This is a genomic window from Micromonospora sp. NPDC005299, assembly GCF_042872345.1.
GTDB lineage: Bacteria > Actinomycetota > Actinomycetes > Mycobacteriales > Micromonosporaceae > Micromonospora.
In genome coordinates, this window is record NZ_JBIAKG010000010.1 from 196041 (window position 1) to 252470 (window position 56430).

Sequence of the window (56430 nt, forward strand, 5' to 3'; positions counted from 1 at the left end):
TGCGGCGCCGGCTGGCCGTACTGGCCCTGCGGCTGGCCGTACTGGGCCTGCGAGGCCGGCTGGCCGTAGGGCGCCTGCGGTGCCGGGTGGCCGGGCTGGTGCGGGGCCTGGCCGGGGTGGCCGTGCGGCGCCTGGCCGTAGGGGGCGGGTTGACCCTGCGGGGCCGGCCAGCCCTGGCCCGGCTGGCCCGGGGCGGACGGGGCGAACTGGCCCGGCTGGGGCGCGCCGGCGAACTGGTGCACCGCGGCCTGCTCACGGGCCTCCTTACGGGCCTTCACCGCGCGCACGATCAGCAGGATCGGCAGGATGAAGACGTAGAAGAAGATCCGGTAGGAGCCGCCCTCGAAGAGGAACATCAGGTAGAAGCCGTAGGCGAAGAGCGCGAGGCCGACGACCACGTTGAGGATCCGGGCTCCGGTGCCCTGCTCCTTGATGGCGATGCCGATGGCGACCATCGCGATGCCGCCGAGCAGCAGCAGGAGGTCATAGATGAGGAAGAACATGCGATTCCTGTCGATCGGTGAAGGTGCCGGCCCACGATAGAGGAGCCCTCAGCGGTCGCGCTGCCCCGTTGCCTGTGGCAACGACCTCACTTGAGCTGCCCGGCGGTGAGGCCGGTCTGGATCTGCCGCTGGAACGCGACGTACACCGCCAGCACCGGCAGGGTGGCGATGGTCAGTCCCGCGAACAGGCCGCTGAAGTCACCCTGGTAGCCCTGGCTGACCGCGAGCGCGGTGAGGCCCTGCGCCAGCACCCACTTGGAATCGTCGCCCTGCATCAGCACCTGCGGCAGGATGAACTGGTTCCAGTGGCTGAGGAAGTTGAAGATCGCCACGCTGATCAATCCCGGTCGCGCCATCGGCAGCATTACCCGGAAGAAGAGCCGGAAGTGCCCGCAGCCGTCGATGAGCGCCGCCTCGGCGATCGACGTGGGAAGCGTCCGGAAGAAGGCGGTCAGGAAGAAGACCGTGAAGGGCAGCGAGTAGGCGGCGTATACCAGGATCAGCCCGGTCCAACTGCCGAACAGGCCGGCGTTGCGCACCACGAAGAAGAGCGGCACGAGGGCGAGGAACACCGGGAACATCATCCCGCCGACGAACAGGTAGTAGACGACCTGCCGGCCCCGGAACTCGTACCGGGCGAAGACGTACGCCGCCGCGGCGCCGAGCAGCATGGTGAGGGTGAGCGAGCCGGCCACCACGATGCCGCTGTTCAGGAAGTACCGGCCGATGTGCGCCTCGGTCCAGGCCCGGGACCAGTTCTCGAAGCGCAGCGCCCCCGGCAGCCCCCAGGGGTCGGAGAGGATCTCGCCGTCGCTCTTGAACGAGCTGATGAACATCCACAGCAGCGGCAGCGCGGTCAGCGCCGCCCAGAGCAGCAGGAAACCGTGCGAGAAGAGGTTGGCGACGCCCAGTTCGCGGCGCAGCCGCCGATCCTTGCCGCGGGCGGCCCCGGGCTTCTCCGCCGCCGTCGTGGTGGGCCGATCCAGCGTGGTCACGAGTATTCGATCCGATCGCGACGGGCGGTACGCAGCGCCAGCACCGCGACCGACAGGGTCAGGAACAGCATCACCACGCCGATCGCGGAGGCGTACCCGAACTTGCTCTCGCTGCCGAACGCGGTCTCGTACATCCGCAGGCCGATCACGTCGGAGGAGAAGTTGGGGCCGCCGTTGGTCATCTGCTGGACCAGGATGAAGCCGTCCAGCGCGGCGATGGCCAGATAGATCCAGGCGACCTGCACGGTGTCCCAGAGCAGCGGCACGGTGATCCGGCGCAGGGTGGTCCACCGTGACGCCCCGTCGAGCATCACCGCCTCGTAGATGTCCCGCGGGACGGCGGACATGGCGGCGCCGAAGAGCACCACGTAGAACCCCACGTTGCTCCAGACCATCACCGCCAGCACGCACCAGAATGCCGTACGCGGGTCACCGAGCCAGGTCGGCGCCGGCAGGCCCAGGGCCCGCAACGCGCCGTTGAGCAGGCCGTTGTTGGGGTGGTAGACCTCCTTCCAGAGGAGGGCGATGATCACTACCGAGAGCACCTGCGGGAAGAAGTAGACCATCCGGTAGACGGAGGTGCCCCGGACGCCGGTGACCCCGGCCCGCCCCTTGCGGCCACCCATGTTGAGCATGGTGGCGAAGAACAGTCCGAGCCCGATGGTGAGCACCGGCACCACGGCGAGCATGATCGCGTTGTTCTTGATCGCGTTCCACACGTGGCCGTCGTGCAGCAGCGTCCGGAAGTTGGCCATCCCCACCGGGTCGGCGTGCGCGGAGTAGCCGAGCCAGTTGGTGGTGGAGATCTGGAACGCCTGCAGGTACGGCGACAGCACGAAGACGCCGTAGAGCAGCAGCGGTGGCACCAGGAAGGTGATGATCAGCGGGTACTTGCCGTGTCTCACGAGATGACCTACTCCCCCAGCGGCAGCACGGTGGGGGCGGACGGGCCGCCCCCACCGGCCGGATGTTACGCGGCCCGCTTGTACTTCTTGATCGAGCTGTCCTGGGCGATCGAGTCGGCGCCCTTCTGGCACTGGTCGAGGAACTCGGCCGGAGTGCTCCGGCCGCTGAAGAACTCGCCGCACGCGGCGTCGACCAGCTCACGCTCGAGCTTGCGGTAGTAGTTGTTGTAGACCCAGTTGAAGCCGTTGCTGCCGGACGCCTCCAGCGCCTTGACCACGCTGGTCAGGCCGAACGGCAGCTCGACCCCGTCGGTCGCGCCGGCCACCACGGTCAGGCTGGAGACCTTCTTCGTGAAGTCCTGGGCGCCCTTCTTGGAGAGCATCATCCGGAAGTACTCCAGGCCGCCGGCGACGTTCTTCGCCTTCGACGGCACCATGAACGGCTCGCCCGCGGTGCCCCGGATCGCCTCGAACGGCAGCTTGTCCCCGCTGCCCAGGCTCGGCGTCGGCGCGATGGTCATGTTGAAGCCGGCCGGGGTCACCTTCGCCTGCTCGCTCTCCAGCCAGGAGCCGCAGGAGATGAAGGCGGCTTTGCCCTGGCACCAGGCGGTCTGCGACTGGATGTGGTCCAGGCCTGGCGAACCGTCCAGGATGTACTTGTCCTTGACGATCTGGTACCAGGCGTCGGCCGCCGCCTTCATGGCGTCGGACTTCCAGGCGTTCGGCTCGAGGTTGTCGATCGCGAGCGCCACCGACGGCCCGCCGAGCTTGATCGCGGTGGCGATCAGCGGCCAGCTCATGTAGCGGGGGTGCTTGCCCGCGTACGTCCAGGGGGCGATCCCCGCGGCCTTGATCTGCTTGCAGAGCGCGATGTGCTCGTCCCAGGTCTTCGCGTACTGCCAGTTGCGCTCGGTGAAGGTCTTGGTGGAGTACCAGATGCCGTAGGCGGTGTACGTGTAGTTGAGGACCATGAACTTGCCGTCGTACGAGCCGACCTCGACGGCGCCGGGGAGCAGGGTGTCCTTCACGGACTTGCCGGGGACGTCCAGGCTGGGCGCGGCGAGCAGGTCGCCCAGGTCGGCGATGGCGTTCTGCGAGACCAGACCGTTGAAGTCGATCTGACCGGCACCGGAGTTGTTCACCACGTCCGGTGGGGTGCCGTCGACGAAGCGCGGCTGGAGGGTCTTGTTGATCTCCTGCGTGGCCGAGTGGTTGATCTTCGCCTTCGGGTACTTCTCCTTGTACATGGCCTCGTGGGCCTTGGCGTACTCCTCGCCGAAGCCGCCGTTGAAGATCACCACCTCGAGCGGGGCGTCCTCCTTGACGCCGAGCGGGTTCTGCTCGCTCTTGGTGCCCTTGTAGGCGCCGGAGTCGCCCTTGTCGTCGTCACCGGAGGTGGCGCAGCCGGCGAGCAGGCCGGCGGCGGGGGTGGCCAGCAGGCCGGCGGTAGCGGTCCGCCGGAGGATGTCACGCCTGTTCATCGCATCTCCTCGGTTCGGGTACGCGCGGCCCGCCGGAGTCTGGGGGAACGGCGGCCGCGACGTCGAGGCTCTGGGTGTCAGCTGTCGCTTGTCTTCAATTAACTTGATGTTGCTGAAGAATTTCTACGGCAGCGCGGCGCGGACCACAAGACCTCACGACCGAACTGTTATCCATACCGGTCGGTCGCCGCTGGCATAGCCTGAGGCCATGCGCCGCCTGCGGCAGCTCGCCGACCGCACGCCGGCCACTCGGGAGCGCTACGTCGACCTGCTCCGGGCGCTCGCCATCACCATGGTCGTGCTCGGCCACTGGGGTGTGACCGTCATCGGGTACGACCGGGCCGGCCGCCCCAGCGGCCACTCCGCCCTCGGTGACCTGCCCTGGGCCTGGCCGCTGACCTGGGTGGCCCAGGTGATGCCGGTGTTCTTCCTGGTCGGCGGCTACGCCAACGCCGCCTCGCTGGCCGCCCGCCGGCGCCGGATGCGACAACTCCAGCTCGGCGCGTCCGGCGCCGCGCCGCGACCTGGAGCCGTCTGCGGCACCGCCACCGGGTGGCTGATCGACCGCAGCGCCCGGCTGGTCCGCCCGACCACCGCGCTGCTGGTGGTGCTGGCGGCCGGCGCCGCGGTGGCCACGCTGCGCGGCGCTGACCCGACGCAGGTCCGCACCGTCGTCTGGTTCGCCACCATCCCGCTGTGGTTCCTGGTGGCCTACCTCGTGGTGGTGCCGCTGACCCCGCCCATGTACGCGCTGCACCGCCGCTTCGGGCTCGCCGTACCCGTTGTGCTGGTCGGTCTGGTGGCGCTCGGCGATCTGGGCCGGATCTGGGGCCCGCCGGGGCTGGCGACGGGCAACTACCTGTTCGGCTGGCTGGCCGTCCACCAGCTCGGCTTCGCCTGGTGCGACAGCCGCACCCAGGGGCGCTCCGGCGACGAGTCGGCCGTGCCGGCGGACGCCGAGCCGCGCGGCCTGCGGCGGCGTCGGCTGCCGCTCTCCCGCACCGCCGGGACCGCCCTGCTCACCGGCGGGCTGGTCGCGCTCGTCCTGCTGACGGTGGTCGGGCCGTACCCGGTGGCGATGTTGAACGTGCCCGGCGAGCGCCTGAACAACACGGCGCCGCCGAGCCTCGCCCTGCTGGCCGTGGCCACCGCCCAGCTCGGGCTGATCCTGCTGCTGCGGGAGCCGGCCGGACGCTGGCTGCGCCGACGCGGCCCCTGGCAGGCGGTGATCGCGGTCAACGCCGTGGTGCTCACCGTCTTCCTCTGGCACCTGACCGCCGCGGTGCTGCTGGTCGGGCTGCTCGACGCGCTCGGTGCGCTGCCCACTCCCCCGGTCGGCTCGGCGGCCTGGTGGGGCTGGCGGATCCCCTGGCTGCTCGCCCTCGCCGTGGTGCTGGCCGCGCTGGTCGCCGTGTTCGGCGCGATCGAGGCCCGCACCCGCCGCCCGCCCGAGACCGGCCCGGCCCGCGAGGGCGCCCGCCGGCTCCGCACCGCGCTGGCCGTCCTCGGGTACGCCGGGCTCGTCGCCGGACTGCTCCTCAACAGCCTCACCCCCAAGACCGCGCCGGAGCCGCTGGGGCTGCCCGCCCCGGCGCTGGTGGCGTACCTGGCCGGGGCGGGGGTGCTGCGGCTGCTCAGGTCTGGGTGGGGAAGCCGAGGTTGACCCCGCCGTGGCGCGGGTCGAGCCAGCGGCTGGTGACCACCTTGCCCCGGGTGAAGAAGGCGACGCCGTCGGCGCCGTGCGCGTGCAGGTCGCCGAAGAGGGAGGACTTCCAGCCACCGAAGGAGTAGTAGGCCATCGGCACCGGAATCGGCACGTTGACGCCGACCATGCCGACCTCCACCTCGTGCTGGTAGCGCCGGGCGGCCCCGCCGTCGTTGGTGAAGATCGCCGTGCCGTTGCCGTACGGGTTGGCGTTGACCAGCTCCACCGCCTCGTCGTACGAGCCGACCCGGACCACGCTGAGCACCGGGCCGAAGATCTCGTCGGTGTAGATCGACATCTCCGGGGTGACGTGGTCGAAGAGGGTCGGGCCGAGCCAGAACCCGTCGGCGTCCCCGTCCGGGGCGACCTCGCGCCCGTCCACCACCGGCACCGCGCCGGCCGCGATGCCGGACTCCACGTAGGAGCGGACCCGCTCGGCGTGCGCGGCGGTGACCAGTGGGCCCATGTCGCAGCCGCGCCGGCCGTCCCCGGTGCGCAGCCGGCCCATCCGCTCGGCGATGCGGGCGACCAGGGCGTCGGCCACCGGCTCGACCGCGACCAGCGCGGAGATCGCCATGCACCGCTCCCCCGCCGAGCCGAACCCGGCGTTGACCGCCGCGTCGGCGGCCAGGTCCAGGTCCGCGTCCGGAAGCACCACCATGTGGTTCTTCGCCCCGCCGAGCGCCTGCACCCGCTTGCCGGCCAGCGAGCCGCGCTGGTGCACGTACCGGGCCACCGGGGTGGAGCCGACGAACGACACCGCCTTGACGCCGGGGTGGTCGAGCAGCGCGTCGACCGCCTCCTTGTCGCCGTTGACCACGTTCAGCACGCCGTCCGGCAGCCCGGCCTCGGTGAACCACTCGGCCAGCAGCAGCGCCGCGCTCGGGTCCTTCTCGCTGGGCTTGAGCACCACGGCGTTGCCGCAGGCGATGGCGACCGGGACGAACCAGAGCGGCACCATCACCGGGAAGTTGAACGGGGAGATCACCGCCACCACGCCCAGCGGCTGCCGCAGGCTGTACGAGTCGACCTCGGTGGAGACGTTCTCGCTGAAGCCGCCGCGCAGCGCCGAGGGGATGCCGCAGGCGTACTCGATCACCTCCAGGCCGCGCTGCACCTCGCCGGCGGCGTCCGCGAGCACCTTGCCGTGCTCGGCGGTGATCACCGCGGCGAGCCGGTCGCGCCGGGCGTTGACCAGCTCGCGGAAGGCGAACATGACCGCGGTCCGCTTGGCCAGCGAGGCATCCCGCCAGGACCGGGCGGCCCGTTCGGCGGCCTCGACCGCGCCCGCCACGTCGGCGGCGGAGGCCAGCGCCACCTGCCCGGTACGCCGCCCGGTGGCCGGGTCGAAGACGTCTCCGCGCCGCCCCGAGTCCCCGCTGACCCGCTTCCCGTCGACGAAGTGCCCGATCGTGGTCATGCGGCGATCTCCTGGGCGACGGACGAGCGGATGGCCTCGACCAGGATGGCCAGGCCCTCGCGGGCCTCGTCCTCGGTGAGGGTCAGCGGCGGGCCCATCCGCACCACGTTGCCGTGCAGGCCGCCCTTGCCGACGAGCAGGCCGCCCTCCCGGCAGGCCTCAAAGACCCGGGTGGTGAGCGCCGGATCCGGCTCGGTGGTACCCGGCCGGACGAACTCGACGCCGAGCATGAGGCCCTTGCCGCGAACCTCGGCGACGGCGTCGAGGCCGGCGGTGGCGGCCCGCAGGCCGTCGCCGAGAATCGCGCCGACCCGCGCCGCGTTGGCCTGGAGGTCGTGGTCGAGCAGGTAGTCGAGGACCGCGTTGCCGGCCGCCGTGGAGACCGGGTTGCCGCCGAACGTGGAGAAGCTGATCGCCGGCACCGACTCCAGCACGTCGGCCCGGCCGACCACACCGGCCAGGGCGAAGCCGTTGCCGATGCCCTTGGCGAAGGTGAGCAGGTCCGGGGTGACGCCGTGCGCCTGGTAGCCCCAGAAGTGCTCGCCGGTGCGGCCCCAGCCGGTCTGCACCTCGTCAGAGACGAGCAGGATGCCGTGCTCGTCGAGCACCTTCTTCCAGGCGGCGAGGAGCCCGTCCGGGCCGTGCACGAAGCCGCCGACGCCCTGGATCGGCTCGGCGATGAGGCAGGCCACGTCGCCGGCGGTCTGGGTGGCGAGCACCTCGCGCAGGTCCTCCACCGCGGCGTCGATCCGGTCGCCCTCGTCGAGCCGGGCCAGCAGGCCGCGCAGCCGCTCGCCGGAGTGCAGCCAGGCCACCTGGAGCGGGTTGAGCGCGCTGGCCGACCAGCCCCGGTTGCCGGTGACGCCCATGGCCGCGTACGACCGGCCGTGGTAGCTGTTGCGCACCGCGAGGATCTGGTGCGAGCGGCGGTAGTTGGTGGCGACCAGCAGGGCGGCCTCGTTGGCCTCGGTGCCGGAGTTGGTGAAGAAGACCCGGGCGTCGGGGATGCCGGAGACCCGGGCGACCTTCTCGGCCAGCTCGACCTGCTGCCGGATCAGGTAGAGCGTCGAGCTGTGCACGATGCCGGTGCGCACCTGCCGTTCGACCGCCTCCCGGATCTCCGGGATGTCGTAGCCGATCATGTTGGTCAGCACGCCGCCGAAGAAGTCCAGGTAGGTGCGGCCGGCCGCGTCCGTCACCCGGCGGCCGGAGCCGGAGACCAGCTCCAGCGGTTCGGCGTAGTAGAGCGGCATCCAGGACGGGAGCACGGCCCGGTGCCGGGCCAGCAGGTCGTCGGAGGTCATCGGCGCACCCTTCAGCGGCGGTTGGTCCCCGCACGCTCTCACCACGCGGAGGCAGGGACAACTGTCACTGTGTAGCGCAGCGGGGCCGCTTGCCTGACACCACGTCAACCAGCCGCCTGCGGTTTCCGGGGCGAGAAACGACCGTCACCCACCGTTCCGCTGGTCAGCGACCTGTGCCGCCACTGGATCCGCAGCAGTGGACCCGGCCGCCTACCCTGGGCCCGTCGCCGGCGGAGGGAGCGTCATGCGGGTCGAGGACACCGTCGCCGAGCTGGCCCGGGTCGCCGCCCGGGAGGTGGGCCGGGGCAGCGAGGCGCTCGCCGTGCCGACGGCCGGGGGCCTGCTCACCGCCGCCCGGTCGCTCGCCGGCCCGCCCGCGCCGGACGCCGCCGTGCTGACCGGGTTCTTCATCCCCGGCGCCGACCCGCCCGCCGCCGAGACCGACGGCCCGATCGGCGCGGTGCAGCTCGCCGCCGCGCTGCGCGCCCTCGGCGGGCAGGCCCGGCTGGTCACCGACGCGCCGTGCGCGCCGGTGGTCGAGGCCGCGATCGCCGCCGGGGCCCCGGACGTCCCGCTCGACGTGGCCCCGGTGCGGGGGTACGCGGACTGGGCCGCGACCATGCTGCCCCGGTACGCGCGGCTGTCGCACGTGATCGCCTGCGAGCGGGTCGGCCCGGGCGTCGACGGCCGGCCCCGCAACATGCGCGGCGAGGACATCGGCGGGCACAGCGCCCCGCTCGACCTGCTCTTCACGGCCGGGCCCGCCTTCCGGATCGGCATCGGCGACGGCGGCAACGAACTGGGCATGGGCCTGCTGCCGGCAGAGCTGGTGGCCCGGGTGGTCGACCGGGGCGAGCGGATCCGCTGCGTGGTCGGCTGCGAGACGCTGCTGGTCGGCGGCACCTCCAACTGGGCGGCCGCCGCGCTGGTCGGCGCGCTGGCGGTGCTGCGCCCCGACGTGCCCGTCCTGCGCGACCTGCTCCGCCCCGAGTGGTCCGCCGAGGTGCTGACCGCGATCGTCGCGCAAGCCGGCGCCGTGGACGGCGTACGCCGGCGGGCGACCCCGAGCGTGGACGGCCTGGACTGGCCGGCGTACGCCGAGCCGCTGGCGCGGATCGCGGAGCTGGTGGCGGCCGCGGCCTGAACCGCGGCGGACCCGCGGGTCAGGTGGCGGCGGGGCGCTCGGGGCCGGGCAGCGGCCGGCGGCCCGGACGCGGCTCGGCGCGGTCCGGCCCGGCGGGCGCGGCGGCCGGCCGGGCGGGACGGCGGCGGGGCAGGTGCAGGGCGGCGGAGACCAGCGCGAAGGCGGCCCAGCCGGCGGCCAGGGCGAGGGCCGGCGAGGTGACCTGAAGGTAGTGGTAACCGGCGAGGAAGCCGATCAGGGCCAGGCTGTTGCGGGCGAAGTGCCGGCTGAACTCGGCGAGCTGGCGGCGGGCCTCGACGGCGACCAGCACCCCGGAGTAGGGGAAGGTGACCACCATGCCGCGCAGCAGCGCGCCGAGCAGCCCGGTGAGCAGCGCGCCGACGAAGATCAACAGCAGCTTGAGCGGCGCGGCGAGAGCGTCCCGCCGGACGTCCGCCGGTTCCGGGGGCGGCGCGACGGCGGCCCGGCGGCGCAGCAGCACCATGGTCAGCGCCCAGAGCGACACGGTGCCGGCCAGCGCCGCCTCGAATGGCACCGGCACCGCCAGCACACCGGCGCTGAGCGCCACGTAGACCGCGACGCCGGCCAGGTCGGCCAGGAGGATCGGCCAGCGCAGCCGCTGGTGGGTGAGCGCCACCGTGACGAAGAAGAGATTGAGGCCGACCACGCCGAGCAGCTGCGCCCCGTCCACCCGGTGCCCGGTGGTGACCAGGGCCAGGGTCATCGGCAGCGGCAGGCTGTAGACGAACGCGCGCACCCGGACCGAACGGATCACGCTGACCGCCCAGACCACGGCGGTCACCAGCAGCACCGCACTCCACGTCATGGGTGCCTCAGTCCTGGAAGGTGGCGATGTCGGCGCAGAGCCGGAAGGCCCGGGTCAGCCGCTCCACGTCGGCCGGGTGGACGGAGAACTCGTTCTCGCTGATCTCGCCGTGCGCGGTCATCTTCGCCTCCCAGCAGCTCGACCCGTCCCAGACCGCCAGGTTGATGTGCAGGTGCGGGCTGACCGCGCCGAGCGGCAGCAGGCCCACCCGCACGCCGGCCCGTCGTTGCGTCTCCACCAGCTCGGACAGCTCGGGGCTGAGGGTGGCGTAGGTGAAGATCCGGGTGATCCGTACGCCCAGGGCGAGGGCGGCCAGGTTGGCCTCCCAGTAGCGGCGGCCGACGTCCCCGCGCCACCAGCTCAGCTCACCGCTGACCCGGGGCATCACGTTGGTCAGCCCGACCAGCTCCCGGGTGCAGTCGCGGGTGGCGCCGATCAGATCCTCGTCGTCGTCGCCGGGCCGGATGATCCGGCCCGCGGCCAACTGCTCCGCCTCCCGGCGGAACTCCTCGAAGCGGCGCTGCGCCTCGGCCGCCACCCGGGTCCCGGCGTGCCGCTCGGCCGCCTCGCGCAGCGCGCCGGCGAGCTGCGGGGTGGCGCGGACCAGCCAGGGCGGCCCGTCCAGCAGCGTGCGCAGGTGGAACCGGCGCTCCGCCCGGGCCAGCGAGTCGAGGACCAGCGAGATGGTGATGCCCATCAGCCCGGCGAGCAGCGACTCGACCCCGGTGGCCGCGTTGGTCAGGTCGAGCATCACGGACAGCAGGATCGAGAGCGTGATGCCGACCAGGGCCACCGGGTCGGTGTGCGCGACCAGCCGCACCAGGTTCTCCGCCGAGCCGCTCCGGCCCCGCGCCCGTCGCCGCATCGCCTCACCCGCCATCGGCCACCCCCGATCACTCGTGCGCTCAGGGTAGCCACGATCCACAACGGCCGGTCGGCAGCCGTCCGCCGCCGGTAGCATCCGCCGGGTGCGGACGACGGAGGTGGCGCTGCCGGCCGGCGCGGCGGGGACGACCCGGGCGGAACTCGAGGCGGGGATCCGGGCCTGGGTGGACTCGCCGCCGATGCGGGCCCTGGTGGGGCACTTCGGCGGCGACTGGCCGGCCGGTGACCTGAGCGCGGTGCTGGCCGGGCTGGACGGCTTCTCCGCCCGGCACTGGGACTTCCGCGACGGGCGGGAACGCCCGGATGCCCGGGAGCCGGCGTTCGACCCGGCCACGGTCGGGCTGGTGCACGATGCGGCGGCGGCGCTGGGCCTGGTCCGGTCCCTCCCACCCACCCTGCCCCGCTACGCGCACCTGCTGGTCCTCGGCGGCCTGGCGCACGCCTGCCTGCGGCGCACCGCGTACGCCGCGCACCTGGCCCGGACGGGCGCCGGGGTGACCGGCGAGGTGGCGGTGCTGGGCAGCTTCCGGGCCCTCTCCCCGGTCGAGTCCCGGCTGCTCGCCGACGTCGGGGTGCACGGCTGCGCCACGGAGGTCGACGCCCTGGACGCCGGGGTGCGCCTGGCGTTCGGGGTGGATGCGCCGAGCGAGGAGATCGGCGAGACCGCGGACCACCCGCACCGGGCCTGGTCCTCGCGCACCTACCGGCCGGCCGGGCTGCCCCCGGTCCGGGTGCTCGCCGCGCCCTCCGGCGAGCCGGATCGCCGCCGGGCGCACACCGCCGACACCCAGCGGTTCTGGGCGGAGCACGTCCGGCTGCGCCTCGGCGATCCGGTGCTCATGGTGACCGCCCCGATCTATGTGCCGTTCCAGCACTGCGACGCGCTGCGCACCCTCGCCGTGCCCTTCGGCTGCGGGATCGACACGGTCGGGGTGGACCCGGCGCTGGCCGTCCCGGTCCCGGTGCCGGAGCTCACCCTCACGGCGGGGCGTTACCTCCAGGAGATCCGCTCGGCGGTCCGGTCGATGCGTGCCCTGCACACGGCGCTGGTGGCCGGCTGACCGGCGCACGGCGGGGCCGGTGCCCGGCGAACCACCGTGCACCGGCCCGTGGACGGGTGGTCAGTTGACGTAGACCGCCGGACTGCCGGTCCTGCTGGTGTCCCGCACCGGCGAGTACGTCGCGGAGAAGTACGCGGTGCCGAAGCAGAGGCTGGGCCCGGAGGACTTGGTCAGCACCTGGTTGGTGAAGGTGATCGAGTTGGTGGCGTTGGCCGCCGTGCCGGTGAGGCTGTTGGTGCCGGTCCGGTAGACGCAGGTGATCGGGCCGAGCAGGCTGTTCAGCACCACCGTGCTCTGGATCGGCGCGGTCGCCGTGCCGGAGATGGTGACCACGCCGCCGCTGGTGACCGACGTGGCGTACGGCAGGTTGTTGACGGTCACGCTCTGCACCCCGGTGGTGCCGAACACGTTGGTGGTGCAGCTGGTGAAGCTCTGCGCGGTGAGGCTCTCCGTGGCGGTGCCCGGGGCGGTCGGGTTGCCCAGCACCTTGGCGCTGAAGCTGGACGCGGCGCACCGCACGCCGGTGGTGCCGGTGGCCGAGGAGTAGAAGGTGGCGTTGGTACCGGTCTTCAGGCTGGCCTGGATGACGTCGTTGACGGCGACGGCGGTGCCGGCGGGGGTCGGGTAGGTGAGCACGGCGCTGGCGAGCGACGACGACGGGTCGGCCGCGGCGGGGGCGGCGCCGACGAGGCCGCTCAGCAGCGCCAGGGCGGCGAGGCCCGCGCCGATTCGTCCGTAGCTGGGCATGGTTCTTCCTTCCGGCGGTGGGACGGGGACGGTCGGACCGCACAGGCGGTCCCCCGCCCGGCGGGGACGGCCGGGCGGTGAGCGCGGCCGTCCGGGCTGGACGGACGCGGTGGAGGGGCGCCGGGCGGCCGGTCGAGGGCCGCCGGGCGGTGGCGGAGCTGCCGCGACGTCAGCGGCCGGGTCGGGGTGGCGCACTGCGGCGGAGCCGCGTCACCTGCGCCTTTCCGGTCTTGGGAGGGCACGCGCGCTCGGTGATAATGGCAGCCATCGAGCCCTCCTTCGACGAGCCAGGGGTGACCATCCGGGGAGATCACCAACGGTGACGGGGCGCCAACTCAGGGTGCAGATAGTTGTAAACCCCGGAGGGTCGTAAAGTCAATGCATTCAGGGAGGTCGATAAGTTGACCACGCAGCGCCGCCCGCAACCGGCGCCGGTCCCACTGCCCGGCGCGCGCCCCGGCCGCGACCCGGACCGCGCCATCAAGCGCGGCCCACGCCGGGTCTCCGCCGAGGTGGTGGCGGCCACCCAGCGCGACCGCCTCTTCGACGGGCTGGTGCAGGAGGTGGCGACGAGGGGCTACGACAACGCCCGCGTCAGCGACATCTGCCACGCCGCCGGGGTGACCCGGCCGGCCTTCTACGCCCTCTTCACCGGCAAGGAAGACGCGTTCCTGGCCGCCTACCGGCACGGCATCGCGGTGGTGTCGCAGCTGATGGAGAGCGCCTACCGCGAGGCGGGACCGGCCTGGCCGGACGCCGCCCGCGCCGCGCTGCGCACCCTCCTGGAGGTGCTCGCCAGCGTGCCGGCGTTCGCCCGGATGGCGCTGGTCGAGGTGGACGCCGCCGGCCCGGACGCCCGCCGGGAGCGGGACGCGCTGCTGGGCAGCTTCCGCCGGTTCTTCGCCGACGCCGGCCCCGGGCCGGTCGCCGCCGGTGTGGACCGGGACGCGCTGGTGTCCACGGTGGTCGGCGGCATCCACGCGACCATCCGCGCCCGGGTCGCGCAGGGCCGTGCGGAGGACCTGCCCCTGCTGCTGCCGGTGCTCACCTACGCGGCCACCGCCCCGTTCCTCGGCGCCGACGGCGCGGCCCGGGCCACCCGGCCGGTATGCCCGGACGACGGTCCCAGCACGGCCGCCCCGTGCGCGCCCACCGTCCACTCCTGACCATCAGCACTGTCGGAAACCGCTGCGGTTTTTCACTTTGGCCGCAATTCGCACATGCCGACCAACTGGCTGCTACACGCTGTTGACCCGCCCTTTACCCAGCGGTAACTTCGGGCTGCGCCCCCGGCGCGAGAAAATCTGCAAACCAATTCGAATCGCATCCCGCATCGTCGTCGATGAATTGATCTCGAAAAGGAGCCGCCATGTCGGAGCAGATCGCACCGCACGAGCCCGAGCCGCCGCGCAGCGGCGTGCGCTGGCGCCGCTTCGCCGTCACGATGGGCACCGTCGCGGTCGGCGCGGCCGGCATGGTCGTGCTGACCGCGCAGGGCGTGCTCGGCGCGCAGTTCGCCATCTCGGGCATGCCGTTCACCGTGACCGCCGACAAGCTCACCGGCACCGGGTTCGAGCAGTTCGCCACGCTCGACCAGATGATTCCGGACAGCCCCAACCAGGGTGACACCGGCGGGCAGGTCGTCGTGATCGTCTCGGCGATCGACAAGGCCGAGCTGAGCAACCTCTGCCAGAGCATCAGCCTGGGCGGCATCAACCTGCGGATCACCGCCGGCGGCGCCGGCAAGCCGGTCACCGCCCGGACGCTGGTGGTCGACGGCGACGAGGTCGCCGGCGACGCGTCGTTCAAGAACATCAACGTCGGGCAGGACGCCAGCACCGTCGACCAGGTGCCCGGCGTCCGCGGCAACCCCGGCGTCTTCGCTCAGCAGGCCGACACGGTGACCATCACCAACCTGCGGCAGAACAACTACGCCACCACGGCCGCCGTCTTCACCCTGCCCAACCTGCACATGGCGTTCAGCTCCGACGGGTGCTGACATGACCGCCGGAAGACACGAGGCGGCGCCGGCCGTCCGCCGCTCCGGCGGGCGCTGGCGCCGCTGGCGGCGGGGCCGCCCGTTCACCGCCGGGGTGCTGGTCGCGCTCGGCGGCGCGGAGATGCTCGTGACGCTGCGCGCCCCGCTCGGCGTGCTGCTGCACGTCGGGCCGCAGGGGCTGGCGGCGTACCTGGTGCCGGTCGTCCTGGTGCTCTGCGGGGTGCTGCTGATCGCCACGCCGCAGCAACGGGTCTTCTACGCGCTGGTCACCCTGGTGCTCGGGCTGGTCTCCTGGCTGACCTCGAACCTGGGCGGCTTCCTGGTCGGGATGCTGCTGGCCCTGGTCGGCGGGGCGCTCGCCTTCGCCTGGACCCCGGCCAAGCAGCCCCGGGCCGCACGGTCGGCGCCGACGCCGCCGGCACCCCGTCACGAGGAGACACCGGCGCAGACCGAGCCGGCGCAGGCGGAGGCCCGGGTGGGCACGCCGGAGGCGGCACCGGGCGACCGGCGCTGAGTCAGCGGAAGCGGGCCCGGGCGATCGCCCGGGAAACCTCCGCCGGCTCCTCCACCTCCAGGACGAGCCGGTCGTACCGCTGCCCCTCCAACTCCACCAGCAGCACCTCGTCGGCGCGGTGCACGCACCAGAACGACCGCCCGGTGGACCGGGAGACGTAGCTGCCCGCCATGATCAGGTCGGGCCAGAAGGTGCCCGGCAACCGCCAGCCGGAACCCCGGGCGTACGCCTGGGCGCGGGAGACCGGGCGGACCGAGGTGACCGCGTCGGTGGGCACCTCGACCCCCGCCGCGAGCGCCCAGAGCCGGTCCGCCCCGGTGAGCCGGACCACCAGCCGCTCCGGGTCCACGTCCACCATCACCGCCACGGTCAGGACGTTAGTCCGGCGGACCCGGTGCCGACCACTGCCGACCGGCCCGACTCAGCGGGCGGTGTCGGCGACCGCCTGCGCGAAGACCTCGGAGCGGTGCTCGAAGTTGCGGAACCGGCCGTAGCTCGGCGCGGCCGGGGAAAGCAGCACCACCCCGCCGGCCGGGGTGAGCTTGCGGGCCAGCCCCACGGCGGCGACCAGGTCCTCGGCGATCTCGGTCCGCACCGCGGGCAGCCCCGCCAGGGCCTCGACGATCCGGGGGCCGCTGTCCGGGATGCCGATCACGGTGATGTCCCGCTCGGCCAGGTGGTCGCGGAGCGGGGTGTAGTCCAGCCCCCGGTCCGTCCCGCCGACGATGACGGTCAGCGGCCGCCCCTCGTACGCGTCGATCGCGTGCATGGCCGCGTACGGGCTGGTGGCCAGGGTGTCGTCGACGAAGGTGAGCCCGGACGGGTCGGGGATCTCGGTGAGCCGGTGGGCCAGGCCCTGGAACCCGGCGACCGCGACGGCGAGGTTGTCCTTGCGGGCCGCCACATCGACGCCGAGCGCGTCGAGCACCGCCAGCGCGACGCAGAGGTTGCCCTCGTTGTGCCGGCCGACCAGGGGCAGCACGGCGCGCGGGAAGAGCGGGGTGTCCCGCAGGTGGAACCAGGGGGCGCCGTCCGGGCCGCTGGCCACGTGGGTGGTGTCCGGCGAGCCGGCCCGGACCGCCGCCCGGTCCCCCAGTTCGAGCGCCAGGCGCGGGTCGGCGCCGTTGACCACCACGGTGTGCGGGCCGTGCGCCAGGAGGTTGAGCTTGTCCCGGTAGTACTCCCGCTCGCCGCCGTGCGCGTCGAGGTGCTCGGGGAACAGCGCGGTCACCACGGCCACCCGGGGCGAGTCGGTCAGGTCGGCGCACTGGTAGCTGGAGAGCTCCAGCACGTACAGCTCCGCCTCGGGCAGGTCGAGCAGCGGCACGCCGATGTTGCCGCCGAACACGTTCGGCCGGTCCATCGCGGTGAGCAGGTGGCTGATCAGGCTGGAGGTGGTGCTCTTGCCCTTGCTGCCGGTCACGCCGACGGTCCGCTCCGCGTGGTCGGCCATCCAGAGCGCGCTGCCCTGGGTCACCGGGACGGCCCGCCGGCGCAGCTCCACCATCCACGGGTGGGTGTTCGGCACTCCGGGCGAGCGGACCACGATGTCGGCGGCGGCCAGCCGGGCGAATCCGTCCTCCCCGGTCACCAGCGGCGCGGCCGCGGCGAGCGGGCCCTCCCAGGGCAGGGTGAGAAAGTTCGCGCTGTCGTCGACGGCGACCAGGCCGGCCGGGCCGTGCGCGGCGATCGCGGTGACCGCAGCCCGGCCCTCCCGGCCGGCACCCCAGACGGCGACATGACGTCCGCGCAGATCAGACAGGCGCACAGGCTCTCCTCGTTGACATCCTCCCCCTCATGAAGAATGAGGGCGATTCCAGCCTATACAGGCTGAGGTTCAGGGCCGTTCGAACGGCTGGTGGCCGCTGTCGCCCCTCCGGCACCGGCTGTTCTTCGGGGGCAGGGGATTCCGCCCTGTCCTGCCGCGACGTTAACTGTTGTGTCGTACGTGGCAGGCATGCTGTGGGGCCGTGGGGAGGTTTACCGCGTTCCGGTTCACAGCTGACCCGTCACCGTCGCAGGTGGTGGTGTTAGTCCGTCATACGGGGGCGGCTCGGTTCGCGTTCAACCAGTGCCTGGCTCTGGTGAAGGACGCCCTGGATGCGAAGCATCGGGGCGGGTCGGTGGTGGTACCGTGGTCGGGTTTCGACTTGATCAACGCGTTCAACTCGTGGAAGTGCTCGGCGCAGGCGGGTCGCCACTTCGTGGTCGACTCGGCGGGTTCGGCCGAGATCGTGGCGACGGGGTTGTCGTGGCGGGCGCAGGTGTGTCAGCAGGTGTGTGAGGAAGCCGCTGTCGACTTGGGCCGCGCCCTGACCGCCTGGGCCGACTCCCGATGGGGGAAACGGCCGGGCCGCCGGGTGGGGTTCCCGACATTCAAACGCAAGAGCCGCACCCAGCCGTCGTTCCGGATCCGCTGCAAAACCAAGGCGGGTCGGGCGAGCATCCGGGTGGGGGATCCGACGGCGGGGCCTCGGAGTATCTGTCTGCCGAGGATCGGGGTCCTGAGGGTACGGGAGGACACCCGCCGACTCCGGCGGATGATTCGCACAGGCCGAGCCCACATCCGGTATGCCACCGCCTCCTGCCGGGCCGGCCGATGGACCATCACCGTGACAATGGAGGCGGCGGACCTGCATCCCGCCCGCCAGCACCCGCCCCGCCCCGACGCCGACCGCGGTGGTTGGGTAGGCATCGACCGCGGCCTCACTGCCCTCGTCGTGGCCGCCGACACCACCGGCCGACAGCGGCTGCGCGTCACTGATCCACCGCGCCCGCTGCGGGCCGCCCTGCCCCGGCTACGGCGGCTATCCCGCCAGGTCACCCGCAAACAGCGAGGCTCGCGCAATCGGGCCGAGGCTGTCGCCCGGCTGGCTCGTGCCCACCATCGTGTCGCGAATGTGCGTCGCCACTTTCTGCACAAGGTCGCCAACCGGCTGGTCAAGACCCACGACCGGCTGGCTCTGGAAGACCTGTACACCGCCGGTCTGCTGCGCAACCGGCGTCTGGCCGCCGCCATCTCCGATGCGGGTTGGGCTGAACTGGCCCACATCATCGGCTACAAACAACGTTGGCGGGGTGGGCAGGCCACCCGGGCACCCCGCTGGTACCCGTCCACCAGAATGTGCAGTGCCTGCCGCACCATCGGCCCCGCCCTACCCCTGTCCATACGCATCTTCCGCTGCGACGAGTGCGGGCATACGGCGGACCGGGACGTCAACGCGGCGGTCAACCTCGCCGTCTGGGCCGAGCAACACCATGCCCAGACCCGGGACCCCGAAGCACGAGGCCCGGTCACCAACGCCTCCCGAGGGAACGCTCTGGCCAGCGCCCACGCGCCGGTGCAACCAGCCCTGATGACGGAGGAACCCCACCGCCACGAACACCCGCGACGGCAGGGACGCCCGAGAAGGGCGGTGTCTCATGACCCAACGGACTATTGAGACACGCTGTAGTATGGCGTGTGCCCAACGAGCAGCTCCGGCGGATGGACGCCTTCACCTTCCCGTCCTACTCGATCGACTTCGCCACTGGCGAGGTGTTGTTCGACTACGCCCTGACCGGCCCCGACGGCGAGCAGCGGTTCACCGAGGTGGTCACTCTTCCCCTGCCGGCGGAGCCGGTGTCCGACGAGACGGCGGCCACCCTCGCCCGGGTCCTCGAACTGCTGCACGTGGTCGCCGGGGTCAGCTACTACAAGACTGCCGCGCCGCCCCGGCTGGTGCTGCCGGCGCCGCTGGGCGCGGCCGCCGCCGACCTCGTCACCGCCGTCTACACGAAGGGCCTCGCCGAGTACGCGTACCGCAACCAGCTGCCGCACGTGCTGGAGCTGCGCCCGGAGGTGCCGGCCGGCGAGGTCGCCCCGCCCCGGGTGTACGACGACTCGGACCGCCGGCCGCTGTCGGCCGTCGGCGGTGGCAAGGACTCGATCGTCACGCTGGAGGCGCTGCGCCGGGCGGGCTTCGACCCGGTGCCCTTCTCGGTCAACCCGAACCACGTCATCGTCTCGGTCAACGAGGCGTCCGACCTGGTGCCGCTCGCCGCGCGCCGGCGGATCGACCCGGTGCTGTTCGACCTCAACGCGGCCGGCGCGCGCAACGGGCACATTCCGGTCACCGCGATCAACTCGCTGATCGCGGTCGCCACGGCGGTGCTGCACGGGCTCGGGCCGGTGGTGATGTCCAACGAGCGCTCGGCGTCCGACCCGAACCTGGTGTGGCACGGCCACGAGATCAACCACCAGTGGTCCAAGGGCGTCGAGGCGGAGGGGCTGCTGCGGGCCGCGCTGGCCGAGCACGCCGGGCTCACCGAGCCGTACTTCTCGCTGCTGCGGTCGCTGTCCGAGCTGCACATCGCCCGGCTGTTCGCCGAGACCGACCGCTACGACGCCGTGGTGACCAGCTGCAACGCCGCGTTCAAGCTGCGCGACGCGAGCGAGCGGTGGTGCCGCGACTGCCCGAAGTGCCGGTTCGTCTTCCTGGCCATGGCCCCGTTCATGTCCCGGGAACGGATCACCACGATCTTCGGCGGCGACCTGCTGGCCGACGAGTCGCAGATCCCCGGCTACCGGGAGCTGCTGGGCGTCGACGGGCACAAGCCGTTCGAGTGCGTCGGCGAGGTGGAGGAGTCGGTGGTCGCGTTGAGCCTGCTCGCCGAGCAGGAGCAGTGGCGCGACGCCCCGGTGGTCCGCGCCCTGGTCGACGCGGTGCCCCCCACGGCCTGGTCGACGGCCGCCACCTCGGACGTCTTCACCCCCGGCGGCCCCACCTACGTCCCGGCCCCCTACGCCAAGGCCCTGACCGCCCTGACCTGAGCCCTGCGCCGTCAGGGGGTGCGGACGGCGTCCAGGGCGAGGAGGGCTACGTGCAGCGAGAGGCACTGCTCCACCGAGTCGAGGTCGACCTCGAGGATGCGGCCGATGCGGGCCAGCCGCTCGTAGAAGGCCGGCCGGGACAGGTGCGCGGCGGCGGCCGCCGCGGACTTGTTGCGGCCCTGTTCCAGGTACGCCCGGAGGGTGCCGAGCAGTTGCTCCCTTGGGTGCTGGGCGTCGTACGCCAGCAGCCCGCCCAGTTCGCGCTCGACGAAGGTCTGCAACCGCGGCTCGTCCCGGAGCAGGTGCAGCAGGCCGGCCAGCCCCACGTGCGGCAGCCGGAAGTAGGGCAGGTCGCGCCGGTCCCGGCGGGCCGCCTCGGCGAGCTGCCGGGCCTCCACCAGCGAGCGGCGGGCCTCCCGCAGGCTGCCCACCCCGGAACCGGCCGCCACGATCAACGCCGGACCGGCCGGGCGCGGGCGGGACGCGGGGTCCGCGGCGCGTACGGCGCCGGCGGCCGCCGTCCGGGCGGCCGGGTCGCCGGGGCGGGCGGAGCGGGGCGCCGGCGGGCGGGCCAGGTCGGCGTCGAGGCGTACCCGGCGCAGCGCGGCGGCGAACGCGGCCAGCGCCTTCTCCTCGGCGGCCGGGTCGGGCAGCGCCAGCAGCGCGCCCACCGCCTGGTCGTCGACGGCGCTGGTCAGCGCGGTGAGCTTGGCCTCGCGCAGCGCCTGGCCGACCGCCTCGGCGAGGTCGCGCAGCCGGGCCTGGCCGGCGTCCGGTCCGCTGTCGGGGCCCGGCCCGCCGCCCTCGCCCGAGTCGTCAGCCCGGTGCCGCACCACCACGCCGACCAGGTGGCGGCGGTCCAGGGTCACGCCGAGGGCCTTGGCCCGCAGCGCCACCTCGTCCACCGGGCGGGAGTGGTCGATCAGGGCGGTGAGCAGGGTGCGGTGGATCTGCCGTTCCAGCCCCTCGGCGTCGCGCCGGATCAGCCGGCCCAGGGCCAGGGTGGAGGCGGCCCGCTCGATCAGGATGGTGAGCCGGGTGGGCGGGGTGGCCACGGCCGCGGATGGGCGGGTGGTCGCCGCCGGTGACGGGTGCCCGTCGGTGGTAGCCGGTTCGGTGCGGTCGCCGTCGCTGGACGGCCGGCCGAGGTGGGCCTCGCGGGAAGCGGTGGTCGCCGGCCCGCCGGGGTCCCATCCCGCCGCGGCGGCGACCGCCTCGGCGGCCGCGGAGCGGTCCCCGGCGGGCGGTGTCGGACCGGTGGTCAGCTCGGCACCGGCCGGCCAGCGCAGCAGCAGCCGCCCCCAGTCCTGGCCCCGGGCGCCGACGGTGGTCACCAGCCACCCGCTGTCCGGGTCGTACGCGGTGCGCCCGGCCGGCCGGATCCGCCGGGAGTGCTGCTCCCAGCCGTCCAGCAGCAGCTCGGCGCTCTCCCCCGCCGGGTCGTACGCGAGCACCTGCCGGGACAGGTTCTCCAGCACCACCGGGCAGCCGGCCAGCTCGGCGGCCTGCCGGACCACCTCGGCGGGCTCGGCGCCCTCCACCGAGAGTTCGGTGAACCGCTGGTGGATCTCCTCGGTGGCGCGCAGCTCGGTGAGCTGGGCGTCCACGATCAGCGCGTGCACCGCCTCGGTGATCCGCACGAACGGGGTGGCCCGGCGCAGCTCGACCAGGGGCAGCCCGCGCCGCTCGGCGGCGGCGGCCATCACCCGGGGCACTCCGCTGACGTAGCGCCGGCCCAGCTCCACGACCAGCCCGGAGACGCCGACGTCGGCCAGGTCGCCGATGAACGCGCGCAGCCCGGCGTCGTCGGCGGGCAGCCCGATCCCGGTGGTGAGCACCAGCTCACCGCCGCCGAGCAGGGTGGCGATGTCCGGCACCTCGGCCACGTGCACCCAGCGCACCGGCCGGTCCAGGCCCGCGTCCCCGGCGACCAGGCGCGGCGCGCCGTGGCGCACCGGCACCAGGGCGAGCACCTCACGGACGGTAGGGAACACGGGCGACACGCTACCCTGCGTCACCGCCGATGCCGAGCGTGCCTGGCGGCCACCGCCTGCCCGCGCCGCCCCCGGCGTCACAGCGGGTCGTCGCGACCCAGCTCCCAGCACGCCACCGCGGTGGCGGCGGCGACGTTGAGGGAGTCCACCCCGCGCCGCATCGGGATCACCACCCGGACGTCGCTGGCCGCCATCGCGGCCCCGGTCAGGCCGGCGCCCTCGGCCCCCATGAGCAGGGCCGCGCGGGCCCGCTGCCCGGCGTCCAGCCGCTGGATCGGCACCGCGTCCGGGGCGGGCGTCATGGCCAGCACCGTGAAGCCCGCCGCGCGGACCTGGCCGAGCCCGTCCGGCCACGGCTCCAGCTTCGCGTAGGGGATGGCGAAGACCTCGCCCATGCTGACCCGGACGCTGCGCCGGTAGAGCGGGTCCGCGCAGGTCGGCGAGAGCAGCACGGCGTCCACCCCGAGCGCCGCCACGGCCCGGAAGATCGCGCCCAGGTTGGTGTGGTTGTTGACGTCCTCCAGGATCACCACCCGCCGGGCGGTGGCCAGCACCTCGGCGGCGGACGGCAGCGGCTTGCGGCGGAACGAGGCGAGCACGCCCCGGTGCACGTGGAAGCCGGTGGCCCGCTGGAGCACCTCCTGGGTGGCCGCGTAGACGGGGGTGTCCCCCGTGTCGAGGTCGGCGAGCTGGTCCACCCGCTTGGCGTCGACCAGGTACGACCGGGCCGGGTAGCCGGCCCGCAGCGCCCGCCGCAGCACCAGCTCGCCCTCGGCGATGAAGAGCCCGTGCGGGGGCTCCCAGCGGGTCCGCAGCTCCACGTCGGTCAGCGCGCGGTAGTCGGCGATCCGGTCGTCGTCGGGGTCGGTGATCTCGTGGACGGGCACCGGACGATTCTGCCTGGTGGGTCCGGCCGGTCCGGCGCGGCCCGGGTTTCCGCCGCCCGGGGAGGGGAACGGAGCCCGGGAAAGCGGACAGCGACGAAGGGACCACCCCGATGAGCGCGGACCCCAGCGGCGACGGCCGGCTGCCCCGGAACGCCACGGTCGCCGACTTCATCGTGGCCCGGCTGGCCGAGTGGGGCGTGCACCGGTACTACGGCTATCCCGGCGACGGCATCAACGGGATGACCTCCGCGCTGCAACGGGCCGCCGACCGGACGCAGTTCGTCCAGGTGCGGCACGAGGAGACGGCCGGCTTCGCGGCCAGCGCCCACGTCAAGTACGGCGGCGGCCCGCTCGGCTGCGTGGTGGTGACCAGCGGCCCCGGCGCGATCCACGTGCTCAACGGCCTGTACGACGCCAAGCTGGACCACCAGCCGGTGGTGGCGCTGCTCGGGCACACGGCGCTGCCCGCCGAGGGCGGCGGCTACTACCAGGAGGTCGACCTGCTCGCCCTCTACAAGGACGTGGCGTCGGCCTTCCTCGCCCAGCTCGACGACCCGTCGCAGGCGCGGCACCTGGTCGACCGGGCCTGCCGGACCGCCCTGGCCCGGCGTACGGTCACCGCCTTGGTGCTCCCCTCCGACGTGCAGGACGAGCCGGCGGTGCCGGAGCCGCCGCACGCGCACGGCTACTACCACACCAGCGCGGTGCCCAGCAGCATGCCGACGGTGCCGCCGGAGGAGGAGGTGCGCCGGGCGGCCGAGGTGCTGCGCGGCGGCGAGAAGGTCGCCATGCTGGTCGGGCAGGGCGCCCTCGGCGCGGAGGACGAGGTCCGCCGGGTCGCCGACCGGCTCGGCGCGGGGGTGGCCACCGCCCTGCTCGGCTTCGCCGCCGTCGACCACCGGGAACCCTGGGTGACCGGCGCGATCGGCCTGCTCGGCAGCCGCCCGAGCTGGCAGCTCATGCAGGAGTGCGACCGGCTGCTGATCGTCGGCAGTCAGATGCCGTACTCGGAGTTCTACCCGCCGCAGGGCAAGGCCCGGGCGGTGCAGATCGACCTGGACGGCAGCCGGATGGGGCTGCGCTACCCGACCGAGGTGAACCTGACCGGGGACGCCGCGCCGACCCTGCGGGCGCTGCTGCGCGAGCTGGGCACCGGGCCGGTGCCGGCCGCCTGGCGGGCCACCCTGGCCGACGCCACCGGGAAGTGGTGGCGGGCCCAGCGGGAACTGGCCGAGCAGGCGGCCGACCCGGTGAACCCGCAGCTGCTCTTCGCGACCCTCGACGACGCCCTGCCGGACGACGCCATGCTGGCGGTGGACTGCGGCACGGCGACCGCCTGGTACGCCCGCCACGTCCGGGTCCGCCCCGGCATGCTGGCCAGCCTCTCCGGCACCCTGCTCTCGATGGGCGGGGCCATGCCGTACGCCATCAGCGCGAAGTTCGCCCATCCGGACCGCCCGCTGGTCGCGCTGATCGGCGACGGCGCGATGCAGATGAACGGGGTCAACGAGCTGATCACCGTGGCCAAGTACTGGCGGGAGTGGGCGGACCCGCGGTTCGTGGTGCTGGTGCTCAACAACCGCGACCTGTCCTTCGTGAGCTGGGAGCAGCGCTCCGGCGAGGGGACGCCGATGTTCCCGGCGAGTCAGGACCTGCCGGACGTGGCGTACCACAAGTGGGCGGAGGTGCTGGGGCTCGACGGCGTGCTGGTCGACTCCCCCGACCAGGTGCCCGACCTGTGGCAGCGGGCGCTCACCGCCGACCGGCCGGTGGTGGTGAACGCGGTCGTCGACCCGGCGGAGCTGATGCTGCCCCCGCACTTCACCGCCGAGCAGGCCCGCAAGACGGCCGCCGCGGTGCTGCGCGGGGACAGCGACCGGACGGAGATCCTCCGGCGCGGGCTGCCCTCGGTCCTCGCCACCTACCGTCCCCGCCGCCGGGGGCGGTGACCGGTCACGCCCGCTCGTAGCGCAGCAGCACCGACCGGCCGTCGAAGCCCCGGGTCCCGGTCAGCCGCAGGTCGAGGCGCTCCTTGCCGGGGAAGACGGGGGTCCCGCCGCCCAGCACGACCGGGTGCACCACCACCTGGTACTCGTCGACCAGCCCCAGCTCGCCCAGCGCCGCCGCCGCGCCGGAGCCGCCGGTGAGCAGCAGGTCCCCACCCGGCTGCGCCTTCAGCTCGGCGACCTCGGCGGCCAGGTCGCGCCCGATCACCCGGGCGCCGTACTCGGCGCTCTCCAGCGTGCGGGAGATGACGATCTTCGGGGTGCGGGCCCAGATCGGAGCGAACCGCAGGTCGTGCGGGTCCTGGGAGATCTGCTCGGCGCGGGGCCAGTACCAGGACATCAACCCCCACACCGTGCCGCCGTAGAGGAAGGCGTCGGCCCGGTCGGTCAGCTCGAAGGAGTACGCGGACAGCTCCGGCCCCATGGCCGCCCAGTCGAACTCCCCCTTCGGGCCCTCGATGAAGCCGTCGACCGACTGGTGCACCCAGTGGACGAGCTTGCGCATGGTGTCCTCCGCTTCCGGCGGCGCCCGCGGCGGGCGCGCTCACCGGTGGGTCGGAGCCGGCCGACCGGATCCGACAGCCGGCGGGGACTTTTTCGGGAAAGTTGCCCGGGGCGGCTACCGTCCCGATCCGTGGCCCGCTCCGTGATGATCGCCCTGGTCGGTGTCGACGGCTCGGGCAAGAGCACCCAGGCCAGAGCGCTCGCCCGCCGGCTGACGGCGCGGGGCGTCCCGGCGACCTACTTCGAGAACGCCGGTGGCCGGCCGCTGTGGAACCGGCTGGCCCGGGCGCTCGGCCGGCCGGACGGGGTGGTGCTGTTCGGCCGTACCCTCTATCCGGCGCTGGAGGCGACGGTCCGCGCGCTGGCGATGGCCCGCACCGTGCTGGTGGCCCGGCTGACCGGTCGCACGGCCGTGCTCGACCGGTGGACCTGGTGCCAGGACGTCATCATGGCCGCCCGCGGCGACCGGGGGCGGCGGGCGGTCCGGGCCGCGTACGCGATCTTCCCGCGCCCCGCCGTGGTCTGCTTCCTGGCCACCGCGCCGGAGGTGGCGCAGCGGCGGGTGGCCGCCCGGGGCATCGACACCGAGGAGTTGGCGCACCTGCGCGCGCTGGACGCCGCCTACCGGGCGCTGCCCGAGTTCACGACGTTCGTGGTGCTCGACGGCGACGCCACCCCCGACGAGGTGGCCGCCGCCCTCGACCGGGCGGTGTCACCCCTGGTGGCGGGGTGACACCGCGGATCGGGGTCAGCCGCGGTCGCGGCCCTGGAGCCAGCGGAGCAGGTCTGACGGGAGGTTGCGGTCCTGTTCGCGCCGGTCCGGACGCGGGGTGGGGCGCGGCTGCGGGCGCTGCGGGTCGCCGGCCAGCTCGCGGCTGGGCGCGGTGAAGTCCTTCACCGGCTTGCCGTCCACCGCGGTATGGATCACCCGGGCGACCGCGTCGATCACCTTGGCCTGCACGGCCGAGCCGACCAGGTCGGTCGAGTCGTCGGGGTTCGCGGCGATGCCGGCGACGGCGACCTGCGGGGTGAACCCCACGAAGGTCTCGGTGGCGTTCTGCTCGGAGCTACCGGTCTTGCCGGCCACCGGGCGGCCGACGAGCCGGTCGACCGAGGTGGCGGTGCCGCCGTTGCACTGCCCGTACGCCGACTGCTGGCCGACCGGGCAGCGGGCCGCGTCGGTGGCCGCCCGGGCCACGTCGGCGTCGAGCACCTTCTTGCAGGACGGCTGGCCGACGTCGACCTTCTCGCCGTTGGCCGCGGTCACCGAGACCACCGGCAGCGGAGAACAGTAGGTCCCCTCGGCGGCCACGGTGGCGTACGCGTTGGCCAGGTCGAGCGGGGTGGTGGCGGCGACGCCGAGGGTGAACGCGCCCCAGTTCTCCGCGTCGTCCTTGGCGAAGTCGGCGTCGGAGTCGGCCCGGAAGGTGATGCCGAGCCGCTGCGCCATCTCCACCACCTTGTCCTCGCCGACCTGCTCGGCCAGCCAGACGAAGTAGGTGTTCACGGAGCGGCCGAAGCCGTCCCACATCATCCGGTAGCCGTCCATCCACTCCGGGTTGGCGTTGGCCGGGCACCACTTGCCGGCGCAGTTGCCCTCGGCGTCGGACCCGTAGCGGGTGGGCAGCTTCGCCGGGGCGTCGAAGCCGGTGGCGAGCGGCTTGCCGGCCTCCAGGGCGGCGAGCATGGTGAACATCTTGAACGTCGAGCCGGCCTGGTAGCCGTCGACGCTGGCGCCGCCGGAGATCAGCGGGTTGACGGTGTTCGGGTGGTTGGCCTGCCCGGCTGGGTTGTCGGCGAGGCTGTAGTGCCGGTTGACCGCCATGGCGAGCACCCGGCCGGTGCCGGGCTCGACCGCGGCGATCGGCAGGGCGCGCTTGTTGCCGTAGCCGTAGACGGCGGTGGCCTGCTTCTGGGCGGTCTGCTGGATCTTCGGGTCGAGCGTGGTGACCACGCTGTAGCCGCCCCGGCGCAGCGCCTGCTCGCGCTCCTGGACGGTGGCGCCGAAGGCCGGCTGGGTACGCCACCACTGGCGCAGGTAGTCGCAGAAGAAGCCCCAGTCGTCGTGGCCCGCCGCGACCGCGGTGCAGCCGTTGGGCTGGGCGGTCGGATGCAGAGTCAGCGGCTCGGCCTGGGCCGCGGTGGCCTGCTGCGCGGTGATCGCGCCCGTCTCGGCCATCGAGTCGAGCACGTACCCCCGGCGGGCGAGCGCCTGGTCCTTGTCGCCGTCGATCGGGCTGTACTCGTCGGGCGACTGGACCAGGCCGGCGAGCAGCGCCGCCTCGCCCACGGTCAGGTCGGCCGGGGCCTTGCCGAAGTAGCGCTGGCTGGCCGCCGCGACGCCGTACGCGCCGGAACCGAAGTACGCGATGTTGAGGTAGCGGTTGAGCATCTCGTCCTTGCTGAGCGTGTTCTCCAGCGCGTTCGCGTACCGGATCTCCTGGAGCTTGCGCCCGACGGTCTGCTCGGTGGCGGCCTGCCGCTCCTCCGCGGTGCGCGTGGGGTCGGTCTTGAGCACGTTGCGGACGTACTGCATGGTCAGCGTGGAGCCGCCCTGCTCGGTGCCGCCGCCCTTGACGTTGGCGACCAGGGCGCGGGCGATGCCGCGCAGGTCCGCCCCGCCGTGCGAGTAGAAGCGGCGGTCCTCGGCCGCGATGATCGCCTGCCGCATGACCGGGGCGATCTCGGCGAGGGGGACGTCGGTGCGGTTGACGTCGTAGAACGTGGTGATCAGGGTCTTGCCGTCGTTGGCGTAGAGGTAGGAGCGCTGCGGCTGCGCGGGGGTGCGCAGCGCGTCGGGCAGCTCCGCGTACGCGCCCAGGCCGGCCTGGGCGGCGAGCCCGCCGAGCAGCCCGCCGGGGAGCGCGGCGACCGCGAGGACGAGCCCGGCGAGAACGCCGGCGAGGAGCACGGTGAAGAGCCGCGACAGCGGCGACCGGGGAGACGGCATGGGCTCCAGGATTGCCGCGAATGCCACCAACCGGCCACTCCGCCAGGCAACTGTCAGTTACCTCACGGCAACCTCCCAGCTCGCCGTGACCCGCCGATCATCAGGTTGACGGCAATGTGGATCTCCTTGAGTGCCGCCTACCTCATGATCGACCCGAGTTCGGGCGGTGGAGGCCGTCAGCCGGCGGCCAGGGGGCCGTTGGGGGGTGGGGCGGGGGTGGCAGTCACGCTGGCCGCGACCGTGTCGCGGGCGATCGTCGCGGGGACGAGGCGGCCGGAGCGGTAGCCGATGCCGATGCCGGCGACCAGCACGAAGATCGCGCCGAAGGTCTGCAGAGAGCCGACCAGCGCGCCGCCCAGGCCGAGCAGCGGGGCGGCGATCATCAGCATGATGCCGTCGCCGTAGGAGAACATCCCGGACCGGGCGACCGACCAGCCGGTGAGGAACCAGCCCAGGCTGTAGAAGGTGGCGCCGACCAGGACCAGGGTGCGCGCGGTGGTGCCGAAGACCGGCGCCTGCTCGGCGAGCCCGGCGAAGGGGAGCATCAGCACCATCCCGCCGATGCTGGCCAGCAGGCCGACGAGGGCGATCCGTCGGCACCGGGTGGCGGCGAGCAGGCCGGCGAGCGCCAGCAGGGCGAGCAGCCCGAGCCAGACCGCGGCCACCCAGCCGACCAGGTAGAGCGGCTGACCTTCGGCCGGGTAGGGGTCGTTGCCCACCCCGCCGTCGCTGGCCAGCGCCACCAGGCCGTAGAGGACCGCGTACGCGGGCAGCAGCCAGACCGCCGCGCGGGCGAACCGGCGGATCGACCAGGCCCAGCTCGCGTCGGTGGCCGGGGCGGCCGGTCCGGGCTCGGAGACGAACGGCAGCACCCCGAACCCGCCCCCCGTACGCCGGGTGCCGAGCGGGCCGGCCGGGTCGTGCGCGCCCGGGACCGGGGTCCTGGAGAACAGCCGGTTCGCCGGATCCTTCATGCGTCACCTCGCTCCGTCTGCGGGCGGCGCGGGACGCGCAACGGCGCCCCGGTCCTGCTCACCACCCGTCCTCTGACCGATGGTGGCAGGCACCGGGGCGCCGTATGAGGGATTCTCGGATTTGCCGGCGGCCGCTCCGTCAGCCCCGTTCGCGCTGGTCCGACGGGTCGTTGAGCAGGCTCTCCGGGGCGACCGGCTCCGGCGCCGGCAGCCCCTGCGGGGCGGTGCCGCCGGTGGCCTGGGCCTCGGCCACGCGTACCTCGTCGTGGATCTCCTGCGCGGCGGTCGCCGCGGCCCTCGCGGCCTCGGCGGCCTCCCGCTCGACCTCGCCGGCGCTCTTGGTGGCCTCCGGCGACGGCACGTCGCCGACCATGTTGGCCAGCCCGCCGAGCGCGCCGCCCATGCCCTCCAGGGCCTTGGTCAGCTCGGTCGGGACGATCCAGACCTTGTTGGCGGTGCCGTTGGCGATCTGCGGCAGGGCCTGGAGGTACTGGTAGGCGAGCACCTTCTGGCTGGGGTTGGCCTGGTGGATCGCGTCGAAGACCGTCCGGATCGCCTTGGCCTGGCCCTCCGCCTGGAGGATCCGGGCCTGCCGGTCACCGTCGGCGCGCAGCACGGCGGCCTGCTTCTCGCCCTCGGCGGTGAGGATCTGCGACTGCTTGTGCCCCTCGGCGTTCAGGATGGCGGCGCGGCGGTCCCGCTCGGCGCGCATCTGCTTCTCCATCGAGTCGCGGATGCTCGGCGGCGGCTCGATCGCCTTGATCTCGACCCGGGTCACCTTGATGCCCCACCGGCCGGTGGTCTCGTCCAGCACCCCGGAGAGGTGCCGGTTGATCTCCTCGCGGCTGGTCAGCGCCCGCTCCAGGTCCAGCGAGCCGATCACGTTCCGCAGCGTGGTGACGGTGAGCTGCTCGATGGCCTGGAGGAAGTTGGAGATCTCGTAGGTGGCGCGGACCGAGTCGACCACCTTGAAGTAGAGCACCGTGTCGATCGAGACGACGAGGTTGTCCGAGGTGATCACCGGCTGCGGCGGGAAGCTGACCACCTGCTCGCGCATGTCGACCTTGGTGCGCACCGCGTCGACGTACGGCACCAGCAGGTTCAGCCCCGGGCTCAGGGTCCGCTTGTACTTGCCCAGCCGCTCCACCACGTCCTGGCGCTGCTGCGGCACGATCCGCACCGCCTTCACGAGCGTCACCACGACGATCACGGCGACGGCGATCAACACGATCGCTGCAAACTCCATATCTTCACCTTTTCCCTTCGGGCAGCCCGCCCGGGGTGGAAATCTCGTCCTGCCAGACCAGGGCGGTCGCGCCCCGGACCTTTATCACCTGCACCCGCTCGCCCACCGCGTAGCTGCGCGTCGCGTCGTACGACCGGGCCGTCCACATCTCACCGTCGATCTTGACCAGGCCCCGCTCGGCGTCGACCGGTTCCAGCACCAGCGCGGTGGACCCCTCGATCGCCTCGACCCCGAACGGCTGGTCGCCGCTCTCCAGCGACGGCATGGCGTGCCGCTTGATGACCGGCCGGACCAGGGCCACCGACAGCGCGGAGACCACCGCGAAGACCAGCGCCTGGAGCGCGACCGGCGCGCCGAGCGCGGCGGCCCCGGCGGCGGCGAAGGCCCCCGCCGCGAACATGATCAGGAAGAGCGTCGTCGTGAAGATCTCGGCGACCGCCAGCAGCACACCCAGCACGATCCAGAACACGGCGTCCACCCTTAGATCGTGACACGCCGACGCTCGCAACAACGACCCCAAATGATCACCTAAGCTCGGCACCGCGCCGACGACCGCCGAGGAGGACCCATGGCCCTGCTGCCCGAGACCGTCCGACAGGTGGACCTGCTGGTCGCCCGGGCCCAGGCGGAGGGGCGCGGCCCCTCGCTCGCCCTCGGCGTGGTCCGCGACGGCGACCTGGCGCACGTCGCGCTCGCCGGCGAGCAGCCCCGCCCCGATGCGGACCTCCAGTACCGGATCGGCTCGATCAGCAAGACCATGACCGCCGTGCTGGTGATGCAGCAGCGCGACGCCGGCCGGCTGGCCCTGGACGACCCGCTCGACCGGCACCTGCCCGGCACCCCGGTCGGCGCGCTCACCCTGCGCCAGCTGCTCGGGCACGCCAGCGGCCTCCAGCGGGAGCCGGACGGGCAGTGGTGGGAGCGGGCCGCGGGCGCCGACCTGGCGACCCTGCTCGCCGGGCTCACCCCGGCGAAGATCGCCCACCCGCCGCACCACGTCTACCACTACTCGAACCTGGCGTACGGGCTGCTCGGCGGGGTGCTGGAGCGGATCACCGGCACACCCTGGGCCGACCTGCTGCGCGAGCGGCTGCTCGAACCGCTGGGGATGCGCCGCACCACGTACCACCCGACCGAGCCGTACGCCCGCGGCTACGTGGTGCACCCCTGGCACGACACGCTGCGGGAGGAGCCGCGTACCGACACCGGGGCGATGGCGCCGGCCGGCCAGCTCTGGTCGACGGTCGAGGATCTGGCCCGCTGGGCGGCCTTCCTGGCCGATCCGGCCCCGGCCCTGCTCGCCCCGGCGACGCTCACCGAGATGTGCGCGCCCGTGGTGATCAGCGACCTGGACTCCTGGACCGGCGGGCACGGCCTGGGCGTGGAGCTCTACCGGGTCGGCGACCGGGTGTACGTGGGCCACGGCGGCTCGATGCCCGGCTACGTCGCCGGCCTGGCCGTACACCGGCCCACCCGCACCGCCGTGGTCGACTACGCCAACTCGTACGGGCTGCGCGCCGGCCACCACGTCGTCGGCCTGGCCCGCGACATCCTCACCCTGGTGCTGGACGCCGAGCCCGCCGCGCCCGGCCCGTGGCGCCCGGCCGAGGCTCCGTCGGCCGACCTGGCCGAGCTGACCGGCCGCTGGTGGTGGATGGGCGGCGAGTACGAGTTCCGCATCGACCCCGCCGGCGACCTGGTGGGCGGCCAGGTCGGCCGGCCGCTGCTCCGCTTCACCCCCGAGGCCCCGGACCGCTGGCGCGGCCGCTCCGGCTCCCAGGACGGCGAACTCCTCACCGTCATCCGCGACGACAAGGGCTACCCCGTCGCCCTCGACATCGCCACCTTCGTCTTCACCCGAACCCCCGACCAGGAACCCTGACCGGGCACCGACCGGGGCGGCCAGATCCGTTTCAGCTGCTACGAACTTGATGACGCAGGTGGATCGCCCCTGATCCGTTCCCGCCGCTACAAACTTGATGACACGGATGACTCACCCCGCGATCCGTTCACATCATCACGTTCGTAGCACCCGCGAGGTCATCCCCACCCTCGGCTGCGGAACCGATCCGCGCACCCGGCCTGAACCGCAACCACTAAACAGGCGAAGTGACGAAATCGATCAACCGCTCGACAGCGTTGATCAGAGGCGTCTCCACGTCCGCGAAACTGTCCACCCGGGACAGGATGCGCCGCCACATGTCCGCCGGCTCCGCCACCCCGAGGGCCGCGCAGACGCCCTCTTTCCAGGGCCGCCCTGGCGGCACCACCGGCCAGGCCGGAATGCCCAGCGCCCGGGGCTTCACCGCCTGCCACACGTCCACGTAGGGGTGCCCGGTGACCAGCACGTGCGGCGAGGTGACCTGCGCCACGATCCGGCTCTCCTTCGAGCCGGGCACCAGGTGGTCGACCAGCACGCCGAGCCGGCGACCCGGGCCGGGGTCGAACGCGCGCACGTCGGCGGCGAGGTCGTCGATGCCGTCGAGAGGTTCCACCACCACGGCCTCGATCCGCAGGTCGTCGCCCCAGATCCGCTCGACCAGCGCCGCGTCGTGCACGCCCTCGACCCAGATCCGGCTGGCCTTCGCGACCTGGGCCCGGACGTTGTCGACCGCGATCGAGCCGGAGGCGGTGCGCCGCCGGGCGGCGGGCACCGGGGCACGGGCCGGGCGGCGCAGGGTGACCGGCCGGCCGTCGAGCAGGAACGCGGCGGGCAGCAGCGGGAAGTTCCGCCGCCGGCCGTGCCGGTCCTCCAGCACCACCGCGCCGGACTCGAACCCCACCACCGCGCCGCAGAACCCGGAGTCGGCGTCCTCGACCACCAGGTCGGGTTCGGCGTCGACCTCCGGCACCACCTTCCGCCGCCGCCAGTCGCCCGCCAGCACGTCGCCGTCGTATCGCCCCGCCATGTCGATCACGCTAGCCACCGCCCCGGCGCGTCGCCCGGCGACGCGCCGACCAGGCACTCCACCGGCGGCACAGAAAGGGGCGAAGGGGGTAGTTCGGGGCAGGTCACGCCGCCGGAGCGGCAGCCGAGACAGCGACGGCGGCGAGCACGTACCCTTTCGGCATGTCCTCCCCCGCAACGGGCGCGGCCACGCTGGCTCCGCGCCGGTCGAGCCGGTTCGTCGCCTGGGTACGCGCCTGGCGCGCCGGCCTGGTGCCCTTCGACGAGGTCGCCGACGAGATCGCCGGCGACGAGGAGCACCTGGTCGCCGACGCCCCCGGCACCTGGACCGACGTGTCCCTGCGGGAGGCGCTGCCCAGCCTGGCCAAGCTCTCCCCGGACGAGATCCGCCTGGTGCTGCCCGCTCCGGGCGACCCGCGCGGGCTGCCCGGCCCCGGCGACTTCGCCGGGGCCGCGCTGCTGGCCGGCGAGGCCGTGGTGGCCAGCGGGCTCGGGTTCGTCCCGGAGGTGCGCTCGCACACCTCGGGCTCGGGGATGACCTGGGAGACCGTGCTCTGGCGGGTCTACCCGCTGCCGGCCGACGCGCCGAAGGCGTCCCTCACCACGCCCGGCGCGGCCGAGGCGGAGGCCGAACTGGCCGTCGCGCTGGCCGAGACGACGGCCGCGCTGACCCGGCTCGACGTGGCACAGTGGCGGCCCGAGCTGGCCGGCGCGCTCGCCGCGCTGCGCCGCCCGGACGGCGGCACCGACCTGCCGCCCGGCTTCGACCCGCGGTCCCGCCGGCTGTTCGCCCGCGCGGCCGTGCTGGACCGGGTGCTCGCCCTGGCCGGGGAGAGCGCCCCGGGCGGGGCGGTGAACACGTTCGAGGCGCAGCAGCGGGACGCGGCGCTGCGGCCGTTGACGACCGCCTGCCGGCAGGCCCTGGTGGCCGCCTGCAACGCCCCGCTGCGACCCTGAGCCCCGGGCTCAGACCTCGTCGATCAGGTCGGCCACCGAGCCGACGATCCGGGACGGCCGGTAGGGGTAGCGCTCCGCCTCGGCCCGGCTGCTAATCCCGGTGAGCACCAGGATCGTCTCCAGCCCGGCCTCCAGGCCGCAGAGGATGTCGGTGTCCATCCGGTCGCCGATCATGGCGGTCGACTCGGAGTGCGCGTCGATGGTGTTCAACGCCGAGCGCATCATCATCGGGTTCGGCTTGCCGACGAAGTACGGCTCCACGCCGGTCGCCTTGGAGATCATCGCGGCCACCGAGCCGGCGGCCGGCAGCGCGCCCTCCACCGACGGGCCGGTCGCGTCCGGGTTGGTGCAGATGAACCGGGCCCCGTCGTTGATCAGCCGGATCGCCTTGGTGATCGCCTCGAAGCTGTAGGTGCGGGTCTCCCCCAGCACCACGTAGTCGGGGGCGAAGTCGCTGAGCACGTAGCCCACCGCGTGCAGCGCCGTGGTGAGACCGGCCTCGCCGATCACGTACGCGGTGCCGCCCGGCCGCTGGTCGGCCAGGAACTGGGCGGTGGCCAGCGCGGACGACCAGATCGCCTCCTCCGGCACGTCCAGCCCCATCCGGGCCAGCCGGGCCCGGAGGTCGCGCGGCGTGTAGATCGAGTTGTTGGTGAGCACCAGGAACGGCTTGCCGGAGGCGCGCAGCTTTTTGACGAACTCGGGCGCGCCGGGCACCGGCTGGCCCTCGTGCACCAGCACGCCGTCCATGTCGGTGAGCCAGCTCTGCACCGGCTTGCGGTCATGCATGTGTCGTCCCCATGGGTGTCGGAGGTGGTCGGGCTCAGGGCCGGCGGGACGGGGGCACGCAGCACAGCGCCGGGCAGGTGTCCCAGGTGGGCAGCTCGCCGAGGCGGCGGAAGAACCGCTGGCCGTCCGGGGCGTTCCGTTCCAGCACCAGCTCGCGGACCATCGCCACGAACCGCGGGTCGGTGCCCGGCGTGCCGGCGCGGGCGAAGTCCAGGCCGAGCTGCTTGGCCGTGTCGAGGGCCTCGGTGTCCAGGTCCCAGACCACCTCCAGGTGGTCGGAGACGAACCCGATCGGGCTGACCACCACGCCGGTCACGCCCTGGCCGGGGAGCGTGGCCAGGTGGTCGTTGATGTCCGGCTCCAGCCACGGCACCTGCGGCGGCCCGGAGCGGCTCTGCCAGACCAGGTCGTAGGGCAGGTCGGGCGCGGCGGCGGCGTGCACCAGCCGGGCGGTCTCCGCGAGCTGGGCGGTGTACCGGCCACCGTGCGGGCCGGCGGTGGCGGCCGCCGACACCGGGACCGAGTGCGCGGTGAACACCAGCCGGGTGCTGTCCCGCCGGGCCGGGTCGAGTTGCGCCAGCGCGGCCCTGACCGCGTCGGCGTGCGGCTCGACGAAGCCCGGGTGGTCCCAGAACTGGCGCAGCTTCTCGACCAGCGGGGCGTCCGGGCCGACCGCGGCCCGGGCCGCGGCGATGTCCTCCTGGTACTGCCGGCAGGACGAGTAGCCGCCGTAGGCGCTGGTGACGAAGGCCAGGGCCCGCTGGATGCCGTCGTCGCGCATCTGCGCGACCGTGTCGGCGAGCATCGGATCCCAGTTGCGGTTGCCCCAGTAGACCGGCAGGTCGACGCCATTGGCGGCGAAGTCCTCGCGGATCGCCGCGAGCAGGTCGCGGCACTGCTGGTTGATCGGTGACACCCCGCCGAAGTGCAGGTAGTGCTCGGCGACCTCGGCGAGCCGCTCGGGCGGCACGCCCCGCCCGCGGGTCACGTTCTGCAGGAAGGGCAGCACGTCCTCGGGCCGCTCCGGGCCGCCGAAGGAGACCAGCACCAACGCGTCGTACGCCATGGTCCCATTCTGCTTCCTACTAGTTGCTCATGGCTGAGCGGGGATGGTTCGCTCTCCGCTCGGCGGTGGCCGGGCTGGAGTCCTGGACCGGCAGTCTGGTCCGGTGGCGATCGGTCCTGTCCTGCAGAATCTGCTTCACCTTGTGGTCTGGGGTGTGCAGGGCGATGTCGGGGTCGCCGGCTCGCTGCAGGATGTTGATCGCGGCGTTCACGTCGGCCTGCCACACCACCCCGCACGAGGTGCAGTGAAGCCGGTCCCGGCTGCGTCGGCCGAAGGCGCCGCAGCGGTGACAGGTTTGTGAGGTGTAGGCGGCGTTGACGGGAACGAGCGCAGAACCTCTGCGCTCCGACACGTTCTTGAGGGCCTCGGCGGTGACCCCTTTGGTCCACGCGGCGAGACGCCGGTTGAGATTCTTGCCGAGCGTCTTGCGTCCGGCGAAGCGTTTGGTGAGGTCTTCGGCCACCACGGTGGCGGCCTCGTCCAAAACACGGTGCACGGCGGTGAAGATCTCCGTGCGCACCCGCGCTCGGTGCCGGGCGGCCTGCCGGTCCCGCTTCACGGTCCCGAGATTGTTGACCTTGATTCGGTGCGCCTTCGCGTGGTTACCACGCGCCGCGGCGGTGTTCGCGATCGAGCGCAGCATCGCCCGGCGCCGGTTACGTTCCTTCAGCCGGTCCGACTCACCGGACAGCAGCACGCCGAGCTGTACACCGTGGTGCTGACCGTTGGAGTCGGTCAGGGCTTCGCTGTAGCCCTTGTCAACGCCGACCGTCGCATCGCCGCACGGCCGTTGTGACGACCGCATCTTCGCCGCGTCGATTTGAAAGTGGACCTCCACCCGACCACCGCGCAAAATCAGCCGCAGCGTGCCCGTCGGGGCGACGGTCGTGGACAGCGGGATCTTGACCATCTTCCGGGGCTCAAGGCCTGGAACCGCCAGCCACAGCCGCCCACGCCCATCGAGGGCGGTGTTGTACTTGTCGGCGCGCACCACGATCTGGTCGTGTGTACGGTTGCGGCCCCGCTTCCAGTGTTTGCGCATCTGGCGGGTCAGGAACGGGTCATCAGCCCAATCGTCAACCTTCAACGCGGTGAACATCCGCTTGCGCTCGGCCGGATCGTTTGTGCGCCGGATAATCGCCCGACGGACTTCGACCTTCGCGGAGGTCATGTTTGCCGCGATATCGCCCATAGCGTCGCGGACAGTCTCCTTCCACGCGTTCGCCAGCACACCGAACTGCGTGTGTGTGCCGTCGGCCAGCCAGCGCTCCCGCAGTTGCCGATCCGTCAGCCCGGAGCCGACCCCGGCGACCGACCCGTAACGCTGCCACACCTCGCTGCGAACCCGACCCAATCGACGGGCTTGCTCCGTCAGGAGGTCATACTTACCCGGGTTCAGCCGGGCCGAGCCAGCGATACGGCTAACCTTCACTCGGCCATCCCCCCACGGTCCGGGCCGCCCCTTCAGGCGCCGATCGCGTGGTAACCGCCGTCTACGTGGACGATTTCGCCCGTGGTGGCGGGGAACCACTCGGACAGCAGCGCCAGGCAGGCCCGGGCGGCCGGCTCCTGGTCGGTCAGGTCCCAGCCCAGCGGTGCGCGCTCGGTCCAGGCGTCCTCGAACTGGTCGAAGCCGGGGATGGACTTGGCGGCGATGGTGCGCAGCGGCCCGGCGGCGACCAGGTTGCTGCGGATGCCCTGCTTGCCCAGGTGCAGGGCCAGGTAGCGGGAGGCGGACTCCAGCCCGGCCTTGGCCACGCCCATCCAGTCGTAGACCGGCCACGCCTTGGTGGCGTCGAAGGTGAGGCCCACCACGGCGCCGCCCGGCGACATGAGTGGCAGCGCCGCCATGGCCAGGGACTTGTAGGAGTAGGTGGAGACCTGGAGCGCGGTCGCCACGTCCTCCCAGGGCGCGTCGAGGAAGCCGCCGCCGAGGCAGCTCTGCGGGGCGAAGCCGATCGAGTGCACCACCCCGTCGAGGCCGTCGACGTGCTCGCGCACCTTGTCGGCCAGGCCGGCGAGGTGCTCGGTGTTGGTGACGTCCAGCTCGATCACCGGCGCCGGTTCGGGCAGCCGCTTGGCGATCCGCTCGACCAGGGAGAGCCGGCCGTAGCCGGTGAGCACGACCTGGGCGCCGTTCTCCTGGGCGAGCTTCGCCACCGAGAAGGCGATCGAGGCGTCGGTGATGACGCCGGTGACCAGCAGCCGCTTACCGGCCAGGAGTCCGGACATTGTGCAATCTCCTCCGTACTTTTCTCAGTGGCCCATGCCCAGGCCGCCGTCGACCGGGACGACGGCGCCGGAGATGTATCCGGCCGCGTCCGAGGCGAGCCAGGTGACGGCGGCGGCGACCTCCTCCGGGCTGGCCATCCGGCCCGCCGGGATCTGCTTGCGAATCTCCGCCCTGCGCTCCTCGGACAGCGCGGCGGTCATGTCGGTGTCGATGAAGCCGGGCGCCACCACGTTCGCGGTGATGTTGCGGCTGCCCAGCTCACGGGTGATCGAGCGGGCCACCCCGACCAGGCCGGCCTTGCTGGCCGCGTAGTTGACCTGGCCGGCGCCGCCGGCCAGGCCGACCACCGAGGAGATGAAGACCATCCGGCCCCACTTCGCGCGGAGCATCTTCGTCGAGGCCCGCTTCGCGACCCGGAACGCGCCGGTCAGGTTGGTGTCGAGCACCCGGGTGAACTGCTCCTCGGACATTCGCATGATCAGCGTGTCGTCGGTGATGCCGGCGTTGGCGACCAGCACCTCGACCGGACCCAGCTCGGCCTCGATCGCGGTGAACGCGGCGTCGACCGACTCGGCGTCGGTCACGTCACACTTCACGCCGAACAGCCCCGCCGGCGCCTCGCCGCCGCGGTAGGTCACCGCCACCCGGTCGCCCTGCTTGGCGAAGGCCTGCGCGATGGCCAGGCCGATCCCCCGGTTTCCGCCGGTCACCAGCACGGTACGGGCCACGGTTCCCCCTCTGCTCAGCTGATCTCTCGGTCGGTGGCGAGCCTAGGGGTTACCGGTAGGTAAGCGCTAACGCGGGCGGCCCCCCGGGACCCCCGCCGACCCGGTCGGACCGGGTGCGTGGACCGGTCGGCCGAGTGCGTGCCGCGGGTGCGCCGGGTGTACGATGATCGACGTTTGCGGGCAGTGGATCGCCCGCATCGTCGAGCCCCGCCGACCGGAGGAGGTGATCGCTGTGCGAGATAGCGATCCTCCCAGTCGTGGCCGGGCCGACCGTCAGCCCCGCTGAGCCACGACTCAGTCGGCGCGGCTGACCCCGCTTCCCGCCCTCCCGCACCACCCCGTCTCCTCGGCCACCCGCCGGGGCGACCGTGTCGCGCGGCCCGGCGGAGCAGCCCGGTCACGACTTCGTGTGCGTACATCCTGATCCACCTCCGCGGTCCGTCCCGCCCGGACCGTCCGTCGCCACGGAGCAGTCCCATGAGCCGTTACGTCGCCCCGCTGGGCTTCACCCTCGCCGCCGTCTGGGTGGCCGTCCTCTTCGTCCTGGCCGGCGGCGGTCACTGACCACCGCCGGCCGGGCCCGGCCGCCCCGCCTCAGATCAGGCGGGACGACCAGAGCAGGCTCAGCCCTCCCGCGCAGAGCGCGAGGAGCAGCGCGATGCCCGCGTACCACTGGGTGATCTCCCGCGGCTCGGTCCGGAACCCGATCGAGCTGCCCATGTCCTGGTAGACCTGCTTCAGCTCGCTGACCGAGGCGGCCTCGTAGAAGTAGCCCTGGGTCGTCTCCGCGAGCTGCGACAGCGCCGTCCGGTCCACCGGCACCCGCTGGAGCTGACCGCCGATGTCCACCTGCCCGGAGTCGGTGCCGAACGCGATGGTCGAGACCGGCACGTTGGCCGCCTGCGCCGCCGCGGCCGCCTCCTCCACCGAACGGCCCGAGGTGCGGTAGCCGTCGGAGAGCAGCACGATCCGGGCCGGCGGGATGCCGGCCGCGCCGTCCGCCGGCACCGAGCGGATCGCCTCCAGGCAGGTGAAGACCGCCTCGCCGGTCGCGGTCGCCTCGGCCAGCACCAGCCCGTCGATGGCGGTGGTCACCGCACCCCGGTCCTTGGTGGGCGGCACCAGCACGTTCGCCGACTTGGCGAACGAGACCAGCCCGAGGTTGTAGCTCTCCGGCAGCTCGCCGACGAACTGCTTGGCCGCCTCCTGCGCCGCCTCCAGGCGGTTCGGCGCCACGTCGTCGGCCTGCATGGACAGCGACACGTCGATGGCGAGCATCACGGTCGCCCGTTCGAGGGGCTCCTTGGTGTCGATCGCCGGCCGGGCCAGCCCCGTGGCGAGCACCAGCAGGCAGAGCAGGAACGCGGTGGCCGCCGCGTGCCGCCGCCAGCCCAGCCCTTTCGGCGCCAGGGTGCGCAGCAGGTCCACGTTGGTGAACCGCATCGCGTACTGCCGGCGGTGCAGCTGCCGCCAGACGTACGCGGCGGCGAGGGCGAGCACCGGCAGCACGGCCAGCAGCCACCACGGTTGCAGAAAACGGATCATCGAGTCGTCCCTCGGGTACGGGCGTGCCGCTGCGCGGCCACGAAACGCACCATGTCCAGCAGCCAGTCTCGGTCGGTACGCAGTCGCAGGTGAGCCGCGCCGGCACTGCGCAGCTCGGCGGCGATGGCCGCGCGCTGGGCTGCCGCCGACTCGGCGTACCGGCGGCGCAGGCCCGGGTCGGCGGTCTGCACCTCGTGCAGCTCCCCCGTCTCCGGGTCGACCACCGGCAGCACCCCCACGTCGGGCAGTTCCAGCTCGCGCGGGTCGACCACCTCGACGGCCAGCACGTCGTGCCGGACCCGCAGCTTACGGATCGGCCGGCCCCACTGCTGCGGCGGCGCGAGGAAGTCGGAGATCACCACCGCCACGCCCCGTCGGCGCGGCGGGCGGTTGAGCATGTCGACGAGGACGCCGAGGTCGCTGCGACCGGGTCGGATCTCGGTGCCGGCGATGGCCCGGAGCAGCCCCTGCGCCTCCTTGCGTCCGGCCCGGGCGGGCAGCCGCTGCAGCGTCCCCGGCCCGACGGGCGGGGAGCCGCCCCGCCACCGGCCCGCCGGCGCTGGCGCGCCCGTGCCGACCACCGCACCGATCCGGTTGCCGCCCCGGACGGTCAGGTGAGCCAGGGCGGCCGCCGCCGCGACCACCACGTCCCGCTTGAGCCACCGCCCGGTGCCGAAGTCCAGGCTGGCCGAGAGGTCGACCGCCAGCCAGGTCTCCAGCTCCCGGTCGGCCACCGTACGCCGGACGTGCGGCATGGTGGTGCGGGCGGTGACCGGCCAGTCCATCCGGCGCACGTCGTCGCCGGGGCGGTACTCGCGGGACTCCCCCGCCTCGCTGCCCGGACCGGGCAGCAGCCCGGCGTAGTCGCCCTGGAGCAGCCCGTCGAGCTTGCGGGTGACCATGAGCTGCAACCGGGCGAGGACGGCGCCGGAGCGCTCGCCGTTGGCCGGCAGGCGGGCGGGTGGGGTCACGGCCGCTGCCCGGGCCAGCCGCCGTGCGGGACGGCCGGTGGGGGCGGCGTGGCCTGCTGCCGGGGCGCGACCGCGGGCAGCGGGATGGTCGACATCACGCGGTGCACGATGTGGTCGGCCGGCACGTCGTCGGCGAGCGCGTCGTAGCTGAGCACCAACCGGTGCCGCAGGATGTCCGGGGCGATGTCCTGCACGTCCTGCGGCAGGGCGTAGTCGCGACCGCGCAGCAGGGCCAGCGCCCGGGTGGCCCGGACCAGGCCGAGCGAGGCGCGCGGGCTCGCGCCGTACTGGATGAGCTGCGCCACGTCGGGCATGCCGTGCTCGGCGGGGGCCCGGGTGGCGAGGACCAGCCGGACCGCGTAGTCGACCAGCGCGTTGTGCACGAAGACCTGGTCGGCCTTGTGCTGGAGCGCGATGAGGTCCGGGGTGTCGAAGACCCGGGCCGGCTCCGGCGGGGCGACGCCCATCCGGTAGACGATCTCGCGTTCCTCGGCGTCGGTCGGGTAGCCCACCACGATCTTCATGAGGAACCGGTCCCGCTGCGCCTCCGGCAGCGGGTAGACGCCCTCCTGCTCGATCGGGTTCTGGGTGGCCATCACCAGGAACGGGTCGGGCACCCGGTGGGTCTCGCCGCCGATGGACACCTGCCGTTCGCTCATCACCTCCAGCAGCGCCGACTGCACCTTCGCCGGGGCCCGGTTGATCTCGTCGGCGAGCAGGAAGTTGACGAAGACAGGGCCCAGCTCGACGTCGAACTTCTCACTGGACTGCCGGTAGATCCGGGTGCCCATGATGTCGGCCGGCACCAGGTCGGGGGTGAACTGGATCCGGGCGAACGACCCGCCGACCACCTTGGCCAGGGTCTCCACGGCGAGCGTCTTGGCGACGCCGGGCACCCCCTCCAGCAGGCAGTGGCCGCGGGCGAGTAGGGCCACGAACATCCGCTCGACCATCCGGTCCTGGCCGACGATCACCCGCTTGATCTCGAACAGCGCCCGCTCCAGCAGGGTGGCGTCCTGCGCCGGGGTGGTGGTCGCCGGGGGCGGCGCGTCCGGCGCGGCCTCGGTCGGGGTCGGGGCGTCGGGCGTGGTCGGCTGGGCCACCGGTCCTCCACAGCATGGTCGTCGTCGGCGTGGTGCGTATCAAGACTGTCATGCCTTGCTGGGAGCCGAGGGTGGGAGAGGGACGATTTTCGCCGCGCCGTCCCCCGGCTCGGAAAACCCTGAACACGGGTGGACAACAAGGGGTCCGGCGTGTGTACGATTCACCCCGTCGCCGGGCGGCTCCCCCCGTGGCCGCCCGGCGCTAAAGCTCCCGGCGCGCGGCCCTAGACTCGCCCCGGTGACCATTCCCACTTCCCCCGACGACGCGCTCGTCTGCTCGGCGCGGGGGTGTCGCGCGCCCGCTGTGTGGGAGCTGCGCTGGAACAATCCGCGCCTGCACCCGTCCGAGCGGCGCAAGACCTGGCTGGCCTGCCCCGCGCACCGCGGTTCGCTGGGCGACTTCCTCGACGCACGCGGCTTCCTGCGCGAGGTCGTACCGGTGCCCGGATCGCCTACGCTCGAATCGTGAGCGAGCGAACCAGTCAGCTCAGCGGCGAGCGCAGCGGATCACCCCGTGAACGGTGACGACCTCGCCGGCCGGCCGCCGGCCCCGACCGGTCCCCTGGAGCCCTGGCCGGACACCGTCCGGTGGCAGCCGATCTCCCGCGACCTGATCTGGGTGGAGCTGATCCGGCTCGGCATCGGTCTCGCCGTGGCGCTGGTGGTGCTCGGCGTGGCCTGGGCGGTCGCCGGTCACTGGCTGCTCGGCGCCGCCCTGGGCGTGGCGCTGCTGCTGGCCGCTTGGCGGGCGGTCACCATCGTCCGCGCGGTGCGCGCCTGGGGCTACGCCGAGCGCGCGGAGGACCTGCTGGTCCGGCACGGCCTGCTGGTGCGGCGGCTGTCCATCGTGCCGTACTCCCGGATGCAGTTCGTCGACGTGAGCGCGGGGCCCCTGGAGCGTGCCTTCGACCTGGCCACCGTGCAGCTGCACACCGCCGCTGCGGCGAGCGACGCCCGGGTGCCGGGCCTGCGACCGGCCGAGGCGTCCCGGCTGCGGGACCGGCTCACCGCGCTGGGCGAGGACCGGGCGGAGGGGCTGTGAGCGACGGCCCGGCCGAGCCGGAGCCCGGCGCCCCGCCGCCGCACCCGCCCCCCGCCGCGCCGCCGCCGGCCGGCGCCGAGCCGCCGCGGAACGGCCACCCGTGGCCACCGCAGCCCGGCTACGCCCACCCGCCCGGCCCCGCCGCCCCGGCCGGACCGTGGCCCGGGAACGCATACCCCGCGCCGCCGCCCGGCCACGGCACATCCACGCCGCCCGGCTACGGCCACCCGGCACCGCCACCCGGGTACGGCCCGCCCGCGCCGCCCTGGCCCGGGGCGGGTCATCCCGCACCGGCCGGACCCGGGCCGTTCGGGCCACCCGCGCCGCCCGGGCCCGGGGCGCCTCCCCCGGCCGGGGAGGAGCCGCGGCAGCGGCTGCATCCGCTGAGTCCGGCGCTGCACGGTGCGAAGTCGCTGGTGGTGGTGATCGCCGGACTCTCCTGGTCGACGCTGTCCCGGGTCGGCTTCGGCTGGTTCGCCGCGCTGGTCGCGGTCTTCGTCCTGGGCGCCACCGTGCTGTCGGTGATCAGCTGGTGGAACACCGGCTACCACGTGGTGGGGCGCGAGCTGCGGGTGCACGAGGGGCTGCTCTGGCGGCGTACCCGGGCGATCCCGCTGGAGCGGTTGCAGGCGGTGGAGGTGGTCCGGCCGCTGCTCGCGCAGCTCACCGGGCTGGCCGAGCTGCGGCTGGAGGTGGTCGGTGGGGGCAAGACCGAGGCGCCGCTGGCGTACCTGAGCGTGGCCGAGGCGACCGCGCTGCGGCACCGGCTGCTGGCCGTGGCGGGCCGCGCCCCCGAGGCCGCCCCGCCCGCCGCCCCCGGCACGCCGCCCGCGCCCGCCCCGGCCGGGCGCCAGCTGCACAGCGTCCGCAACCGGGACCTGCTGGTCAGCCAACTGCTCACCCCGCAGGCGTTCCTTCTGCCGTTCGGTCTGGCCTTCGTGGCGGCGCAGTTCGTCTCCGAGGGGTCCTGGTCGTTCATCGCGGTGGCCAGCACGCTGACCGCGATGGCCGGCGTGGTGCTGCAACCGGTCCGCCGGGTGCTCGACGACTGGAGCTTCCGGCTCGACCGGGACGGCGCCACGCTGCGGGTGCGCAACGGCCTGCTGGAGACCCGGGTGCAGACCGTGCCGCTGCACCGGGTGCAGACCGTCGGGGTGACCTGGCCGCTGCTCTGGCGAATGAAGGGCTGGCTGCGGCTGCGGCTGGAGGTGGCCGGCTACTCGTCCGCCGAGCCGGACGACCGCAACCGCCCGGACCGACTGCTGCCGGTCGGCGACGAGCGCACCGGCGAGATGGTCGTCGCCGAGGTGCTTCCCGGCGTCCGGCTGGGGGCGCTGCCCGCCACCCTGCCGCCCCGCCGGGCCCGCTGGCTGCGCCCGCTGAGCCGGGCGAGGGTCGGCGCCGGCCTCGACGAGCAGGTCTTCGTGGCCCGGTCCGGGCTGCTGACCCGCCGGTTGACGTTGGTGCCGTACGCCCGGATCCAGAGCGTGCGGGTGACCCAGGGCCCGGCGCAGCGACGGCTGCGGCTGGCCACCGTGCACGCGGACACGGCCGGCGGCTCGGGCGCGGCGGCCCTGGACCGGGACCTCGCCGAGGCGTGGGAGCTGGCGGCCGAGCTGACCGCACGGGCGCACGCCGCCGGCCGGAGCAGCCGGGGCCGGCCGAGCTGAGCCGGCCGGACGGTCAGCGCTCCGCCGGCACCACGTCCGGGCTGAGCCGGCCGGACGGTCAGCGCTCGGCCGGCACCGTGGCCGGGTCGCCGTCGGCCGCCCGGGTCGGCGCGGCGGGCGCGGCGTCGGGCGACGGGGTGGGGTCGGCGGCGGGCGCGGCGTCGGGCGACCGGGTGGGGTCGCCGGCGGGGGCCGCCTCCGTCGCCGGGGCGAGCGCGGCGCGGCGGGCCCGGCGGGCCGCCCACCAGCGTTCGGCCAGCCCGACCACCAGGAAGGTCAGGCCGACGTACGCCCAGCCGACCAGCACGTCGATCAGGTAGTGCTCGCCGCTGTAGATCAGGGTGAAGGTCATCGCCAGCGGGTACGCCAGCAGCAGCGGCCACCAGCGCTTCCGGGTCGCACGCAGGAAGAACAGGACCACGAACAGGGCGAACGCGGTGTGCAGCGACGGCATGGCGGCCACCGGGTTGGAGGCGATCTGCCCGGCGTTGAGCAAGTTGCCCGCGCCGTGCATGCCGATCTCCTTCCACCCGCGGGTGGAGATCCGGGCGACGTCGGAGAGCAGCCCGTTCTGGGCGGCCCACCACGGCGGGGCGGCCGGGTAGACGAAGTAGGTGGCCAGCCCGGCCGCGCAGAGGAAGCCCCAGCGCCGCATGTAGCCGCCCCAGCGCGCGCGGTCGCGCAGCCAGAGCACCGCGGCGGCGGCGAGCGTCGCCACGAAGTGCGAGAAGTAGATCCAGCTGACCAGCACGTCCCACCAGTGCACCTGGTCGGGCCGGTAGAGGTGCTGCTGAAGCCAGATCGTGGGCACCTCGCCGCCGGTGGCCCAGCCGGTCAGGAAGCGGTCGGCGACGATCAGCTCCATGGCGTGCGGCGTCGCTCCGTTGTCGGCGAACCCCCGGGAGAGGTTGTACGCGGCCAGCAGCAGCACCACGGGGATCCAGTCCCGGGCGAAGCGCAGGTGGCTGCGCCAGGGGCGGGACGAGTGCCAGGCGATAGTGCCCGCCCAGATCCACAGGAACGCGTACGCCGGGTCGGTCGGCAGGCCGATGGCGAGCCAGGCGGCCACGAAGGCGATCCCCCAGATCGCCATCGCCACCACGCGACGGCGCCCGCCGTCGGGGGACGCGGTCGGTCCGGCGGGGGCGGGGGGCGGGGGGTCAGTCAGCACGGCCATCGCGGACAAGGTTAACGGCGTGCGACGGGGCCGCCGACGCCGACCGCCCGCCGTCGGGGTCGGTCACCCCCGTCCGGGCCGTCGGGAGGGGGCCGGGGCGGGGGTCCGGACGCCGCCCGGGCCCGGGGCCGCTGCACTAGGCTCGGCCCATGCAGGAGCAGCCGGAGTCGCCCTTCGCCCCGGGCCTGACCGCCCGGGTCGAGCTGACCGTCACCGACACGGACACCGCGCAGGCGGTGGGCTCGGGTGACGTGCCGGTGCTCGGCACGCCCCGGGTGCTCGCGCTGGCCGAGGCGGCCACCGTGGCGGCGACCGCGACCCGGCTGCCGTCCGGGTCGACCACGGTCGGCACCCGCGTCGAGCTGGAGCACCGCGCGGCCACGCCGGTCGGGCGGACGGTGGCGGCGCGGGCCGAGCTGGTCAAGGTCGACGGCCGGCGGCTGACCTTCGAGGTGATCGTGACCGACGGGAACGAGGTGGTGGCCACCGGGCGGGTCGAGCGGGCGCTGGTCGACCGCCAGCGCTTCGTCGAGCGCGCCGTGCGGGCGTCATGACCGCCCGGTTCGTCGAGGTCGCCGACCGCGTGCACGTGCTGCGCGACCCGCTGCTGCACGTCAACGTGACGCTGGTGGTGGGCGACGGCGCGGCGCTGCTGGTGGACACCCTCTCCACGGCCGGGCAGGCCCGCGAGCTGGCCGAGGCGGCCCGCGCGGTCACCCCGCACCCGTGGACGATCGTCAACACCCACCACCACTTCGACCACTGCTTCGGCAACGCCACGCTGGCCGCCGACCCGCCCCGCCCGGTCTACGCGCACGCCCAGGCCGCCGCGGTGCTCCGCGACCACCCGGACGAGCTGCGCCGGGCCGCGTCCGAGGAGATGCGCGCGGAGCAGCCGGAACTCGCCGCCGAGCTGGCCCGCACCGAGCTGCTGGCCCCGACCCACCCGGTGCACGGCGAGGCGGTGCTCGACGTGGGCGGCCGGCGGGTGGTGCTGCACCACCCGGGGCACGGGCACACCGACGCCGACCTGGTGGTGCACGTGCCGGACGCGGACGTGCTGGTCGCCGGCGACCTGGTGGAGCAGAGCGGGCCGCCGGCCTTCGAGGAGTCCTACCCGGTGCAGTGGCCGGACGCGGTGGCCGCGCTGCTCCGGCTGACCACGCCCGCCACGCTGGTGGTGCCCGGGCACGGCGAGCCGGTCGACGTGGAGTTCGTCCGGGCCCAGCACGCCGACCTCGCCCGGCAGGCCTGGCTGATCCGGGCCGGCCACACCGGCAGCGCCCCGCCCGAGCGGGTGGCCGCCGAGTCGCCGTTCAGTGCCCGCCCGGGTCTCATCGCGGCCCGCCGCGGCTACGCCGAGCTCGACGGCGCCGCCTGACCGCCCGCGGCGGGTCAGGGGCGGGCGCGCAGGGCGCCGAGCAGGGCGTCGAGGTGCGGGGCGGCGGCGAGGATCGCCTCGCGGGCCGGCGGGTCGAGGGTGGCCAAAGCCTCGGTGAGCAGGGCGCTGCGGTGGGCCGCGTAGTCGGCCATCCGGGTGCGGGCGGCCTCGGTGAGGGCAAGCCGCACCACGCGGCGGTCCTCCGGATCGCGGTCGCGCGCCAGCAGCCCGGCGTCGGTGAGGTCGCGGACCAGCGTGCTGACCGTGTTCGGCGCGGTGCCCAGCCGCCGCGCGATCTCCTTGCCGCTGATCCCCGGCTCGGCCCGGACCAGGTGCAGCACCTCCACCTGCGCCTCGGGCAGGGCGTCCCGGTTGGCCCGGGCGACGACCTTGCGGCGGAGCAGCCGGTGCAGTTCCCCCAGCACGGCCCCGAAGCGCGCGATGGCCTCGTCGCTCGGCACGGAGTCACCTTCTTCACATCGCAATAGTTCTGGATACAGAGCTAAGGTTACCCGGAACTCGTCGACCTCAGGGGGAACCTGCGTGAGCCAGACCGTGCGGACCGCCGCGCGCCCGACCATCGACCCGCGGGCCGCACGGGGCGGCGCGACGCTGCTGGTGCTGCTCGGCACGCTCACCGCGATCGGCCCGCTCTCGCTGGACATGTACCTGCCGGCGTTCCCGGCGATGACCCGCGACCTCGGCGCCGACCAGGCCGGCATCCAGCTCTCGCTGACCACCTGCCTGATCGGCCTCGCCGTCGGCCAGTTCGTCACCGGTCCGCTCAGTGACCGGTGGGGACGGCGCCGCCCGGTGCTGATCGGCGTCGCCGCGTACGCCGTGCTCGCGCTCGTCTGCGCCGTGGCGCCGAACGCGCCGATGCTGGCCGCCGCGCGGTTCGTCCAGGGCCTGGCCGGTGGCATGGGGGTGGTGGTCGCCCGCGCGGTGGTCCGCGATCTCTACGCCGGCCGCGAGGCTGCGAAGTACTTCTCCCGGCTCACCCTGGTCTTCGGCGTCGCGCCGGTGGCCGCGCCGAGCGTGGGCAGCCTGGTGCTGCGGTTCGGCGACTGGCGGGCGGTCTTCCTCACCCTGGCCGCCATCGGGCTGCTGCTCTCCGTGGCGGTCGCCCTGCGCCTGCCGGAGACGCTGCCGGTCGAGCGCCGCAGCACCGGCGGCCTGGCCGCCACCGCCCGGACCATGCGGTCGCTGGTCACCGACCGGGTCTACCTCGGGTACGCGCTGACCCAGGGCTTCGCCTTCGCCGGGCTGTTCGCGTACATCTCCGGGTCGTCGTTCGTGTTCCAGGACGTCTTCGGCGTCTCCGCGACGGCGTTCAGCCTGATCTTCGGGCTCAACGCGCTCGCCCTGGTGGCCATGGGGCAGGCGAACGCGCGGCTGCTCGACCGGTTCAGTCCGCGCCGGCTGCTGGTCACCACGCTCGTGGTCGGCGTGGTCGCGGCGGCCGGCGTGCTCACCGGCGCCCTCGCCGGCAGCCTCGCCGTGGTCGCGGTGACGCTGTTCGCGTTCGTCGGCTCGCTGGGCATGGTGATGCCGAACAGCACGGCGCTGGCGCTGGACGCGCACGCCCGACACGCCGGCACCGCCGCCGCGCTGATGGGCGGCGTCCAGTCGGTGGTCGGCGCGCTCGCCGCGCCCCTGGTCGGTCTCGGCGGCGAGGGCAGCGCCACGCCGATGGCGATGGTGCTGGCCGTCGCGGCCGCCCTCTCCCTCACCGCCGTGCTCACCCTCGCCCGCCCGCGCTGACCCCGCGGCGGCCGGTCAGCGGAACCGGTCGGCCACCGCCTCCCGGCTGGGCATGGCGGTGGCCCCGCCGGGCGACTCGCAGACCAGGCCGGCCACCCGCAGGGCGAAGGCCACCCGGTCACGCCAGCCGGTCGGGTCCGCCGGCTCACCGGCGTGCAGCAGGTCGGCGATGAGCGCGCCCATCACCGAGTCGCCCGCGCCGGTGGCGTCCACCGCGTCGACCTTCGGCGCGGGGACGCGTACCACGTCGTCGGCGGCGGCGACCAGCGCGCCGTCCGCGCCGAGGGTGACCACCACGGTCCCCGCGCCCAGTTCCCGCAGGTACGCGGCGACGCCCTCGACCGGCTCGCGCGGGTAGAGGTGGCGCGCGTCGGCGGCGCTCAGCTTGACGAGGTGGGCGCTCGCGGCGAACTCGGCGACCACCGCGCGCAGGCCGTCCAGCGCGCCGGGGCCGGTGAGCAGGCTCGGGCGCACGTTCGGGTCGAAAACCCGCAGCGCCCCGGCCATCGCCCAGGCCCGGCGGGCGGCGGCCAGCACCGGCGGGTCGAGCAGCACGATCGAACCGCAGTAGAGCACCTGCGCGCCCTCGACCAGGGCCACGTCCAGGTCGTCGGCGGTGAGCAGCGCGTACGACCGGGGCTCGCCGTAGAAGCGGAAGTCCGGTTCCGCCCCGGCGAAGGTGGCGACCGCCAGCGCGGTCGGCGCCGGCACGCTCACCGCCCCGTCCAGCCCCACCCCGGCGGAGCCCAGGAAGGCGCGGATCCGCGTGGCGAGCGCGTCGTCGCCGAGCGACCCGACGAACTGGATGTCGCCGCCGAGCCGGGCCACCGCCACGGCAACGTTCAGCGGCCCGCCGCCGATCGCCTGCCGGTAGACGGGTTCCCCGTCGTGCTCGGCGTCGAGCAGGTCGACCAGCGCCTCGCCGAGCACCACCGCGTACCCCATCAGGGCTCCCTTCGTCCGTCGTACCCCCGATCCTGGCGCATGGCGGGGGCCCGGCGCGACGAGACGCCCGCATCGACGGGCGGCTATTGCGCGGGATAACCGGACGTGATGGGATTGCGCGTGCCGGGAGGGCGCGGGGGCTGCCGCGCCGCCGGCCGCCGGGTCGAGCCGACGCGAGGGCACTGACGGTCCGTGGGACGGACCGAGGCGGTGCGCGTCCCCCCGACGGCCCCGGCCGCACTCCGGCCGCCGGGCGTGGCACCGCGATCGTCGCATCCGCTCGTCGCAGCGGGGCCGGCCGTGCGGGTCGCGCCCCGCGAGTCAGGAGATCCCGTGCACCGATCCCGTACGGCCGCGCTGCTCACCGCGGCCGCCACCCTGGCCCTGGGCGCGTTCGCCCTGGCCACCGGCTCCGACCCGGCCGCCGCGCACGGCGCGGCGATGACCCCGGGCGCCCGGACCTACCTGTGCTGGAAGGACGGCCTCACCCCGACCGGGGAGATCAGGCCGAGCAACCCCGCCTGCGCGGCGGCGGTCGCCCAGAGCGGCGCCAACTCGCTCTACAACTGGTTCAGCGTGCTGCGCTCGGACGCGGGCGGCCGGACCGTCGGGTTCATCCCCGACGGCAAGCTGTGCAGCGGCGGCAACGCGAACTTCAGCGGCTACGACCTGGCCCGCACCGACTGGCCGGTCACCCACCTGACGGCCGGGCGGTCGATGGAGTTCCGCTACAGCAACTGGGCCCACCACCCGGGCACCTTCTACTTCTACGTGACCAAGGACAGTTGGAGCCCGACCCGGCCGCTGGCCTGGAGCGACCTGGAGGAGCAGCCGTTCCTCCAGGTGACCAACCCGCCGCAGCGCGGCTCGGTGGGCACCAACGACGGGCACTACTACTTCACCGGTTCGCTGCCGGCCAACAAGAGCGGCCGGCACATCATCTACTCCCGCTGGGTCCGCTCGGACAGCCAGGAGAACTTCTTCGGCTGCTCGGACGTGACCTTCGACGGCGGCAACGGGGAGGTGACCGGGATCGGCTCCGGCGGCACGCCGTCGCCGAACCCCACCACGCCCGGGCCTGGCCCCACCAGCCCGACGCCCACCCCGACCTCGCCGAGCCCGACCCCGACCTCGACGCCGACCATGCCGGGCGGCGCCTGCATGGCGGTGTACAAGGTGGTCAGCGCCTGGCAGGGCGGCTTCCAGGGCGAGGTCATGATCATGAACCACAGCACCCGGACCTACGCCGGCTGGACGGCGAACTGGACCTGGCCCAGCGGGCAGAGCATCACCCAGCTCTGGAACGGCACGGTGAGCACCACCGGGGCCGCCGTGACGGTCACCAACGCCGCCTACAACGGGAGCGTCCCACCGGAGGGCACCACCACGTTCGGCTTCACCGCGAACTTCTCCGGCACGAACACCCTGCCCACGGTCACCTGCACCGGCCGGTGACCCCGACGTGAGAGAAGGGCCCCCGGGGGTACGTCCCCGGGGGCCCCTCCGGCCACACCCGCGTCAGCGGACCATGCTGCCGACCACCGGCTTGGTGAGCAGGGCGGACTGGTTGCGCTGGATGCCCGGGTCGAGGGTCTTCGCCACGAAGATGGCGTGCCAGATGCAGAAGATCAGCACGGTCCACACCTTGCGCGAGTGGTCCGCCTCCTCCCGCTTGTGCTCGTCCAGCAGCCGCATGGCGTACGACAGGTCGATGAGGTCGCCCGCACCGGAGGTGGCCAGCACGTGCCGGGCCCACTCGTACATCTCGCCGCGCAGCCACACCCGGGTCGGGGTCGGGAAGCCCAGCTTCTTGCGGTTGACGATGGCCGGCGGCACCACGCCCTGCAACGCTTGGCGCATCGCGTACTTGGTGGCCTCGGAGCGGGGCGGCAGCTTCAGGTCGACCGGGATGCCCGCCGCCACGTTGAACACCTCGCGGTCGAGGAAGGGCACCCGGACCTCCAGCGAGTGCGCCATCGAGATCCGGTCGGCCTTGACCAGGATGTCGCCGCGCAGCCAGGTGTAGAGGTCGACGTACTGCATCTTGGTGACGTCGTCCAGCTCGGTGCACTCGGCGTAGATCGGCGCCGTGACGTCCGTGTAGCGGACCGAGGGGTCGTAACGGCGCAGCAGGTGCTGCTTCTCCTCCTCGGTGAACATCCGGGCGTTGCCGTAGTAGCGCTCCTCGATCGGGGTGGTGCCCCGCTCCAGGAAGCTCTTGCCCTTCACGCCCTGCGGGATGGCCTTGGAGACCGCCCGCAGGCCCTTCTGCATTCCGCCCGGCAGGCTGTTCACCGCGTTGAGCGACAGCGGCTCCCGGTAGATCGTGTAGCCGCCGAAGAACTCGTCCGCGCCCTCGCCGGAGAGCACCACCGTGACGTGCTCGGCGGCCTTCTTCGCCACGAAGTAGAGCGGCACCAGCGCCGGGTCGGCCACCGGGTCGTCCAGGTGCCAGACGATCTTCGGCAGCGCCTCGATCATGTCCTGCGGCCCGATCTTGGTCGGGATCGTGGTCACGTCGAGGTGCCGGGCCGAGTCCTGGGCCACGTCGATCTCGGAGTAGCCCGGCACGTCGTAGCCCACGGTGAAGGTGAGGATGTTCGGGTTGAACTCCCGGGCCAGGGCCACCACCGCGGTGGAGTCGATGCCGCTGGAGAGGAACGAGCCGACCGGCACGTCCGAGCGCATGTGCATCCGGACGCTCTCCCGCAGCGTCTCCCGGATCTCGTGGTAGAGCTTCTGCTCGTCGGAGACCGGGGCCGGCCGGAACACCGGCCGGTACCACCGGCGCACCTCGATCCGGCCGCCCGGCGTCCAGGTCAGGTACTCCCCCGACCCGATCCGGCTGATCCCCCGGTGCAGCGTGCCCGGCTCCGGGACGTACTGCAGGGTCAGGTAGTGGCTCAGGTTGGCCGGGTCGATTCCGGCGTCGCCCTGGTAGGCCGAGTGCGCGAAGGGCAGCAGCGCCTTCTTCTCGGAGGCGAGGTAGAGCCCGTCCTGGGTCTCCAGGTAGTGCAGCGGCTTGATGCCGAAGTAGTCCCGCGCGCCGAAGGCCCGCCGCTCCTGCCGGTCCCAGATCACGAAGGCGAACATGCCGCGCAGCTTGGTGAGCACCTGCTCACCCCAGTAGTGGTAGCCGGCGACGATCACCTCGCCGTCGCCGTTGGTGGCGAACTGGGCGCCGTAGTCGCGGATCAGCTCGTCCCGCAGCTCGATGTAGTTGTAGATCTCGCCGTTGAAGGTGAGCAGGTAGCGCTCGTTCGCGTAGGGCAGCGGCTCGTGGCTGAGCGCCACGTCGATGATCGCCAGCCGCTTGTGCGCGAACACCCCGTCCGCGTACCGGCCGGAGGCGTCGCCGACCACCTCGACCCCGGTCTCGTCCGGGCCGCGGTGGTGCAGGCACTCCAGTGCTCCGGCGATGTGGTCGCGGTGAGCGGCGGCGTCACCGCGCGCGCTGAAAAAGGCCAGGAGTCCGCACATGGTCGCCATCTTTCCACGCGCCGGAAGCCGCCGTCGCGGCACCGCAGGCACTCCCCGCTCCCGCCCGCGCGGTACCGTCTGGACCAGCGACGAGGCGCAAGGAGGCGGCGCATGGCCGAGGAGCGGACGCAGCAGGGCAAGCCGGCGGACGGCACCGAATCGCACGACCCGGACTTCCCGGAGGCGTTCCTGTCCTTCATGCGGCAGGGCTGGCGGGACACGGAGCTGCCGGTCGGTCCCCGACCGGAGGTGCCCAACCACGCCAAGCGGCGGGCCGCGCTGGCCGAGGCCTTCCCGGGGGAGACGCTGGTCATCCCGACCGGCACCGAGAAGGTACGCGCCAACGACACCGACCACCGGTTCCGGCCGGGCAGCGACTTCGCGTACCTGACCGGCGACCTGGAGCCGGACAGCGTGCTCGTGCTCCGGCCGGGCGGCGAGGCCACCCTGTTCATGCGGCCCCGGTCGTCCCGCGCGACCGACGAGTTCTTCCGCAGCCGGCACGGCGAGCTGTGGGTGGGCCGGCGGCCGACGCTGAAGGAGAAGTCGACCGAGCTGGGCCTGCCCACCGCCGACCTGACCGAGCTGGACGCGGCGCTCGCCGAACTGGCGCCGGGGCGGACCCGGGTGCTGCGCGGCTTCGACGCCCGGGTGGACGCCGCGGTGCGGCCGTACGACGGGGCGCGGGCCGAGGGGCAGCCGGGCCGCGACCGCGAGCTGGCCATCGCCATCTCGGAGCTGAAGCTGGTCAAGGACGAGTGGGAGATCGCCCAGCTCCAGGAGGCGTGCGACGCCACCGTCCGCGGCTTCGAGGACGTGGCCCGGGCGCTCCCGGCCGACCGGGCGGTCTCCGAGCGGCTGCTCGAGGGCGTCTTCGCGCTGCGCGCCCGGCACGACGGCAACGACGTCGGCTACGGCTCGATCGTCGGTGCCGGCGAGCACGCCACGATCCTGCACTGGGTGCACAACCACGGCGCCACCCGCCCGGGCGAGCTGCTGCTCATGGACATGGGCGTGGAGAACCGCAACCTCTACACCGCCGACGTCACCCGAGTGCTCCCGGTGGACGGCCGGTTCACCCCGCTCCAGCGCCAGGTCTACGACGCCGTCTACGCCGCCCAGCAGGCCGGCATCGACATCATCAAGCCGGGCGTGGCGTTCCGCGAGGTGCACCTGACCGCCATGCGGGTGCTCGCCGAGGCGCTGAAGGACCTCGGCCTGCTGCCGGTGAGCGTGGACGAGGCGATGGACCCGGCGTCGACGGTCTACCGCCGCTGGACGCTGCACGGCACCAGCCACATGCTCGGCATCGACGTGCACGACTGCGCCAACGCCCGCAAGGAGACCTACCGGGACGGGCCGCTCGGCGAGGGCTACGTGCTCACCGTCGAGCCGGGGCTCTACTTCCAGCCGGAGGACGAGCTGGTCCCCGAGGAGCTGCGCGGCATCGGCGTGCGGATCGAGGACGACATCCTGGTCACCGCCGACGGCTCGGTGAACCTCTCGGCCGGCCTGCCGCGCCGCTCCGACGAGGTGGAGACCTGGCTGGCCGAGCAGCGCGAGGCCGGCCCCCGCCTGCCCGGCTGACCGACAGGCACGACCCCCGGCGGGCCCGCCGCCGGCGTCTGCGAGGTTTCTCGCGGTAACGACGCCGGTGCCGGGCCCGTCGTCGTCTGCGCTGCCACGGCTCCCTGGTGTCGCTACGCCCCCACTGACGCCACCCGGCGGAACATGAGCCAAATGCGCGATTTCTTCGGATACGTCCGCGTCGCGAGGATCCTTCTCATACGGTGGCAATCAGAGGCTGC

51 protein-coding genes and 1 pseudogene (1 of these 52 cut by a window edge) are annotated in these 56430 nt (G+C 73.5%); 20 read left to right on the top strand and 32 right to left on the bottom strand.

Annotated elements, in window-relative coordinates:
* The 4 genes from ACFYPD_RS26070 to ngcE form a co-directional block, all read right to left on the bottom strand.
* On the bottom strand, nt 1–503 hold the 5' portion of the coding sequence (locus tag ACFYPD_RS26070; RefSeq protein ID WP_387118618.1) for a hypothetical protein. Its footprint begins 49 nt before the window's first position; only the first 503 of its 552 coding nucleotides appear in the window; its start codon is at nt 501–503; its stop codon lies beyond the left edge, outside the window.
* 86 nt (nt 504–589) lie between these two features.
* Nucleotides 590–1498, bottom strand: a complete 909-nt coding sequence (locus ACFYPD_RS26075) for a carbohydrate ABC transporter permease (protein WP_387118621.1) — start codon at nt 1496–1498, stop codon at nt 590–592.
* Nucleotides 1495–2403 carry a carbohydrate ABC transporter permease gene (locus tag ACFYPD_RS26080; RefSeq protein WP_387118624.1) on the bottom strand — a complete coding sequence of 303 codons (909 nt, stop codon included), beginning with the start codon at nt 2401–2403 and terminating at the stop codon, nt 1495–1497. Before ACFYPD_RS26080 ends, ACFYPD_RS26075 begins: the two co-directional genes overlap by 4 nt.
* A gap of 65 nt (nt 2404–2468) precedes the next feature.
* Nucleotides 2469–3884: an N-acetylglucosamine/diacetylchitobiose ABC transporter substrate-binding protein gene (gene ngcE, locus ACFYPD_RS26085; protein WP_387118627.1), complete on the bottom strand. Its 1416-nt coding sequence runs from the start codon at nt 3882–3884 to the stop codon at nt 2469–2471.
* 208 nt (nt 3885–4092) lie between these two features.
* Here ngcE and ACFYPD_RS26090 point away from each other — a divergent pair, with 208 nt between their 5' ends.
* Complete coding sequence (locus ACFYPD_RS26090; RefSeq protein WP_387118630.1) at nt 4093–5547, top strand: acyltransferase; 1455 nt, start codon at nt 4093–4095, stop codon at nt 5545–5547.
* Here ACFYPD_RS26090 and ACFYPD_RS26095 read toward each other — a convergent pair.
* Entirely contained in the window at nt 5519–7009 is a 1491-nt protein-coding gene (locus ACFYPD_RS26095) for a CoA-acylating methylmalonate-semialdehyde dehydrogenase (RefSeq protein ID WP_387118634.1), read from the bottom strand. The two genes, ACFYPD_RS26090 and ACFYPD_RS26095, sit on opposite strands and share 29 nt — an antisense overlap.
* Nucleotides 7006–8313, bottom strand: coding sequence for an aspartate aminotransferase family protein (locus tag ACFYPD_RS26100; protein WP_387118637.1), 1308 nt, complete (start codon nt 8311–8313; stop codon nt 7006–7008). The genes ACFYPD_RS26095 and ACFYPD_RS26100 overlap by 4 nt, the downstream gene beginning before the upstream one ends.
* A 244-nt stretch (nt 8314–8557) precedes the next feature.
* Between ACFYPD_RS26100 and ACFYPD_RS26105 the strand changes: the two genes are divergently transcribed.
* Entirely contained in the window at nt 8558–9457 is a 900-nt protein-coding gene (locus tag ACFYPD_RS26105; RefSeq protein ID WP_387118640.1) for a glutamate cyclase domain-containing protein, read from the top strand.
* Between the two features lie 19 nt (nt 9458–9476).
* Here the strand turns inward: ACFYPD_RS26105 and ACFYPD_RS26110 are convergent, their stop codons facing one another.
* Both ACFYPD_RS26110 and ACFYPD_RS26115 read right to left on the bottom strand, forming a co-directional pair.
* Complete coding sequence (locus tag ACFYPD_RS26110) at nt 9477–10283, bottom strand: hypothetical protein (RefSeq protein WP_387118643.1); 807 nt, start codon at nt 10281–10283, stop codon at nt 9477–9479.
* A 7-nt stretch (nt 10284–10290) separates the two neighbouring features.
* Entirely contained in the window at nt 10291–11148 is an 858-nt protein-coding gene (locus ACFYPD_RS26115; RefSeq protein ID WP_387118646.1) for a hypothetical protein, read from the bottom strand.
* 103 nt (nt 11149–11251) lie between these two features.
* Here ACFYPD_RS26115 and ACFYPD_RS26120 point away from each other — a divergent pair, with 103 nt between their 5' ends.
* A complete protein-coding gene (locus tag ACFYPD_RS26120; protein WP_387118649.1) occupies nt 11252–12229 on the top strand; it encodes a hypothetical protein in 978 nt (325 codons plus the stop codon).
* Nucleotides 12230–12289: 60 nt separating this feature from the next.
* Here ACFYPD_RS26120 and ACFYPD_RS26125 read toward each other — a convergent pair whose 3' ends face one another.
* A complete protein-coding gene (locus ACFYPD_RS26125) occupies nt 12290–12976 on the bottom strand; it encodes a Tat pathway signal sequence domain protein (RefSeq protein WP_387118652.1) in 687 nt (228 codons plus the stop codon).
* Nucleotides 12977–13377: 401 nt separating this feature from the next.
* Here ACFYPD_RS26125 and ACFYPD_RS26130 point away from each other — a divergent pair, with 401 nt between their 5' ends.
* The 3 genes from ACFYPD_RS26130 (at nt 13378) to ACFYPD_RS26140 (ending at nt 15489) form a co-directional block, all read left to right on the top strand.
* Nucleotides 13378–14142, top strand: coding sequence for a TetR/AcrR family transcriptional regulator (locus tag ACFYPD_RS26130; RefSeq protein WP_387118655.1), 765 nt, complete (start codon nt 13378–13380; stop codon nt 14140–14142).
* A 203-nt stretch (nt 14143–14345) separates the two neighbouring features.
* Nucleotides 14346–14975, top strand: a complete 630-nt coding sequence (locus ACFYPD_RS26135) for a DUF6230 family protein (protein ID WP_387118658.1) — start codon at nt 14346–14348, stop codon at nt 14973–14975.
* Nucleotide 14976: 1 nt separating this feature from the next.
* Entirely contained in the window at nt 14977–15489 is a 513-nt protein-coding gene (locus ACFYPD_RS26140; RefSeq protein WP_387118660.1) for a DUF6114 domain-containing protein, read from the top strand.
* A 1-nt stretch (nt 15490) separates the two neighbouring features.
* Here ACFYPD_RS26140 and ACFYPD_RS26145 read toward each other — a convergent pair whose 3' ends face one another.
* Together ACFYPD_RS26145 and murD are read right to left on the bottom strand one after the other, a co-directional pair.
* Nucleotides 15491–15856 (bottom strand): hypothetical protein, encoded by a 366-nt coding sequence (locus ACFYPD_RS26145; RefSeq protein ID WP_387118663.1) that lies wholly within the window; start codon nt 15854–15856, stop codon nt 15491–15493.
* A gap of 54 nt (nt 15857–15910) precedes the next feature.
* Nucleotides 15911–17257 carry a UDP-N-acetylmuramoyl-L-alanine--D-glutamate ligase gene (murD, locus tag ACFYPD_RS26150; RefSeq protein WP_387118666.1) on the bottom strand — a complete coding sequence of 449 codons (1347 nt, stop codon included), beginning with the start codon at nt 17255–17257 and terminating at the stop codon, nt 15911–15913.
* Between the two features lie 202 nt (nt 17258–17459).
* Here murD and ACFYPD_RS26155 point away from each other — a divergent pair, with 202 nt between their 5' ends.
* Both ACFYPD_RS26155 and ACFYPD_RS26160 read left to right on the top strand, forming a co-directional pair.
* Nucleotides 17460–18932: an RNA-guided endonuclease InsQ/TnpB family protein gene (locus ACFYPD_RS26155; RefSeq protein ID WP_387118669.1), complete on the top strand. Its 1473-nt coding sequence runs from the start codon at nt 17460–17462 to the stop codon at nt 18930–18932.
* A gap of 20 nt (nt 18933–18952) precedes the next feature.
* The gene (locus ACFYPD_RS26160; protein WP_387118672.1) at nt 18953–20302 is read left to right on the top strand and encodes a hypothetical protein; all 1350 of its coding nucleotides are present in this window, start codon (nt 18953–18955) and stop codon (nt 20300–20302) included.
* An 11-nt stretch (nt 20303–20313) separates the two neighbouring features.
* Here the strand turns inward: ACFYPD_RS26160 and ACFYPD_RS26165 are convergent, their stop codons facing one another.
* From ACFYPD_RS26165 to ACFYPD_RS26175, 3 genes and pseudogenes are all read right to left on the bottom strand, one after another.
* On the bottom strand, nt 20314–20751 hold the full coding sequence (locus tag ACFYPD_RS26165) for a PucR family transcriptional regulator (RefSeq protein ID WP_387118774.1): 438 nt from the start codon (nt 20749–20751) through the stop codon (nt 20314–20316).
* Between the two features lie 87 nt (nt 20752–20838).
* Nucleotides 20839–22305: pseudogene (locus ACFYPD_RS26170) on the bottom strand (PucR family transcriptional regulator ligand-binding domain-containing protein); the annotation flags it as partial.
* Between the two features lie 68 nt (nt 22306–22373).
* Nucleotides 22374–23183, bottom strand: a complete 810-nt coding sequence (locus ACFYPD_RS26175; RefSeq protein ID WP_387118675.1) for a TrmH family RNA methyltransferase — start codon at nt 23181–23183, stop codon at nt 22374–22376.
* 110 nt (nt 23184–23293) lie between these two features.
* Here ACFYPD_RS26175 and ACFYPD_RS26180 point away from each other — a divergent pair, with 110 nt between their 5' ends.
* Complete coding sequence (locus ACFYPD_RS26180) at nt 23294–25132, top strand: thiamine pyrophosphate-requiring protein (protein WP_387118678.1); 1839 nt, start codon at nt 23294–23296, stop codon at nt 25130–25132.
* Nucleotides 25133–25136: 4 nt separating this feature from the next.
* On the opposite strand, the gene ACFYPD_RS26185 is transcribed toward ACFYPD_RS26180, so the two are convergent.
* Nucleotides 25137–25694: a dihydrofolate reductase family protein gene (locus ACFYPD_RS26185; RefSeq protein ID WP_387118680.1), complete on the bottom strand. Its 558-nt coding sequence runs from the start codon at nt 25692–25694 to the stop codon at nt 25137–25139.
* A 129-nt stretch (nt 25695–25823) separates the two neighbouring features.
* On the opposite strand from ACFYPD_RS26185, the gene ACFYPD_RS26190 reads away from it, so the two are divergent.
* Nucleotides 25824–26426, top strand: coding sequence for a dTMP kinase (locus ACFYPD_RS26190; protein ID WP_387118683.1), 603 nt, complete (start codon nt 25824–25826; stop codon nt 26424–26426).
* Between the two features lie 15 nt (nt 26427–26441).
* Here ACFYPD_RS26190 and ACFYPD_RS26195 read toward each other — a convergent pair whose 3' ends face one another.
* The 4 genes from ACFYPD_RS26195 to ACFYPD_RS26210 form a co-directional block, all read right to left on the bottom strand.
* Entirely contained in the window at nt 26442–28643 is a 2202-nt protein-coding gene (locus ACFYPD_RS26195; RefSeq protein ID WP_387118686.1) for a transglycosylase domain-containing protein, read from the bottom strand.
* A 176-nt stretch (nt 28644–28819) separates the two neighbouring features.
* Nucleotides 28820–29617 carry a hypothetical protein gene (locus ACFYPD_RS26200; protein WP_387118689.1) on the bottom strand — a complete coding sequence of 266 codons (798 nt, stop codon included), beginning with the start codon at nt 29615–29617 and terminating at the stop codon, nt 28820–28822.
* A gap of 139 nt (nt 29618–29756) precedes the next feature.
* Nucleotides 29757–30863 carry an SPFH domain-containing protein gene (locus ACFYPD_RS26205; RefSeq protein ID WP_387118692.1) on the bottom strand — a complete coding sequence of 369 codons (1107 nt, stop codon included), beginning with the start codon at nt 30861–30863 and terminating at the stop codon, nt 29757–29759.
* Between the two features lie 4 nt (nt 30864–30867).
* The gene (locus ACFYPD_RS26210) at nt 30868–31341 is read right to left on the bottom strand and encodes an NfeD family protein (RefSeq protein WP_387118695.1); all 474 of its coding nucleotides are present in this window, start codon (nt 31339–31341) and stop codon (nt 30868–30870) included.
* A 90-nt stretch (nt 31342–31431) separates the two neighbouring features.
* Between ACFYPD_RS26210 and ACFYPD_RS26215 the strand changes: the two genes are divergently transcribed.
* Nucleotides 31432–32745 carry a serine hydrolase domain-containing protein gene (locus ACFYPD_RS26215; protein ID WP_387118698.1) on the top strand — a complete coding sequence of 438 codons (1314 nt, stop codon included), beginning with the start codon at nt 31432–31434 and terminating at the stop codon, nt 32743–32745.
* A gap of 214 nt (nt 32746–32959) precedes the next feature.
* Here ACFYPD_RS26215 and ACFYPD_RS26220 read toward each other — a convergent pair whose 3' ends face one another.
* A complete protein-coding gene (locus ACFYPD_RS26220) occupies nt 32960–33772 on the bottom strand; it encodes a DUF3097 domain-containing protein (protein WP_387118701.1) in 813 nt (270 codons plus the stop codon).
* 161 nt (nt 33773–33933) lie between these two features.
* Between ACFYPD_RS26220 and ACFYPD_RS26225 the strand changes: the two genes are divergently transcribed.
* Entirely contained in the window at nt 33934–34728 is a 795-nt protein-coding gene (locus ACFYPD_RS26225) for a hypothetical protein (RefSeq protein WP_387118704.1), read from the top strand.
* Nucleotides 34729–34737: 9 nt separating this feature from the next.
* Here ACFYPD_RS26225 and ACFYPD_RS26230 read toward each other — a convergent pair whose 3' ends face one another.
* The 8 genes from ACFYPD_RS26230 to ACFYPD_RS26265 all read right to left on the bottom strand — a co-directional run bounded on the left by ACFYPD_RS26230 (nt 34738) and on the right by ACFYPD_RS26265 (nt 43163).
* Nucleotides 34738–35517 (bottom strand): HAD-IIA family hydrolase, encoded by a 780-nt coding sequence (locus tag ACFYPD_RS26230; protein WP_151464833.1) that lies wholly within the window; start codon nt 35515–35517, stop codon nt 34738–34740.
* 34 nt (nt 35518–35551) lie between these two features.
* Nucleotides 35552–36583, bottom strand: coding sequence for a ferrochelatase (locus ACFYPD_RS26235; RefSeq protein ID WP_387118707.1), 1032 nt, complete (start codon nt 36581–36583; stop codon nt 35552–35554).
* Nucleotides 36584–36602: 19 nt separating this feature from the next.
* Nucleotides 36603–38015 carry an RNA-guided endonuclease TnpB family protein gene (locus ACFYPD_RS26240; RefSeq protein WP_387118710.1) on the bottom strand — a complete coding sequence of 471 codons (1413 nt, stop codon included), beginning with the start codon at nt 38013–38015 and terminating at the stop codon, nt 36603–36605.
* A gap of 32 nt (nt 38016–38047) precedes the next feature.
* Complete coding sequence (gene fabI, locus ACFYPD_RS26245) at nt 38048–38815, bottom strand: enoyl-ACP reductase FabI (protein ID WP_387118713.1); 768 nt, start codon at nt 38813–38815, stop codon at nt 38048–38050.
* Between the two features lie 24 nt (nt 38816–38839).
* Nucleotides 38840–39544 carry a 3-oxoacyl-ACP reductase FabG gene (gene fabG, locus ACFYPD_RS26250; RefSeq protein WP_387118716.1) on the bottom strand — a complete coding sequence of 235 codons (705 nt, stop codon included), beginning with the start codon at nt 39542–39544 and terminating at the stop codon, nt 38840–38842.
* Between the two features lie 594 nt (nt 39545–40138).
* On the bottom strand, nt 40139–41089 hold the full coding sequence (locus ACFYPD_RS26255; protein ID WP_387118719.1) for a VWA domain-containing protein: 951 nt from the start codon (nt 41087–41089) through the stop codon (nt 40139–40141).
* Nucleotides 41086–42078, bottom strand: a complete 993-nt coding sequence (locus ACFYPD_RS26260; protein ID WP_387118777.1) for a DUF58 domain-containing protein — start codon at nt 42076–42078, stop codon at nt 41086–41088. The genes ACFYPD_RS26255 and ACFYPD_RS26260 overlap by 4 nt, the downstream gene beginning before the upstream one ends.
* Nucleotides 42057–43163, bottom strand: coding sequence for an AAA family ATPase (locus tag ACFYPD_RS26265; protein WP_387118722.1), 1107 nt, complete (start codon nt 43161–43163; stop codon nt 42057–42059). The genes ACFYPD_RS26260 and ACFYPD_RS26265 overlap by 22 nt, the downstream gene beginning before the upstream one ends.
* A gap of 238 nt (nt 43164–43401) precedes the next feature.
* Here ACFYPD_RS26265 and ACFYPD_RS26270 point away from each other — a divergent pair, with 238 nt between their 5' ends.
* The 3 genes from ACFYPD_RS26270 (at nt 43402) to ACFYPD_RS26280 (ending at nt 45875) form a co-directional block, all read left to right on the top strand.
* Nucleotides 43402–43632 carry a hypothetical protein gene (locus tag ACFYPD_RS26270; protein WP_387118725.1) on the top strand — a complete coding sequence of 77 codons (231 nt, stop codon included), beginning with the start codon at nt 43402–43404 and terminating at the stop codon, nt 43630–43632.
* 45 nt (nt 43633–43677) lie between these two features.
* Entirely contained in the window at nt 43678–44205 is a 528-nt protein-coding gene (locus ACFYPD_RS26275; RefSeq protein WP_387118728.1) for a PH domain-containing protein, read from the top strand.
* Between the two features lie 374 nt (nt 44206–44579).
* The gene (locus ACFYPD_RS26280; RefSeq protein ID WP_387118780.1) at nt 44580–45875 is read left to right on the top strand and encodes a PH domain-containing protein; all 1296 of its coding nucleotides are present in this window, start codon (nt 44580–44582) and stop codon (nt 45873–45875) included.
* Nucleotides 45876–45933: 58 nt separating this feature from the next.
* On the opposite strand, the gene ACFYPD_RS26285 is transcribed toward ACFYPD_RS26280, so the two are convergent.
* Entirely contained in the window at nt 45934–47052 is a 1119-nt protein-coding gene (locus ACFYPD_RS26285) for a phosphatase PAP2 family protein (RefSeq protein WP_387118731.1), read from the bottom strand.
* 149 nt (nt 47053–47201) lie between these two features.
* On the opposite strand from ACFYPD_RS26285, the gene ACFYPD_RS26290 reads away from it, so the two are divergent.
* Nucleotides 47202–47606 (top strand): thioesterase family protein, encoded by a 405-nt coding sequence (locus tag ACFYPD_RS26290; protein WP_151464263.1) that lies wholly within the window; start codon nt 47202–47204, stop codon nt 47604–47606.
* Entirely contained in the window at nt 47603–48433 is an 831-nt protein-coding gene (locus ACFYPD_RS26295) for an MBL fold metallo-hydrolase (protein ID WP_387118734.1), read from the top strand. The genes ACFYPD_RS26290 and ACFYPD_RS26295 overlap by 4 nt, the downstream gene beginning before the upstream one ends.
* Nucleotides 48434–48447: 14 nt before the next feature.
* On the opposite strand, the gene ACFYPD_RS26300 is transcribed toward ACFYPD_RS26295, so the two are convergent.
* A complete protein-coding gene (locus tag ACFYPD_RS26300) occupies nt 48448–48894 on the bottom strand; it encodes a MarR family winged helix-turn-helix transcriptional regulator (protein WP_387118737.1) in 447 nt (148 codons plus the stop codon).
* An 82-nt stretch (nt 48895–48976) separates the two neighbouring features.
* On the opposite strand from ACFYPD_RS26300, the gene ACFYPD_RS26305 reads away from it, so the two are divergent.
* The gene (locus tag ACFYPD_RS26305) at nt 48977–50197 is read left to right on the top strand and encodes a multidrug effflux MFS transporter (RefSeq protein ID WP_387118740.1); all 1221 of its coding nucleotides are present in this window, start codon (nt 48977–48979) and stop codon (nt 50195–50197) included.
* A gap of 15 nt (nt 50198–50212) precedes the next feature.
* Here ACFYPD_RS26305 and ACFYPD_RS26310 read toward each other — a convergent pair whose 3' ends face one another.
* Nucleotides 50213–51142: a carbohydrate kinase gene (locus tag ACFYPD_RS26310; RefSeq protein WP_387118742.1), complete on the bottom strand. Its 930-nt coding sequence runs from the start codon at nt 51140–51142 to the stop codon at nt 50213–50215.
* 333 nt (nt 51143–51475) lie between these two features.
* On the opposite strand from ACFYPD_RS26310, the gene ACFYPD_RS26315 reads away from it, so the two are divergent.
* Nucleotides 51476–52597 carry a lytic polysaccharide monooxygenase gene (locus ACFYPD_RS26315; RefSeq protein ID WP_387118745.1) on the top strand — a complete coding sequence of 374 codons (1122 nt, stop codon included), beginning with the start codon at nt 51476–51478 and terminating at the stop codon, nt 52595–52597.
* Between the two features lie 63 nt (nt 52598–52660).
* On the opposite strand, the gene asnB is transcribed toward ACFYPD_RS26315, so the two are convergent.
* On the bottom strand, nt 52661–54622 hold the full coding sequence (gene asnB / locus ACFYPD_RS26320) for an asparagine synthase (glutamine-hydrolyzing) (RefSeq protein ID WP_387118748.1): 1962 nt from the start codon (nt 54620–54622) through the stop codon (nt 52661–52663).
* 111 nt (nt 54623–54733) lie between these two features.
* Between asnB and ACFYPD_RS26325 the strand changes: the two genes are divergently transcribed.
* Nucleotides 54734–56209: an aminopeptidase P family protein gene (locus tag ACFYPD_RS26325; RefSeq protein ID WP_387118751.1), complete on the top strand. Its 1476-nt coding sequence runs from the start codon at nt 54734–54736 to the stop codon at nt 56207–56209.
* Nucleotides 56210–56430 lie beyond the last annotated feature (221 nt).

Excerpts from the sequence above, each read along its gene's own strand:
- ACFYPD_RS26185 (WP_387118680.1), bottom strand. The coding sequence starts at position 25,694 with ATGCGCAAGCTCGTCCACTGGGTGCACCAGTCGGTCGACGGCTTCATC.
- ACFYPD_RS26215 (WP_387118698.1), top strand. The coding sequence starts at position 31,432 with ATGGCCCTGCTGCCCGAGACCGTCCGACAGGTGGACCTGCTGGTCGCC.
- ACFYPD_RS26220 (WP_387118701.1), bottom strand. The coding sequence starts at position 33,772 with ATGGCGGGGCGATACGACGGCGACGTGCTGGCGGGCGACTGGCGGCGG.
- ACFYPD_RS26180 (WP_387118678.1), top strand. The coding sequence starts at position 23,294 with ATGAGCGCGGACCCCAGCGGCGACGGCCGGCTGCCCCGGAACGCCACG.
- ACFYPD_RS26110 (WP_387118643.1), bottom strand. The coding sequence starts at position 10,283 with ATGACGTGGAGTGCGGTGCTGCTGGTGACCGCCGTGGTCTGGGCGGTC.
- ngcE (WP_387118627.1), bottom strand. The coding sequence starts at position 3,884 with ATGAACAGGCGTGACATCCTCCGGCGGACCGCTACCGCCGGCCTGCTG.
- ACFYPD_RS26205 (WP_387118692.1), bottom strand. The coding sequence starts at position 30,863 with ATGGAGTTTGCAGCGATCGTGTTGATCGCCGTCGCCGTGATCGTCGTG.
- ACFYPD_RS26125 (WP_387118652.1), bottom strand. The coding sequence starts at position 12,976 with ATGCCCAGCTACGGACGAATCGGCGCGGGCCTCGCCGCCCTGGCGCTG.
- asnB (WP_387118748.1), bottom strand. The coding sequence starts at position 54,622 with ATGTGCGGACTCCTGGCCTTTTTCAGCGCGCGCGGTGACGCCGCCGCT.
- ACFYPD_RS26290 (WP_151464263.1), top strand. The coding sequence starts at position 47,202 with ATGCAGGAGCAGCCGGAGTCGCCCTTCGCCCCGGGCCTGACCGCCCGG.
- ACFYPD_RS26325 (WP_387118751.1), top strand. The coding sequence starts at position 54,734 with ATGGCCGAGGAGCGGACGCAGCAGGGCAAGCCGGCGGACGGCACCGAA.
- ACFYPD_RS26255 (WP_387118719.1), bottom strand. The coding sequence starts at position 41,089 with ATGATCCGTTTTCTGCAACCGTGGTGGCTGCTGGCCGTGCTGCCGGTG.
- ACFYPD_RS26225 (WP_387118704.1), top strand. The coding sequence starts at position 33,934 with ATGTCCTCCCCCGCAACGGGCGCGGCCACGCTGGCTCCGCGCCGGTCG.
- ACFYPD_RS26090 (WP_387118630.1), top strand. The coding sequence starts at position 4,093 with ATGCGCCGCCTGCGGCAGCTCGCCGACCGCACGCCGGCCACTCGGGAG.
- ACFYPD_RS26195 (WP_387118686.1), bottom strand. The coding sequence starts at position 28,643 with ATGCCGTCTCCCCGGTCGCCGCTGTCGCGGCTCTTCACCGTGCTCCTC.
- ACFYPD_RS26140 (WP_387118660.1), top strand. The coding sequence starts at position 14,977 with ATGACCGCCGGAAGACACGAGGCGGCGCCGGCCGTCCGCCGCTCCGGC.
- ACFYPD_RS26235 (WP_387118707.1), bottom strand. The coding sequence starts at position 36,583 with ATGGCGTACGACGCGTTGGTGCTGGTCTCCTTCGGCGGCCCGGAGCGG.
- ACFYPD_RS26200 (WP_387118689.1), bottom strand. The coding sequence starts at position 29,617 with ATGAAGGATCCGGCGAACCGGCTGTTCTCCAGGACCCCGGTCCCGGGC.
- ACFYPD_RS26095 (WP_387118634.1), bottom strand. The coding sequence starts at position 7,009 with ATGACCACGATCGGGCACTTCGTCGACGGGAAGCGGGTCAGCGGGGAC.
- ACFYPD_RS26295 (WP_387118734.1), top strand. The coding sequence starts at position 47,603 with ATGACCGCCCGGTTCGTCGAGGTCGCCGACCGCGTGCACGTGCTGCGC.
- ACFYPD_RS26135 (WP_387118658.1), top strand. The coding sequence starts at position 14,346 with ATGTCGGAGCAGATCGCACCGCACGAGCCCGAGCCGCCGCGCAGCGGC.
- fabI (WP_387118713.1), bottom strand. The coding sequence starts at position 38,815 with ATGTCCGGACTCCTGGCCGGTAAGCGGCTGCTGGTCACCGGCGTCATC.
- ACFYPD_RS26285 (WP_387118731.1), bottom strand. The coding sequence starts at position 47,052 with ATGGCCGTGCTGACTGACCCCCCGCCCCCCGCCCCCGCCGGACCGACC.
- ACFYPD_RS26105 (WP_387118640.1), top strand. The coding sequence starts at position 8,558 with ATGCGGGTCGAGGACACCGTCGCCGAGCTGGCCCGGGTCGCCGCCCGG.
- ACFYPD_RS26310 (WP_387118742.1), bottom strand. The coding sequence starts at position 51,142 with ATGGGGTACGCGGTGGTGCTCGGCGAGGCGCTGGTCGACCTGCTCGAC.
- ACFYPD_RS26230 (WP_151464833.1), bottom strand. The coding sequence starts at position 35,517 with ATGCATGACCGCAAGCCGGTGCAGAGCTGGCTCACCGACATGGACGGC.
- ACFYPD_RS26100 (WP_387118637.1), bottom strand. The coding sequence starts at position 8,313 with ATGACCTCCGACGACCTGCTGGCCCGGCACCGGGCCGTGCTCCCGTCC.
- ACFYPD_RS26115 (WP_387118646.1), bottom strand. The coding sequence starts at position 11,148 with ATGCGGCGACGGGCGCGGGGCCGGAGCGGCTCGGCGGAGAACCTGGTG.